We start from the raw sequence: 55,396 nt of genomic DNA on the forward strand, positions 1-55,396 counted from the left end.
CGGGACAAGGCCGGATTCTTGCCTTATTCTCACCGGCGTGACACACCGTGTTCACCTGTGCGCGCCACAGTGAGCACCGACTTCGGACCCCTGTCCCGCTTAAGAGCGTGTCTCAGTCGGCTGGGGTTCCGAGATCGCGCACGGCTGTCCGTGAAAGGCCCCTTCAGGGACTCAGATTCCCTCAAGGGGCCCTTCACGGACGAGTCCGCCCTGCCAACCGCACCAAACGAGACAAGCTTAAGGACACCATGACGACCATCAATGGCCTGCCGGCCCACATCCTGCTCGTGCACGCGATAGTCGTGCTGTTGCCGTTGAGCGCGTTGCTGCTGGTGCTGAGCGCGCTGTGGCCGGCGGCGCGGGCGAAGCTGGCCGCGCCCAACGCGGTGCTGGCGGTGCTCGTGGTCGTCCTGGTCCCGATCACCACCGACGCGGGCGAATGGCTGGAGCGGCGCGTGGCTTCGACGCCGTCGCTCAAGTCCCACACCGATCTCGGGGACACCGCGATCTACGTGGCGATCCCGGTTGCCGTGCTCGCGCTCGTGGTGTGGTGGCGCCATCGCGAAACCGCGGTCGTGACCAAGCCGGAACCGGCGGAAGAGAGCGGCGGCGGGGTGGCCACCGCGACCCGGCGCAAGACCTACCTGGCACCGCAGAAGACGATGGTCACCACGGTCATCGCGGTACTCGCCGTCCTGGCTGCCGGCGCTGCTGTCTACGACGTCTACCGGATCGGCGATTCCGGCGCGCAGGCGTCGTGGACCGGGCAGTTCAGCCAGACCCCCGCACCGCGCGGCGAGCGCTGAGCCAGAACGACCTCCGCTCCGCCAGCAGGCGCTGCTCACCCCGGGCGGACTCGTCCGTGAAGGGCCCCTTGAGGGACTCAGATTCCCCCCACGGGCCCTTCACGGACATCCGTGCGCGCCCAGCCGACCGAGACACACTCCTGGCAGCCCGGTGTGTTCCATGCGCACCTTCGTGCGGCGGGGGAGCGGTCTGCCGGTGAGCGGCCGGTGTGTTTCTTTGCCTGGCGCCGCGACCCGGCAGGCGATTCGCGGTCCCGTCGGCCGGCTCGCGGCCCTGCGTTGCCATGCTGGGCGGCGTGTCGGTCGATCTGCTGTTGACGCTGCTGGCCGCCGCGCTGGCCGCGTTCTTGCTCGCGCTGCTGTCCGCGGTCGCCGGGTTCGGCGGCGGCGTCTTGCTGCTGCCCGTCTTCACCGTGCTGTTCGGGCTGCGCGTCGCGGTCCCGGTGCTCACCCTGGCGCAGCTTTCGTCGAACGGCTCCCGGGTCTGGTTCAATCGCCGGGAACTGCGCTGGCGGCTGATCGGCTGGTTCGCGCTCGGCGCGGTCCCGTGCGCGGTCGCCGGCGGTCTCCTCCTCGCGCACGCTCCGCTGTCCCCGCTCAAGCGCGTGCTGGGGGTCTTCCTGATCGGCGTCGTGGTCTGGCGCCGGCTGCGGCGTCCGCCGCGCCCGCCCGCCGAGCCGTCCTTCGCGGCGGTCGGCGCCGCCTCCGGCCTCGGCTCCGCCCTGCTCGGTTCGGTCGGCCCGCTCACCGCCCCGTTCTTCCTCGCTCTCGGCTTGACCCGCGGCGCCTACATCGGCACCGAGGCCGCCAGTGCGTTGACGATGCATTTCGCGAAGATCGCCGCCTATGGAGCCGGTGACCTGCTCACCCGGCAGGTCCTGCTTCTCGGCGCCGCGCTCACCCCGGCGACCCTGCTCGGCGCCTGGGCCGGCAAGAAGGTCGTGGGCCGGATCAGCGAACGCGGGTTCGTGCTGCTCGTCGAACTCGGCCTGCTCGCGGCCGGCGCGCTCTTCCTCGCCGGGTTCTGACCGGGCTCAGATCCGGAGCAGGACCAGCACGCCGACTCCGATCAACGCGGCCGGGACCACGACGTGGCCCCAGCGCGAGAGCGTCGCGGAGACCGCGGGGTGGAGCGTGAGCAGCCGTCCGGCGACGAGCCAACCGGCAACCAGGACAAGGAACAGGGCCAGGTAGCCAGTCGTCGCGCCGACGCCGGCGTTGGCGAAGACGGGTACGTAAGCACCGATGTTGTCGCCGCCGTTGGCGATGGTCACCGCCGCGATGCCCGGCGCGGTGAGCACCCGCGGGGCCCGCGCGGAATCGCCGGAATCGCCTCGACGGCGCCAGGTTTGCGCCGCCGCCCGGATTCCGAGAGCGACCGGAATCAGTCCGAGCCACGGCAACAGCCCGGCGGGCAGGGCTGCCGCGCCGGACGCGATCGCGGTGGCGACGGCGAGGATCGCCGCGAAACCCAGATACTGGCCGAAAACGACGGTGCGAGCACGGGTTCCGGACGCGAACAGGAGCGCGAGGACGACCAGGTCGTCGATGTTGGTGGCGGCGAACAAGACCACCGCTCGCCCGGCCAGCGTCCCGATCGGCACCCCGGTCACCCTACCGGCAGGGCGCGCCGGGGCCCCTGGCCATCACTGCGTGCTGTCGTGCGGCGGCAGCCCGCATCCTTGGTCGTCATCGTGAGTGACCGAAGACCCTAAGCGGGCCCGCGCGGCGCTCCGAAACTGAATCGGTGACCAAACACATCGTGATACTCGGCGGCGGAACAGGCGGCACGTTGGCCGCGAACCGGCTTCAGCGCGGTCTGGGCGAGCGGGTCCGGATCACGGTCGTGGACCGGGACGACGACCACCTGTACCAGCCCGGCCTGCTGTTCGTCCCGTTCGGCCTGGCCGAGCCGGAAGACCTCGTCCGGTCCCGGCCGCGGCAGCTGCGCAAGGGGATCGAGTACCACCGCAGCGCGGTCGACCACGTCGACGCCGACGCCGCGCAGGTCCGGCTCGAGGACGGCACGATGCTCGGCTACGACGCGCTGGTGATCGCCAGTGGCGCGCGGCTCGTGCCGGAGGAGACCGAGGGGCTCACCGGCCCGGGCTGGCGCGAAACGGTGCACACCTTCTACGACTACGACGGCGCGATGGCGCTTTCGGCCGCGCTCGACGGCTTCTCCGGCGGCCGGCTCGTGGTGAACGTGGTCGACCTGCCGATCAAATGCCCGGTCGCGCCGCTCGAATTCTGTTTCCTGGCCGACTGGTACTTCCGGGAGAAGGGGATACGGGACCAGGTGGCGATCACCTACGCCACCCCGCTCGACGCCGCCTTCACCAAACCGGTCGCGGCGAAGACGCTCGCCGGGCTGCTGGCGGAGAAGGACATCGAGCTCGTGACGGAGTTCAACACCGGCCAGGTGGACGGTCCGGGGCGGCGGCTGGTGTCCTACGACGACCGCGAGATCCCGTTCGACCTCGCGGTCGTGGTGCCGATGCACAGCGGCGCGTCCTATGTGGACCGATCGCCCGGGCTCGGCGACGAGTTCGGCTTCGTCCCGGTCGATCCGCACACCCTGCAGTCCACCGCGTTCCCGAACGTCTTCGCGATCGGCGACGCGGCGGGCGTCCCGACGTCCAAAGCCGGTTCGGTCACCCATTTCGAAGGCGCGGTGCTGGCGCGCAACGTCGCCCGGTACCTCGAGGGCCGCCCGCTGGACCCGGGTTTCGACGGCCACACCAACTGCTTCATCGAAAGCGGTTTCCACAAGGCGATGCTCATCGACTTCAACTACGACACCGAACCGCTGCCCGGGCACTTCCCGGCGGCGGCCGGGCTGCCGCTGCTGCGCGAGTCGCGGCTGAACCACCTCGGCAAGCTGATGTTCTCCTGGCTGTACTGGCACAGCCTGTTGCCGGGCAGGGAAATCCCCGGAATCCCCGATTCGATGCCCCGCTCCGGCAAGGAATTTCCCGTGCCGGCAGAGCACTGACCCGAAAGGACACAGATGCCCACCGCGACCTACGCCGGCACCGACGTGCCGGTCACCGACGAAGGGTTCTTCACCGAACCCGACCGCTGGACCGAGCAGATGGCGCCGGAGATCGCCCGCGAATCCGGTATCGACACGTTGAGCGACGACCACTGGCGGGTCATCGAGTTCATGCGCCGCGAGTACGCGGAGAAGGGCACCGGCCCGACCGTGCGGGCACTCGGCCGCACCTCCGGCGTGTCGATCAAGGACCTGTACCGGCTGTTCCCGAAAGGTCCGGCGAAACTCGCCGCGAAGATCGCCGGGATCCCCAAGCCGCGCGGCTGCATCTGAGAGGGGAACGTCGTGATCGAGAAGATTTCCATCGTCATTTCGAAGGGTTCGCTGGAGGCGATCTATCCGGGGCTGATCATGGCCAACGGGGCGCGCGCCGAAGGCATCGACGCTGACCTGTTCTTCACCTTTTTCGGCCTGGACGCGGTCCACCGAGCCCGGCACGAGCACATCAAGCTCGCCACCGTCGGCAACCCTGGCCTGCACCTGGCCACCTGGGCGGGCGGCTTGCCCGGGGTGTCGTCGGTGATGACGCAGTACCTCGAACGGAAGATGGACAAACTTGATATCCCGCCCATTCCGGAATTCGTGGAAATGATCTCCGACACCGGGGCCGGGCTGTACGCCTGCAAGGCGTCGGTCGATCTGTTCGGCCTGGACAAGGACGACCTGATCGAGCAAGTGCAGGACATCATCACCGTCGGCGAGTTCTACGAGAAAGCGGACGGCGGCCAGATCATCTTCACCTGACCGCCGCGAGCACGGAGGCGACCATGCACCCTCGACCCGGCCTCGGCGCGCTCGGGCTCGGCACCGGGAAGAAAGCCCGGCTGCACCGGATCCTGCGCGAACACGGCCTGCGCAACGGCACCGCGCTGTTCCTCCCGTACGACCAGGGCCTGGAACACGGCCCGCGGGACTTCTTCGCGAACCCGGACGCCGCCGATCCCCGCTACATCGTCCGGCTCGCGCTGGAAGGCGGCTTCAACGGGATCGCGATCCAGATCGGCCTGGCGGAGAAGTTCTACTGGGACTACGCGGGCGAGCTGCCGCTGGTGCTGAAACTCAACGGCAAGACCGACATCCCGTCCGATGCGGAGGCGCTTTCCCCGGTACACGCCTCCGTCGAGGACGCCGTGCGGCTCGGCGCGGACGCGGTCGGCTACACACTGTACGTCGGATCTCCCGCCCAGGAAGCGGATTTCGCCCAGTACCGGAAGGTGCGGGCGGATGCCGAGCGACTCGGGATGCCGCTGATCGTCTGGGCCTATCCGCGCGGGCAGGCGATCGTCGCGAAAGGCGGCGCCGATTCGTTCTACGCCGTCGACTACGCCGCCCGCACCGCCGCGGAGCTCGGCGCGGACGTGGTCAAGGTGAACTACCCGCACCCGGAGAAAACCGAAGGGGTTCCGCTCGCCTACGCCCGGCAGTTCTCCGTGCAGGAAGCGATGGACGCGGTCGTGCACTCGGCGGGCCGGACCCTGCTGCTGGTCTCCGGGGGCGGCAAAGCGAGCGACGAAGCGATGCTCGACAAGGCGCGCACCGCGATGGAAGCCGGGGCGACCGGCTTGATCTTCGGCCGCAACGTCTGGCAACGAGACCGCACCGAATCGCTGCGGTTCGTGTCCTCGCTGCGGGACATCCTCGCCAAGTACCCGACGGAATGAACCGAATCGGCCAAGGAGGCATCTGATGCACACCGGACACTGGCAGGTGGACGTTTTCCTCACCGAGGAGGACGGCCGCACGCACGCCATCGCCCGCCTGCACACCGGAACCGGCGAACTGTCCGGCGACGGCACCGCACGGCGGAACCCGGCGGACGCGAACGTCCCGGAGATCGGCGACGAACTGGCGGCGGCCCGCGCGTTGAGCGCGCTGGCGCACCGGCTGCTCGAGACCGTCGTGGACGACATCGAAGGCGTGACGCACAAATCGGTGCGGCTGCGGCGCTGATTTCCGAGCAGCACCGAACTTCGGCTGCGCGAAGCGGTGGTGTCCCTCGGCCCGCGAAGGGGGTGCCGCCGCGCGATGTGGCAGCCGGATCACACCCGGCTTGGCCGGCCGGCTTCCCCGCGTACCAGTGCGAAGACTCCGGCACCGGCCAGGAGCACGCCGAACCCGGTGAGCCACCACCAGCCGGGCCGGACCCGGTCGCCCAGCAGGAGGATCGCGAGCGCGCCGGGGAACACCACCCCGGTCATCGTGGTGACCGCGCTCGGCACGGCGGGGACGGTCTGGCGCAGCGACGTCGCGTACATCGCGATGCCCAGCACAGTGAACGCGAGCGCCAGATACACCAGCGGCATCCGGACGAGATCGGCCATCACCAGGACCGGAGTCTGCAGCACGGCGCGCAAAGCGACGCGTGATCCGCCGTAAGCGAGACCCGCCAGCAACGCATGGGGCACCGGGCCCTCGCGCTTCGCGGACAACGCGACGACGGCCAGGAGGACCGCGAGACCGCCCAGCACGGCTACGACGACCGGTTCCGGTGCGGCCGGGCCGGTTCTCGTCGTCGCGCTCGCGGCCACCAGGCCGAGACCGGCCGCGGTGCCTCCGACCGCCGTCAAGTCGCGTGCGGTCAGGCTGCGCCGAGCCGACACGGCGGCGAAAGCGATCTGGGTGGCCAGTACCGCTTGCACCGCGAATACCGGCAGGAAGCGCAGTGCGACAACCGCCGTCGCCCAGCCGAGCAAGTCCACTGACAGCCAGATCGAGTACCGGCGCGCCCGATGCCGGGTCGCGTGTGCCGCCCGGGATTCCAGAATCGTCGCGGTCCCGTCGAGCGCGGCGGCCGCAGCGGCTGCGCCGAAACCGGTCGCGGCCGCCAGGAACGGTGTCATCGGAAACGGCCGGCAAACGGGAGGCGCACTCGTTCACGGTGTCTCGGCCCGGTCTCTCTGTGGAGTGGGAGAACGTCGCAAGAGCAGGGACTTTGTCCTTCTCCGGCGGCACTGCGGCTCATTGCGGCGGACGGCCGTGCCGGGCCGCGTACCACTGCTCGTAGGCCGCGACCGCGGACGGCAGCGTCGGGAAGATCCGATCCGTGCCGATCCGGTCGACGAGCCCGCCTGCCGCGAGCTGGTCGCGCAGGTCCTGTTTGACCCGGGCCATCGCGAAGACGATCCCGCGCCGGCACAGCTCGGCTCGCAGCTGGTCGAGCGCGTCGGCGCCGGAGACGTCGATTTCGACGTTCGCCTCGGCGTTGAGCAGGAACCATTCGGCTGACAAGTCGAGCGAGCCCAGCGCCCGGGTGCGGAAGTTCTCGGCGTTGGCGAAACAGAGCGGCGCGTCATAGCGGTAGACGACCAGACCGGGAACCGGCCGGGCGTCCGGGTAGTCGTCGATGTCGTGCATGCCGGCCAGGCCCGGCACGTAGCCGAGAATGCCGTCGTGCGGCCGGGCGAGCTTGCGCAGCAGGTCGAGCACGGACAACGCGACCGCGGCCAGGACGCCGTAGAGCACGCCGAACCCGACGACGGAGGCGGTGGTGAGCACCGCGAGCACGAACTCGCTGCGGCGGAACCGGGCGATGCGGCGGAACTCGGCGACGTCGACCAGCCGGAACGCCGCATAGACGACCAGCGCGCCGAGCGCGGCGGCGGGGAACCCGGCCAGCAGCGGCCCGGCCACCAGCAGGACCAGGACGAGTCCGGCGAGCGCGACGACCGAGTACAGCTGGGTGCGGCTGCCCACCGCTTCGCCGAGCACGGTGCGGCTGGCGCTGCAGCTGACTGGGAATCCGTGCAGCAGACCGGCTGCGACGTTGATCGCGCCGAGTGCGGCGAGTTCCTGGTTCGCGTCGATCGCTTCTCCCTTGCGGCTCGCGAACGCGCGCGCGGTCACCGCGGTATCCGAGAAGCCGACCAGCAGAATGCCCGCGGCAGGCAGCGCGAGCGTCGTGAGGTCAGTGCCGGACACCGCAGAGAGCCCCGGCGTCGGCAGCCCCTGCGGGATCGGCCCGACGACTTGGATGCCGTACCGCTGGAGGGAGAACCAGGAGACGACCCCGGTCGCGAGCAGGACCGCGAGCAGCGGGCCGGGCACTTTCGGCGCTACCCGGGCCAGTACCAGGAGCAGCAGCAGCACCCCGCCGGCGATGGCGAGCGTCGGACCGTGCGCGAGGTGAGCGACCCGCAGGAACGAGGCGATCTCGGGCAGCACGCCGGTTCCGGACACTGGGGTGCCGGTCACCGCGCCCAGCTCGCCGGCGATCATCAGCACGGCGATGCCGCTCAGATACCCGGTCAGCACTGGCTTGGACAGCAGGTCGGCGAAGAACCCGAGCCGGAACAGCCTGCCCAGCAAGCCCAGCGCGCCGACCAGTACCGCGAGCACCGCGGCCAAGGCCGCGTACCGCTGCGGGTTGCCGGCCGCGAGCGGACCGAGCGACACGGCTGTCATCAGCGCGGTGCTCGACTCTGGTCCGACCGAAAGTTGCCGGGACGAACCCAGCAGCGGATAGAGCGCGAGCGGGCCGAGCGCCGCCCACAGCCCGGCGGCCGGCGGCAGTCCGGCAACGGTCGCGTAGGCCATCACCTGGGGGATCAGGTACGCCGCTACGGTGAGTCCGGCCAGCAGGTCTCCGCGCAGCGCACGCCGGGGGTAGCCCCGGAATTGCCGCAGCCCAGGCGCGAGCGCCGGCCGCGCCACTTCTTACCGGCCGAGCAGCGACTGCGGGGTCCAGTAGCCGTGCAGGCGGGAGATCAGGTCGAGGCGGTCGCTGGACAAGTCGGGCGGTTCCGGCGGCCGGGTGCGGGTGGTGCGGGCACGGTTCGCGCGGACGAACGCGCGCACCCGGCCCGGCGAGGGGACCAGCTCGCCAAGATAGGCCACCACGAGGAGGTCCTCGCCGGAATGCGTTTCGATGGTGAACGACCAGCCGTGCCGTTCGTCCCAGACGAGCGCGGTATCCCGGCCGGGGTGGGCGGGCAGCTCGCCGTCGAGGGCGATGTAGGCCGACATCGGCCGGTCGAGGTCGAGCGTGCACGATTCGGGGCCGACCCCCGCCGCGGTGCTCACCGCCTCCAGGTAGGCGCTCATTCCGCAGAGCAGACGGTATTCGTGGTCGGTGTTCATCGGCAGGACTGTCATCGGCTCTCGTTTCTGCGGGCGCCGCCAGGCGGTGGTCGCGGGTCGGACGGCCGGGCTCCCCGACCGCGCCCGGCCGTCCGGATCCAGACTCGGCCGCGGGCCGGATTGCCGGAAGGGTCGAAAGTCACCGCTGCGGCCACCGTGGACGGTTCGGCGATTCCGGTGCCGCCATTGGGTTTTCTCCAGTGGACGATCGACCGGACGGCGGCCCGGCCTGGCAAGGAATCTCCGGATCCGGCGGCGCTGATCGTCATCGCGGCCGCCGCACGGGCCGGCCGGAATTCCGCGGCGACGGGATTGCCTCGAGGTCTTGTCCGCCGGGAAGCCGGGTGCGCGGAGCCGGGCGGCCGTTGTTCCAGGCGAGCGCGGCGGCGAGCTGCTGCGGCGTGAGCCGTGCGTTGCGCGCGATCCGGCTGAGCGGTGCGTCCTGAAGGGACGGGTGCCGGCTGGCCTGGCTGAGCAGCTCGAACCACCATTGCTCGTCGACCCAGCCGGTCCGGGCTTCGCGGACGATTTCGGTCATGTGCTCGTCGCCGCAGGCATAGACCAGGCGCTGTCCGTGCCGGGCCGGTTCGGCGAAGTCCACTGCGGACGAGTCCGGCACCAAAGCGGCCTGCAGCTGCCCGTGCGGGATCGGCTGCCCGCAGTGTTCGCACCGGCGGCGGCGGCAGGTTTGGGCGGCGGTCGGGAAAATGGGTGGCGACATCGCATCTCCGGGTAGGGCTGGACCGGTTCGGTGTCGCAGAGTCAGAGCACCGGGGGCTGGGGCGGCAGCGGCGTCTGCGTAGTCCGGCACGGTTCGGCTTGCCGATCTCCGTACGGAAAACCCCACTGTAGGGGGGCACCCGCAGGTTGCCAATGCGGCCGTTCAGGTGGCCCGGACCGGTTTCTGACGGCCTGGTAAAGGATTTCTCTGGCCTGCGGCCGACTTCCGGTCACCAGCCGACGCGATCGTCGCCGGTGCGAGTGAAAAAATCAGCGCGGCGAATCCCGCAGCACCTGACCCGGCGGCAGTGCGGCGTGCGCGAGCTCTTCCGCTACGGCGGTGAGCCGGAGGTTGTGGCGGCGGCTGTACGCGCGCAACCGTTCGAACGCGGTGTCGACCGGGATGCCGCCCGCGTGGGCGAGCACTCCTTTCGCTTGCTCGATGACCACCCGGCTGTCGAGCGCGTGCTGCAGCTGCCCGGAGAGCTGCTTGCCGCGGCGGACCGCGCTCTCCTGGAGGATGCCGATGGTCGCGACATCAGCGAGTGCGCGGGCGGCGGCGACTTCGGTCTCGGGCAGCGGCTCGGCACTGAGCAGGACGAGGGAGCCGACGACGTTGTCGCGCAGCCGCAGCGGAAGAGCGTGCGCGGCGTGGTAGCCCGCCTCCAGCGCCTGGGAGACGAACTCCGGGCTCCGGGCCGAGATCGCGGCGAGATCTGGCACGTGGACTGGCTGGCCGGTGCGAACGGTGTCGACGCAGTGCCCCGCTACGTCCCGGAGGGCGTCGAACAACGGGGCGGTGTCACCGGTCGCCGCGATCACCTGGACCTTGCCGTCCCGGTCAGCGAGGAGGAGGCCCGCCGCGCCGGCGGACAGCAGCGTGACGCAGTATCCGGCGAGCCGGCGGAGCAGGTCGGCCGCGGCGTAGCCGTCGGCGAGCGTGTCGGCCAAGTCCACGAAGGCCTGGAGCAGGCCCGGTTCCTGAGCTAGAACTTGCCGTTCGCGCATCGTCGGCCTCCGTCGGAGTCATGCTGAAGGTGCGCGCGCCGGGCGGCGCGTCGCGGGGCAGGTACCAGGCCGATGGGGACGCCACCCATATCTGTCTCCATTCGGCGGCGTTGCGTTACGCGCACCGCTCGTCGTCGGCCGGCCGGTCGTGCGCCGCGGCGATGCTCGCGCGGCAGGCTCGGGTCAACTGGCGGGCGGCGCGAGTGACCGGGGTGGTCCCGCATTTGGGGCACGTGAACCGGACGTCGCCGGCGAGCTCGTCGACGGCGACGTCGAGCGGGCGCCCGCACGGACGGCACCAGCGGTGGCCGCTGACCGGCACGACGTGATGCGGCGACGAGACGCAGTGGTGCAGCCACCGGCGGTGAGCCCGGCAGGTGATCCGGTCGAACGGGTCGAGGTCGTGCTCCTCGCGGGCGTCCTCGTCGGACAGCGCGATCGCCAGCCGGAGGTCGGCGAGATCCGCGTACCGGGCGTCGACCCAGTCCCTCGGACGCAGCGCGAGCCGGTCGCGGCGGTTGCGGCGGGAACCGGCGGGCGCGGTGGCCGCGGGTGCGGGCCGGGCGCCGGGGAGGTCTTGGATGCTCATGGTGGCCTCGCTTTCGTTGCGTCTCAGCTTTCGCTTCGGCGCACCCGGCGACGAGGGCCGCACTGCCTGGGCCGGAGTGCCCGGCGGCCCCTGCTCGCGGGCGCTTTTCCGGGCGGAAAGGTGACTTTGGCCACCGTGCTGGCTGCGGTGGCGCGACGGCCGGCGTCCGGCCGAGGCTCCCTGGCGAACCAGGCGGGTCGCGGCGCTGGTTCAGGAGGTGCGTGCGCGGCTCTCTCGCTGTGCGAGGCCGGCCGTGGGTACGGGTCGGCTGCGGGAGACTGCGTCCAGCGGGCGGCTCGCGCGGGCGTTGGCGGCTGGAGCGGTGTCAGCGCGCCGCCGCGTCCCGGGTTCCGGCGGCTATTTCCGCCGCGGCCGGGGCAGCGTCCAAGACCGCGCGGACCGCTGCGCCGTCGAGAGTCTCTTCGTCCTTCAACCGCGCGGCGAGCCGGTCGAGCGCGGACCGGTGCTGCTCTAAGAGAGCGACCGCGCGGACCTCCGCCTCGCGGACCAGCCGTGCTATCTCCTGGTCCACGACGCGTTGCGTCTGCTCCGAGTACGGACGGCCATAGAGTTCGCCACGGTCGTCGGCGACCGTCGGCGCGCCGCCGCGGCTGTAGCCGATCGGGCCGAGAGCGGGGGAGAGGCCGAATTCGGTGACCATCTTCGTGGCGACCGCGGTGGCACCCGCCAGATCGTCGGCCGCGCCGGTGGACGCCTCGCCGAGCACCACCAGTTCCGCTGCCCGCCCGCCGAGCCGCACCGCGAGCAGGTCGGAGAGGTAGCTCTCCGGATAAAGCCGCCGCTCGACCTCCGGCAGCTGCTCGGTCGCGCCCAGTGCCATGCCCGCGGGCAGGATCGTCACCTTCTCCACCGGGTCGGCGTGCTCGCACAGCGCCGCGACGAGCGCGTGCCCCGCCTCGTGCACGGCGACCGAGCGGCGTTCCTCGGGCAGCAGTGCGTTGGAGGCGTCGCGACGGCCGAGCAGGACGCGGTCTCGGGCCGCCGCGAGGTCGGCCGCGGTGAGCACGGTGCGGTTGCCGCGCACCGTGTTGATCGCCGCTTCGTTGACCAGATTGGCCAGGTCGGCACCGGAAAAGCCGGGGGTGCCGCGGGCGACCACTGTCAGGTCCACGTCCGGGTCCAGGCGCTTGCCGTTGATGTGCACGGCGAGGATCGCCGCCCGCTCGGCCTGGTTCGGCAGCGGGACGGTGACCTGCCGGTCGAACCGGCCGGGCCGCAGCAGCGCCGGGTCGAGGGTTTCCGGCCGGTTGGTGGCGGCGAGCACGACGGTGCCGGTGCTCTGGTCGAACCCGTCCATTTCGGCCAGCAGCTGGTTGAGCGTCTGCTCGCGTTCCTCGTGCCCGCCGGTGCCGCCGAGCCCGCGCCGGCTGCCCACCGCGTCGATCTCGTCGATGAAAATGATCGAGGGCGCCCGGTCTCGGGCTTCGGAGAACAGATCGCGCACCCGGGACGCGCCGACGCCGACGAACATCTCCACGAACGCCGATCCGGTGATCGACAGGAACGGCACGCTCGCCTCGCCCGCCACCGCGCGGGCCAGCAGCGTCTTGCCGGTGCCCGGCGGCCCGACCATGAGCACCCCGCGCGGTCCCTTCGCGCCGACCGCGGCATAACGCGACGGATCGCGCAGGAAGTCGACCACTTCGGCGATTTCCTGCTTCACGCCCTCGTAGCCGGCGACGTCGGAGAATCGCGTGGTCGGCCGCTGCGCCTCGATGATCTTGGCTTTCGACCGGCCGAACCCGCCGATGCCGCCGAGCCCGCCCGCTCCGCCGGCGAGGGTGCGCTGGGCGCGCCGGCCCGCCCACCAGAGCAGGCCCAAGATCAGCAGGAATGGCAGGTAGCCCAGCAGCGTGGTGAGCACCGAGCTGCCGCCGCTGGATTTCGCGCCGGTGACGGCGACGTTCTTCTCCCGCAGTTTGGTGGTGAGCTGCGGGTCGCCGAGCGCGGTGGGCAGCTGGCTGGCGAAGGCACTGCCGTTGCGGTAGGTGCCGGTCACCGCGCCATCGCTGCCGATGGTCACCGCGGCGACCTGGTTGGTGTCCACTTTGGACAAAAGTTCGGTGTAGGTGAGCTCGGGGGCCGGCGAGGTCCACAATGCCGGGCCGCCGATGAGCACCACGGTGACCACCACGGCCGCGACGAGCAGCAAGCCGATCAGCCCGCCGCCGCGGCGCTGTTCGGGCTCGCGAGCGGGCGGAGTCGGCGGCGGTCCGGAACTTGCTTTGCGCGACATCCGGTCAGTCGCCTTTCCCGGCGCGGCGCCGCGCGTAGAACGGGCTGTGGAAGACCCCGGCCCCGATCACCACGCCGACGACGAACCCGAAGTCGTACATCCGGCCGCTGTTGTGCACCGCGTAGATGCCGACATGATCGTTGAACAACGAGATCAGAAAGGCGATCGGGCAGATGAACCCGTGCCAGAGCCCGAGCCAGAAGCCGGGTCCGGCCGCGGGCGCGGCGAGGGCGTTGGCTTGCGCCGCGCAAGCAGCGAGGCCGAGGAGCACGGCCACGAGCACGCCGGCCGCCACGAGCCGGCGCCGCGCCGGGCGTGCGGGAGTGGTCATGGCGCCACTGTGCGGAATGGACCGGCCGGACAAGAAGGGTCAAACGTCCCCGGCCGACGGGCCGGGTGGATGTCGTTCGGGCGGCCGGGGACGAGGATCCTTGGCCGGGCAGGGACCGTCGCGGACGGTTCCCTGCGGAGTGCCCGGCCGGGCCTGCGCAGGGGACCGCGGCCGGGAGGAGACGCGATGACGGCGGAAATGCTGGCCTGGCGCGTGCGCCGGCCCGGCCCGATGGCGAGCGGACCGCTCGTGCGCGAACGGACGCCCGTACCGGTGCCCGGCGACGGAGAGCTGCTGGTGAAAGTGCGGGTTTGCGGGGTGTGCCGCACGGACCTGCACGTGGCCGAGGGCGACCTGCCGGTGCACCGGCCCGGAGTGGTGCCGGGACACGAGGTGGTCGGCGAGGTCGTGGCGCCCGGCACCGGCGGGTTCCAGCCGGGCGACCGGGTCGGCATCGCCTGGCTGCGCGGCACCTGCGGGACCTGCCGGTACTGCCGCGCGGGGAGGGAAAACCTCTGCCCGAATTCGCGGTACACCGGGTGGGACGCCGACGGCGGCTACGCTGAGTACGCGGTGGTCCCTGCTGCGTACGCGCATCGACTGCCCGCCGGATACTCCGACGACGAGCTCGCTCCGCTGCTGTGCGCGGGCGTAATCGGGTATCGCGCGCTGCTGCGGGCAGAGGTCCCGCCGGGCGGACGGCTCGGCATCTACGGATTCGGCGGCAGCGCGCATCTGGCCGCGCAGGTAGCGCTTGCCCGCGGCGCGACAGTGCACGTCCTGACCCGCAGCCGGCAGGCGCAGGAGCTGGCGCTGGAGCTCGGGGCGGCGTCAGCGGGCGACGCGGCCGACGAACCGCCCGAACCACTCGACTCGGCGATCCTGTTCGCACCGGCTGGGGAACTCGTACCGGTCGCGCTCGCCGCGCTGGACCGCGGCGGCACGCTCGCGATCGCCGGCATCCACCTCTCCGCAGTCCCGGCGCTCGACTACCAGCGGCACCTGTTCCAGGAACGGCAGGTCCGCAGTGTTACGGCGAACACCCGCAGCGATGCCCGGGAGTTCCTGGACTTCGCGGCACAGCACCGGCTGCGGGTCCAGACCGTGCCATACCCGCTTTCGGCGGCGTCGGTCGCGCTGGCGGATCTGGCTGGGGACGCGATTACCGGGGCGGCGGTTCTGCGAGCGGAGTGAGCCGCTCCGCGACGCGTTCGGGCTTCGTATCGGGCTGCAGGGCGAGGGCTGGCTGCCGGGCAGCCCGCCGTCGGCGGCGCGGTTCGGCGGCGTGGCCGGGAATGAATCCATGCGGAATCCAAGTCTCTCAGGGGGCCCTTGCGGGAATCCAAGTCCCTCAGGGGGCCCTTCACGGAATCCAGGTCCGGCAAGGGGCCCTTCACGGAATCCGGTTCCCTCAAGGGGTCCTTCACGGACGGCCGGGTGCGGGCGGCGCAGGTACCGGCGCGGGGCGGGCGGCTTTGCCCAGCGGCTGCGCTACTTCGTCGATCGGGCGTCGGGGGACCGCGGGAAGCGGTGCCTCCGCTGTGCGGCCGATCCGGATCGCCAGCTGGGGTACCGCACCGCCGTACAGCATGGCTCGGGCGGTCGGGAGTTCCAGCGGTTCGGTGAAAATGCAGGTGGCCAGTCCCAGCCGGGTCGCCTCCAGCAGCACCGCACTGGCCGCTTCGCCGGCACGGAGGTGGTCGAGGGGAGTGTCGGCCGAGGTGGACAGCACCGCGACGGCTGCCTGGTCGGTGCCGTCGTCGGCGGCGAGGCCGGGCCAGGAGAAGCGACGCGTGCCGACAGTAGTTCCGTACGGCGGGACTGCGCGGGACGGGATGCCGTCGGCGGTGTAGCGGCGTCCGCTCCAAGCGGCGAGTTCCTCGGCGTAGGCGGGAGCGGCGGCGCGCAGCAGCCGGGCCTCCGCAAGTGCGTTTCGCAGCGCATCTCGTCCGGGGGGACGAAGCTGAACGCCGGAATCGGCAGCGGTGCGGGTCAGCCGCGCGAGTTCGGTGGGAGCGGGCGGCGCGCTGAACTGGCGGCGGTCGGAACGGCGCCGGGCGATCGCCGACGCCGCGGCGATGTCGTCGTCGGACGGTTCGTGCCGGTTCAGCTCGACAGCGGCGACGAGGTCGGATGTCATCCGGGTCACCTTGGCGGCCCAGCCCATCGCCGCGGCCGCGACCGTCAAGTGGTGCAGCGCGCAGCCGCAGCTGATGAGCAGCTCGCGCCCCTCCGGGTCGGCGTAGGCGAGCTTCCGGCGCGGGTCGGCGCGCAGTTGGATCGTGCGTCCGGTGAACCGCCACGTCCACGGCTGCGTGTTGTGCAGCGACGGTGCGCGCAGCGCGAGCGCGATCGCGGCTCTGAGGGTGTATTCGTCCGGACGGTCGTCGATCATCGTCGTTCTCCTCGGGCTTCTAGCGTCACTCCCATGCTGTGTGCCGGGAGAGGACCGTTCCCAGAGAAGAAGTTCCGCGCGGGCGGGGCATTGCGGCCCCGCCCGCGCGAGCGCGAGTGAGGCCCTTCGGCCCTTCCACCGGCGACGCGGCCGGGCGCATCGTGCGGCCGGGAGGTTACACATGGCGCGTCTGCGGGTACGGCCGCCGGGCGAAACTGTGCTCCTGACGGTGGTCGCGGTGCTGCTGGCGGCGGGCGGAATCTTTTGGGCGGCGGCAAGTCCGGGCTCGGCGTGGTGCTGGGCGGCGGCGACCGTGGTCGCGTTGGCACCCGCGATCTGGTGGGCCGCGGCCGATCTCCGCCACCGGCGCTGGGGTGCGGACACGCTCGCGGTGCTGGCGCTCGCCTCGACGCTCGCGGTCGGCGAGTTCTTCGCCGGCGCGGTGATCGCGGCGATGGTCGCGACCGGTCGGGTGCTCGAATCGCGGGCGCAGCGGCGAGCGGGCCGGGATCTCACCGCGCTGCTCGAACGGGCGCCGCGGACTGCGCATCTGCGCGACGGCGACGACCTGCGCGAGGTCCCCGCCGGGGAGGTCGCCGCCGGCGACGCGGTGGTGGTTTTGCCCGGCGAAGTCGTGCCGGTGGACGGAGTGCTGGCCGCCGCCGGACTGTTCGACGAGTCCGCGCTGACCGGCGAGCCGCTGCCGGTCAACCGGCCCGCCGGCGACACTGTCCACAGTGGAGTGGTGAACGCCGGGGCCGCGGTGGAGCTGACCGCGCGGGCGACCGCGGACGAAAGCACCTACGCCGGCGTGGTGCGGCTGGCGGAATCGGCGGCCGCGCAGACCGCGCCGGTCGCCCGGCTGGCCGACCAGGCGGCGGCGTGGTTCCTGCCCGCCGCGCTGGTGCTGGCCGGGGCGGCGTGGCTGCTGAGCGGCGACGTGCACCGGGCGGTCGCGGTGCTGGTGACGGCGACGCCGTGCCCGTTGCTGCTGGCGGTGCCGATCGCGGTCACCGCGGGAATGTCCCGCACCGCGCGGGCCGGCGTCGTGGTCAAAGACGGTGCGGCGCTGGAATCACTGGGCCGGGCAAAGGTCCTGCTGATGGACAAGACCGGCACGATCACCGCGGGACGGCCGGAAGTGGCGGACGTGGTGTGCGCTCCGGGCTGGTCCGCGGAGGACGCGCTCCGGCTGGCCGCGAGCGTCGAGTACTACTCGCCGCACGTCTTGGCCGCCGCGGTGGTCCGGGCCGCCGAATCGGCCGGGATACAGCGCAGCCGGGCCGAGGACGTCGGGGAGCTGCCCGGGGCCGGCGTGTCCGGACGGGTCGGCGAGCGGATCGTGCGGGTCGGCCGGCTGCCGACCGGGCGTGTCGTGCCGGCCTGGGCGTGCAGCGCGGAACGGCGCGGACGGCTCGACCTGGCGAGCTTGCTGTGGGTCGACTGCGACGGTGAGCCGGTGGCGGCGTTGCTGGCGAAGGACCGCATCCGGCCGGACGCGGCCCGCACGATGCGCCGGCTGCGGACGGCCGGGATCGGCACGATCCGGCTGCTCACCGGCGACCGGGTGGACAACGCCCGGGAGGTCGCGGCGCTGCTCGGACTCGACGACGTCCAGGCCGAAGTCACCCCCGAGGACAAGCTGGCCGCCGTCGGCGCCGCCCAGGCAAGCGGGCTGGTCGTGATGACCGGCGACGGCGTGAACGACGCGCCGGCGCTGGCGGCGGCCGACGTCGGGGTGGCGCTCGGCTCCCGTGGCGCGACCGCCGCGGCGCAGGCCGCCGACGCGGTGATCCTCGACGACCGGCTGGCCCGGCTCGCCGACGCCGCGGAGATCGCTCGCCGGTCGCGGCGGCTGGCGGTGCAGAGCGCGGTCGTCGGGGTGGCGCTGTCGTTCGCTGCGATGGCGGCCGCCGCGGCGGGGCTCCTGGCCCCGGCCGCGGGCGCACTGGTGCAGGAAGCGATCGACGTGGCCGCGATTCTCAACGCGTTGCGGGCCCTGCGGGTCCCGGCGCCGGGCGCGCCCGCGCCGGCTGGGCTGGTCCGCAGGTTCGAAAGCGAGCACGAACTTCTCCGTCCGGCGCTGCTGGCGATCCGGCAGGCCGCCGACGCGCTTTCCGAGGGGGCCAGCCCGGCCGCCGACGGCGCGGTCCGGCGCGCTCGCGACGCGCTGCTCGGCCAGGTGCTGCCGCACGAAATGGCCGAGGAAACCGAGCTGTACCCGGCTCTGGCCGGTGCGCTGGGCGGGCCGGAGAGCACCGTGCCGATGAGCCGTGCACATACCGAGATCGCCCGCCTCGCGCGGCGGCTGGAACGCCATCTGGCGGAGGCGCCGACGGGGATCCAAGGCGACCAGGTGGACGACCTGCGCGCGACGCTCTATGGGCTGGACGCGGTGCTGACGCTGCATTTCGCGCAGGAAGAGGAAGCCTATTTCACGCTGCCCGCGTCGTGACCCGGCCGCACGCCGAGCGCGGTGAGTTCCAGAACCCGGGCCAGGTCGCCCGGTGCCGCGACCCCGACCAGCACGCCGCGGTCGACGACGAGCACTAGATCTTGCCCGGGACGCAGCCGTGCGCGGCTGAACACCTCCGAGAGCGGCGCGTCCGGCGAGGCGACCAGGCAGGCAGGCGGCTTGACACAGATGTCTTCGATCCGCACCGAGGTGCGCGCGGACGACGGAACCCTGCTCAGTGCGGAAAGACTGACCACGCCGACCGGTGCGCCGCCGAACGACACCACCGGGAACGTGCGGAAACGGGTCCGGGCTGCCTGGTCCAGGAACCCTTGCACGGTGTACCAGCCGGGCGCGGTGACCAGGTCGGTGCTCATCACCTCGCGGAGGCGGATCCGGGCGAGCACTTCGCGCAACGGCGCGGCGGACATCTCGCCGCGAGCGGCGAGCGCCAGGAACCAGCTCATCCCGATCAGCCAGAACCCGGTGGCGTCGCCCCGGATGAGCAGCTCCCAAACGCCGAAAGCGGCGACCGCGGCGGCGAGCACCTGGCCGCCGGCTCCGGCGATCCGCCGGGCGCGGTCCCGGCTCCCGGTCACCCGCCACGCGATGGCTTCGAGGACACGGCCGCCGTCGAGCGGCGTCCCCGGCAGCAGGTTGAAAGCCGCGAGCACCCCGTTCGACCAGCCGAGCCAGACCAGCGAAACGGACACGACAGCGGGCAGCACCGGGGCGGCGAGCACCGCGCCGCCGAGGAAAATCCCGCCGACGAGCAGGCTCGCGGCCGGTCCGGCGACAGCGACGAGCAGCTGGGCCCGGGGCGTCGGCGGCTCGTCGGGCAGTTCGGTGGCTCCGCCGAGCAGCCAGAGCGTGATGCGCTCCGCACGAAGGCCGTAACGCCGGGCGACGAGCGCATGGCACATTTCGTGCGCCAGCAGCGAGGCCAGGAACACCGCCGCGCTGACGATCCCGGCCGCCCAGTTCGCCACGGGCGTCGAGTCCGGTGCGCCGACCGGGAGCACGGCGGTCGCGAGCAGCCAGGCCAGCAGTCCCAGCACGATCAGCACGGACCAGTGCGCGCCGATGCGGATTCCGGCGATCCGGCCGAGCGGGAACGTCGCGTACGTCATCGCCCGAATCTCCGCCTCGCGCCGGGCTCGCCGGGAGGGCCGCAGCGCCTCAGCCGCCAGGACCAAAGACTCCGGCGCCGCGGACGTCCGCCAGCAGCGCCGGGCGGCGACGGCGGCTTAGTTTCGGCCGCGAGGGGATGGGTTCCGGCGGAGGAGGCAGGCGATGGACCCGAAGGAGAAGGCCCGGATCGAGGAGGACGCTCGCCGCGACGTCGCCGAGCGCGGCAGGCACGGCACTGCGATGCGCCGGTATCTGAAGGTGGGCGAGCGGCGCGAGATCGAGGAGAACGAGCGCGACGTCGTCCCGGACTCGGCTCCTGATCCGCGTCAATGACCAGGCCGGTGGTCGCCGGGGTCGACGGGTCCGCGGCCGCGCTGGCCGCGGTCCGGTGGGCGGCGGCCGAGGCGGTGCGGCGCGGGACCGAGCTGGTGGTGTTCCGCGCCGAGCTGGTCGACGGCCCGGACTTGCTGCCGCACCGGAAGCCGCTCGGCGACGCCGAGATGCTGCTGGAACCGGGCTACCGCCAGCTCTGCGTCGCCGCGGAGGCGGCGCGTTCAGCGGTGCCCGCGGTCGCGGTGCGCCGGCGGCTCCGGCTCGGCGCCGCGGCCGAGCAGCTGATCGCGATGTCCGGCGAGACCGAGCTGATCGTGCTCGGCTCGCACGGGGTCGGCGGCCTGCGGGGCGCGGTGATCGGGTCGGTGGCGCTGCGGACGGCCGCGCTCGCGCGCTGCCCGGTGGCGGTCGTCCGCGGCCGGGCGGAGGCGGACGGGCCGGTCGTGGTCGGCATCGACGAATCGGACCGGAGCGAACGGGCGCTGGCCGTCGCGTTCGAAGCGGCCGCGGCGCGCGCGGCGGCGGTGGAGGCGGTGCACGTGTGGCACGACGGCAGCCCGGGCCGCGAAAGCGCGTTGCGGGATCAGGTGGCCGCGTGGTCCCGGAAGCATCCGGAGGTGCCGGTGCGGGTGCACCTGGTGCGGGCGAGGTCGGCGGCGCGCGCGCTGAGCGGGATGTCGTCCGGCGCGCAGCTGGTCGTGGTGGGCAGCCGGGGCCGGGGACCGGTCGCCGGGGGCCTGCTCGGCTCGACCGGGAACTGGCTGCTGGCGCACGCGGACTGCCCGGTCGAGGTGGCTCGCTGAACCGGAAGAAAGGCGGCGCGGGATGAAAATCGTGATCGCGGTGGCGACCCGGCACGGGTCGACGCGGGAAATCGCCGAGCAGATCGCGGCATCGCTGAGAGCGGGCCTCGAAGAAGCCGGGACGTCGGCCGAGGTCGACGTCGCCGACGCAGCGCACGTCGAGTCGTTCGCCGGCTGCGACGCGGCGGTGATCGGCAGTGCCGTCTACTTCGGACACTGGCTCGACCCGGCGCGGCAGCTGGTCCGCGAGCACCGGGAAGAACTGTCGCGGATCCCGGTCTGGCTGTTCTCCAGCGGGCCGGTCGGGCAGCGGACGCGGCCCGGCGAGGACCCGGTGGACGCGACCGACGTGCTGGCCTGCTGCGCTGCCCGGGAACATCGGCTGTTCGGCGGCAAGATCGACCGTTCGGTGCTGCATTTTCCGGAGCGCGCGGTGGTCGCCGCGCTGCGCGCGAAGGACGGCGACAACCGGGACTGGCCGGTCATCCGTGCCTGGGGCCAGGCGATCGCCCGTCAGCTCAGCGACGCCCGCCGGGGACCTTCGTCCCTCGGCTTCGGGCAGTCCGGCAGCGGTGCGACGGCCGCCGCGCGCGGTTTGCTGAAGGCGCGACCCCGTTCGCGACGAGAGGAGAGAGCATGACTTCCCTGTTGCCCGGTTCCCGGATGGCGCTGCCCAGCATCGCCGCCTGGATGGAACGCCCGTGGCCGTTCGCCGAGCACAACCCGGTGCGGATCGAGGAATCCGCGGAGGGCGGCAAGTACACGGTGCGCGCCGAGCTGCCCGGGTTCGACCCGGACAAGCACATCACGGTGACCACGCACGACGGGCTGCTGACCATCGAAGCCGACCGGGAGGCGAAGAAGAGCACCGACGGCCACAGCGAGTTCTACTACGGCAAGTTCAGCCGCACGGTGACCCTGCCCGCGGGCGCGGAAGCCGCCAAGGTGACCGCGACCTACGTCGACGGCATCCTCGAGATCTCGATGCCGATCGCCGATCAGCCGCACGAGAAGCAAATCAAGATCCACGTCGACAAGGCGTGACGTGCGTCAGCGGCGGGCGCGGTTGCGCCCGCCGCTTCGTGTGAGGAGACGGGGATGAGCGTGGACCTGGCGGTACGAGTCCTGCTGGCCGACGGCCAGGTAGGTCTGGTGCGCCCGCTCGGGCCGGCCGACGCGGACGCCGTGCTGCGGCTGCACACCGGCCTCGGCGAACGGGACCGCTACTTTCGGTTCTTCGGCCCGATGCCGTCCACTGTGGATAAATTGACCGCGAAGATCGCCGAGGCGCCCGGCGTTGGGCACGCGGCGTTCGGCTGCTTCATCGGCGGCGTGCTGGTCGGCGTCGCGCACTACGAGCGAGCCGGGTCGAGCGCGGACGCGGAGGTCGCGCTCGTCGTCGACGGCACCCAGCGCACCCACGGCATCGCCACGCTGCTGCTGGAACATCTCGCCGCGGCCGCGCGGGCGCACGGAATCGACCGCTTCGTCGCGGAAGTGATGGCGGAGAACGCGAAGGTGATCCGGGTGTTCGCCGAACTCGGGCTGCGCTATCGCATCGACCATCGCGGACCGGAATGGTCGGTCGAAATCGAGCTCGACGGCGAGGACCGCTACCCGGACGCGTTCGTCCGCCGCGACGAAATCGCCGAGGCGGCGAGCCTGGCGCATCTGCTGCGACCGGCGTCGGTCGCGGTGATCGGCGCGGGCCGGCGCCCCGGCTCGGTCGGCCGTGCGGTGCTCGCGAACCTGCTGCGGAGCGGATATCCCGGCTCGGTCGAAGCGGTGCACCCGGTGGCGTCGGAAATCCTCGGCGTGCGCTGCGCGCCGTCGGTGGCGCGGCTGAGCCGGACTCCGGAGCTGGCGGTGATCTGTCTCCCGGCCGAAGCGGCGGCGAACGCGGTGGAGGACTGCGGTGCGCGCGGTGTGGCCGCGGCGGTGGTGATCTCGTCCGGGCTGACCGGCTCCGAGGCGGGCGCCCGGGTGCGGGAATCGGTGCGCCGGCACGGAATGCGCCTGGTCGGGCCGAACTGTCTCGGCGTGCTTTCGACCGATCCGTCCTGCCCGCTGGACGCGACTTTCCTCGCCCGCGGGCCGCTGCCCGGGCACATCGGCGTCGCCACCCAGTCGGGCGGCGTCGGGATCGCCCTCGCCGAAGCGCTGACCGGCCTCGGCCTCGGCGTCTCGGCGCTGGTGTCCACTGGCGACAAGTACGACGTCAGCGGCAACGACCTGCTGCTGTGGTGGGCGAGCGACCGGCGCACCGAAATCGTGGCGCTCTATCTGGAATCTTTCGGCAATCCCCGCAAGTTCGGCCGGTTGGCGGCGCGGCTGGCCCGCACCCGGCCGGTGCTCGCGGTGCGAGCGGGCAGCGGGGGCACTGCCCAGCGCGCGGCCGCGTCGCACACTGCGGCGGCGGCGACTCCGGCGGTGACCCGCGACGCGCTTTACGCGCAGGCAGGCATCATCGCGGTCGACACGGTCGCCGGGCTGGTGGACGCGCTCGCGGCGATCTCGTGGCAGCCGCTGCCAGCCGGACGGCGGGTGGCGGTGCTGAGCAACGCCGGCGGGGCGGGCGTGCTCGCCGCGGATGCCTGCGAGCGGGAAGGGCTCACGATGGCGGAGCTGTCCGCGGAGACCGCGGATCAGCTGCGTGCCGTGCTGCCGGCCCAGGCCGCTGCGCAGAACCCGGTGGACACGACCGCCGCGGTACCGGCCGCGGAATTCGGGCAGGCGCTTCAGATCGTGCTCGCCGATCCCGGGGTGGACGCGGTGATCGCCGCGACCGTGCCGACCGCGGCGGGCGATCCCTCGGTCGCGCTGGCCGGAGCGCTGCCCGGGCTCGGCAAGACGGTGCTCGCGGTACGGCCCGGGCAACGGGAGCGGGTCGCCCCGCTGAACGCGGCGGGGCCCGCGGGAACGGCGTGCTACGACGACCCCGCGACCGCGGCCAGTGTGCTCGCCCGGCTGGCGGAGTACGCGGAGTGGCTGGCCCGGCCGCACGACGAGGAAGCGCCGCCGGAGATGGACTGCGCCGCGGTACGGGAGTTCGCCGCCGCACGCGCGGAGGAACACGAGGGATGGTTGTCGCCGGCAGCGGCCGCCGAGCTGCTCCGGCTCGCCGAGATCCCTTGCGTGGAAACGTATTACGCGCGAAACGAAACCGAAGCGGCCCGCGTCGCGCAGGATTCGTCCGGGCCGTTCGCGGTCAAGGCGGACGCGGCCGGGCTGCTGCACAAATCGGCGGGCGGCGGGGTGCTGCTCGGGGTCGAGGGCCCGGCCGGAGTGCGCGAAGCGTACCGGCTGCTGCGCGGCCGGTTCGGCCCGGCGCTGCACGGCGTGACGGTCCAGCCGATGGCCGACCGCGGCCGCGAACTGCTCGTCGGCGTGCGCTCGGACCCGGTGTTCGGCCCGCTGGTGGTGTTCGGGCTGGGCGGGGTCGACACCGACCTGCTCGCCGACCGGGCCGCCCGGCTCGCGCCGCTCACCGGCGCGGACGCCGATCTGCTGCTCGACGGCCTGCGTTCGGCGGAGGCGCTGTGGGCGTCCGGGATCGACCGGGCCGCAGTGCGCCGGTTGCTGCTGCGGGTCGGCCGGCTGGCGACGGTCGTGCCCGAGATCGCGGAGCTGGACCTGAACCCGGTGGCGGCGCGGCCGGACGGGTGCCGGGCGCTCGACGTCCGCATCCGGCTCGAACGGCCCGCGGCCGGCGATCCGTACCTGCGCAAGCTGTCCGGCTGACCCGGGCACGAGGAGGAGCCAGTGCGAGTCCTGACGCTGAACCCCGGTTCGTCCAGCCTGAAGGCGGCGGCCGTGCACGACGGCACCGCGGTCGGCTGGACCGCCTGGCCGAGCGACCTGCCCGGCGCGGTGCACGACGCGGTGCGGCGCTGGCCGCGTCCGGACGCGGTGGCGGTGCGCTTCGTCCACGGCGGCGCGCAGAAGGCGCCGGCGGTGGTGACCGACGGGCTGCTCGCGAATCTCGAACGGCTCGCTCCGCTCGCTCCGATTCACCAGCCGATGTCGCTCGAGATCACCCGCCAGGTACGGGAGCTGCTGCCGGGGACGCCGGTGGTGGCCTGCTTCGACACCGCATTCCACGCGAACCTGCCGGACGCGGCCGCGCACTACCCGTTGCCGCGCGCGTGGACCCGGCAGAACCGGTTGCGCCGCTACGGTTTCCACGGACTGTCGGCGCAGTACGCGGTGCGCCGCACCGCGGAGCTGCTGGGCCGTCCGGTGGCCGAACTGCAGCTGGTCTGCGCGCACGTCGGCGCGGGGGTGTCGGTCACCGCGGTGCGGGGCGGTCGCAGCGTCGACACGTCGATGGGGTTCACCCCGCTGGAGGGCCCGGCGATGGCGACCCGCTCCGGATCGGTCGATCCGGGGCTGCTGCTGCACGTCATGAAGACCGCTCCGATGAGCCCGGACGAGATGGCGGACGCGCTTTACCACCGGTCCGGGCTCGCCGGAATGAGCGGGACCAGCGGCGACCTGGGCGCGGTGCGCGCGGTGGCGGCGGCCGGCGATCCGGACGCGGCGCTGGCGGTCGCGGTGTACTCCCACCGGCTGCGCCGGGAGATCGGGGCCGCGGCGACCCGCCTGGGCCGGCTGGACGCGCTCGTGTTCACCGGCGGTGTCGCGGAATACCAGCCGGAGGCGGTCGCCGCGGTGGCGCGGGACCTGGGAGTGCTCGGCTTGCGCGTCGGGGCGCTGGCGCGCGCCGACGCCGATCGCATCGTGAGCCGTCCGGATTCGGCGGCGCCGGTGCTGGTGATCCGGACGCGGGAAGACCTCGAACTCGCGCGCGGCGCGGAGGCCGCGCTGGCCAGCGGGGAAGGAGGGCCGAGCCGTGCACGGGTCGCCGACCGCAGCGAAGCCCGGTGACGGCGAGGCGGCGCGATGACCACCGCCGTGTTCGCCTGGGATCGCCCCGCCCGCGCCGTCCTGGTCGACGCGCTCGCCCGCCTGGACGGACGCCGGTTCGCGGTCGAAACCCGGCCCGGCGAGCTGGTGATCGCCCGCACCGGGCGGCTCCGCCACGACGACGGGCGGCTTGTCCTCGCCGGCTGCGGAGCCGCGCTGTCCACCGCGTGGATTGTGCTGCGCGTGCTCGGGGTGCGTCCCCGGCTGTCGTTGCCGCACGATCCCGAACGGCCCGACGTAGTGGCGGTTGTGACGGCCGGCGGGGACGAACCGGCGCGGGCGCGCGATTGGGACCGGTATCTCGCGTTGCGGGCGGTCCGCGGTCCGGCGTCCGGGCAGTCGGTGCCGGTCGAGGGCGCGGCCGGGGAACTGTCCCGGGAAAACCACTGGCCGCACACCCGGGTGCTGCCGCCGCGCCAGGCCGGCAGCTGGGAACTCGCAGTAGTCGCCGATGGGACGGGCGCCGAGGTGCACGTTCTGCTCGGGGCGGCGGTCCATTCGCTGCGCGTCGCGGCCGCGGTCCGCGGCTGGGCGACCGAGGCCCGTGCCGGGCTGCCGGGCGGGGCTCCGCACGAGGTCCTGCGCGTCTTCGAGAGCTGAAGGGAGCCCGATGACCACGCATCTGCGTCCGCCGCCCGCTCTCGCGGCGCCCGGGGTGGACGCGCGGGAGCCGATCGGTCTGCTGCTGCGCGATCTCCGGTCCGCGCCGGGCGGGCTAACCGCGCGGGAGGCGGCCCGGCGGCTGCAGGCCGACGGGCCGAACGAGCTGCCGCACCGGGGCGGCCGCCAGTGGCCGATGGCCCTGCTGCGCCAGCTGGTGCACCCGCTGGCACTGCTGCTGTGGGCGGCGGCCGGGCTGGCCTGGTTCGCCGGCACGACGAACCTGGCGATCGCGATCGTCGGCGTGATCGTGCTGAACGGGCTGCTCGCGTTCTTCCAGGAACAGCAGGCGGAACGAGCGGTCGAAGCGCTCGGGAAGTACCTGCCCGAGCGCAGCGCGGTGCTGCGGGACGGCGCGGTCGTGCACCTCGAATCGACCGGGCTGGTCCGCGGCGACGTGGTGGTGCTCGCCGAGGGCGACCGGATCCCAGCCGACGCGCGGCTGATCGACGGCATGGTGGACATCGACGCCTCGATGCTCACCGGCGAGTCCGCGCCGGTCACGCACGCGGCGGACACCGCCGACAACGCCGACCGCCCGCTCGATTCCCCGGTGCTGGTCTTCAGCGGCACGGTCTGCGTCGCGGGTGCGGCGAGGGCGGTGGTGCACGCGACCGGAAGGCATACCGAGATCGGCCGCATCGCCTCGCTCTCGGCGCGGATCGGCCGCGACGAGAGCCCGCTGGAACGGCAGGTGCGGCGGGTGGCGTGGCTGATCGCCGGCGTCGCGGTGCTGGTCGGCGCGGGTTTTCTGCCGCTCGGCGTCGTCGCCGGGCTGTCCTGGCCGGCGGCCTTCGTGTTCGCGATCGGCTTGCTGGTGGCGAACGTGCCGGAGGGCCTGCTGCCGACGATCACGCTCGCGCTGGCGGCCGGGGTGCGCTCGATGGCGAAGGCGGGCGCGCTCGTGAAACGGCTGTCCGCGGTGGAGACGCTCGGCTCGACGACGGTGATCTGCACCGACAAGACCGGCACGTTGACGACGAACTCGATGCGGGTGGAAGAACTGCGCGGCCCGGATGGTGCGGACTCCGCGCATCCGGGCAAGGCGGCGGCGGTGCTCGCCCGGTGCAGCACCGCGGATCTCGCCGCTGGCTCGGGCGATCCGACCGAACTCGCCTTGCTGCGCTTCGCCGGGGACTACGGGGCGGCGCTGTCCGCCGAGGTGCGCGAAGCCGCCCGGGAAGCGCTGTACCCGTTCGATCCCCGCCTCAAGCGGATGTCCACAGTGGACTTCGTGGCCGGTGGCCTGGTGGTGGCGGTGAAGGGGGCGCCGGAGCAGGTGCTGCCGCTGTGCACCGCGGAACTGGCCGCCGGCGGCGCCGAAGAGGAACTGACGCCGGCGCGGCGTGCCGCGTTGGCCGCGCTGGTCGACGAAATGGCCAGCCGGGCGCTGCGGGTGCTGGCCGTCGCGCGCCGGGTCGCGGACGCACTGCCGGGCAGCCGCGCCGAAGCCGAGGACGGCTTGTGCCTGCTGGGGCTCGTCGGCCTGGTCGACCCGCCCCGGCCCGAAGTGGCCGCGGCGGTCGCCGACTGCCATTCGGCCGGGATCACCGTGCACGTCGTGACCGGTGACAACGGGCTGACCGCGGCCGAGATCGCCCGCCGGGTCGGCATCGGCGCGCACCGGGTGGTGGACGGGGCGGCGCTCGCCAGCATGCCGGAGCCGGAGCTCGACACCGTTCTGGTCGGCGGTGACGAGGTGGTGTTTTCTCGAGCCGCACCGGAGGACAAGCTGCGCATCGCGGACGCGCTGCGCGACTGCGGCGAGGTCGTCGCGATGACCGGCGACGGGGTGAACGACGCGCCCGCGCTGCGCCGGGCGGACATCGGAGTCGCGATGGGCATCGGCGGCACCGACGTCGCCAAGGAAGCCGCGACGGTCGTGCTGACCGACGACAACTTCGCGACCATCGTCGCCGGCGTCCGCGAGGGCCGCCGGGTTTTCGACAATGTGCGGAAATTCGTGCTCTACATCTTCGCGCACGCGGTGCCGGAAGTGCTGCCGTTCCTGCTCTTCGCGGTCTCCGGCGGCGCGATCCCGCTGCCGCTGACCGTGCTGCAGATCCTCGCGATCGACCTCGGCACCGAGACGCTGCCCGCGCTGGCGCTCGGCCGGGAGCCAGCCGAACCCGGGCTGATGGGACGTCCGCCGCGGTCGCGCCGCGAAGGCGTGGTGACCGGCCGGATGCTCCTGCGGGCGTGGGGGATCATGGGGCTGGTTTCGGCCGTGCTGGTGCTCGGCGCCTACTTCGCGGTCCTGTACGCGGCGGGCTGGCACCCCGGTGCCGACGTCTCCGCGGGCACCCCGCTGCACCACGCGTATCTCCAAGCCACCACTGCGAGTTTCGCCGCGATCGTGTTCTGCCAGATCGGCACCGCGTTCGCCGCCCGCACCGAGCGCGTGTCGTTGCGGGCGATCGGTGTCGGCACCAACAAGCTGCTGCTCGGCGGCATCGCGTTCGAGGTGCTGTTCGCCGCCGCGCTCGTCTACCTGCCTTGGCTGCAGGACGTTTTCGGCACCGCCGCCCTGCCGCTGTGGGTGTATGCGGTGCTGCTGCCGATGCCGGTGCTGGTCTGGGGCTCCGACGAGCTGTTCCGCCTGATGACCCGCGCCCCGCGCGGTACCCGAGGAGGATTGTCATGACAGAGGTGCGAAAACTGGCCGATGTGCGGCTCTCGGACGCCGAGACCGTCGGCGGCAAGGGAGCGAACCTCGGCGAGCTGATCGCCGCCGGCTACCCGGTGCCGGACGGGTTCGTCGTCCCCCGGGACGCGTACTGGTCCGCGCTGGAGGCCGCCGGGGTGCGCGCCGAAGTCGCCGACCTGCACGCGAAGGCGCTGACCGCGGTGGACGACGCGGCCGGGCTCGCCGCCTCGTGCGAGCGGATGCGGGAGCTGGTCCGGTCGGCCGGGCTGCCCGAGACCTTGGCGGCCGAGGTGACCGCGGCCTACCGGGCGCTCGGCGATCAGCCGGTCGTGGCGGTGCGCTCGTCGGCGACCGGGGAAGACGGCAGCGAAGCGTCCTTCGCGGGCATGAACGCCAGCTACACCAATGTCGTGGACGAACAGGCGCTGGCCGCGCGGGTGGTCGACTGCTGGACTTCGCTGTTCTCGCCGCGAGTGGTCAGCTATCGGGCGACCCGCGGGTTCACCGCCGAGCCGGCGATCGCGGTAGTCGTGCAGCGGATGATCCCGGCCGAGCGGTCCGGGGTGATCTTCACCGCCGACCCGCGCACCGGCGACCGCGACCGGGTCGTCGTGGAGGCCGTGCTGGGGCAAGGCGAAGCGATCGTCAGCGGCGCAGTGGACCCGGACACCTACGTGGTGGCCAAAGAGGATCTGCGCGTGCTCAGCGCGCGGGTCGGCACCCAGACGCACAAGATCATCCCCGAAGTGGGCGGGGGAGACGTGAAGGTGGCGCTGACCGCGCAGGTCGGCGGACGCCGGGTGCTGGACGACGCCACCGTGCTGGAGCTGGCCCGGCTCGCGTCGCGGGTCGAGGACCACTACGGCGTCCCGCAGGATCTCGAGTTCGCCATCGCGGAGCACAAGACCTGGCTCGTGCAGTCGCGGCCGATCACCACGCTGCCGCCGGTCCGGGAAAGCGGCACCGGCGTGCTGGTGACCGGTCTCGCCGCTTCTCCGGGCGAGGGCAGCGGCGCGGTTCGCGTGCTGCGCGACCCTTCGGAAGCGCGGCTGCTGCGCGACGGCGAGGTGCTGGTCGCGCCGATGACCACGCCGGACTGGGTGCCGGCGATCCGGCGCGCGGCCGCGTTGGTGACCGACGGCGGCGGCATGACCTGCCACGCCGCGGTGGTCGCCCGCGAGCTGGGCGTGCCGTGCGTAGTCGGGACCGGCGACGCGACTCGCGTACTGGCGGACCGGGCCTTGGTCACCGTCGACGGCACGAAAGGCGAGGTGCGGGCCGGTGCGACGGCGCCTACCCGGACGAAACCGGTCGCGGCGCCAGCGGCACCGGCGACCGAAGCGATCGGGACGCGGTTGTACGTCAACCTCGCGATGCCGGACCACGCCGCCGAGGTCGCCGCCCAAGCGGTGGACGGCGTCGGCCTGCTGCGGGCCGAATTCCTGCTCACCACCGCGCTCGGCGGACGGCATCCGCGCGACCTGATCGCCCGCGGCGAAGAAGAGTCCTTTGTGGACTCTATGGCCGCGTCGCTGGTGCAGATCACCTCCGCGTTCGGCAACCGGCCGGTCGTCTACCGCGCGACCGACCTGCGCAGCAACGAGTTCCGCGGACTGGCCGGCGGCGACAAGTACGAGCCGGTCGAGAACAACCCGATGATCGGCTACCGCGGCTGCTACCGCTACGTGCGCCAGCCCGACCTGTTCGCCCTGGAGCTGCGGATGCTGGCGCGGGTGCGGGAGCAGACCCCGAACCTGCACCTGATGATCCCGTTCGTGCGCACCAAATGGGAACTCGAAGCGTGCCTGGAGGCGGTGGACGCCAGCCCGCTCGGCAAGCAGCGCGGGCTGCACCGGTGGATCATGGCCGAGGTCCCGTCGGTGGTCTACTGGCTGCGCGAGTACGCCGGGCTCGGCATCGACGGGGTGTCCATCGGCAGCAACGACCTCACCCAGCTGATGCTGGGCGTCGACCGCGATTCGGCGGAGTGCGCCGAACTGTTCGACGAAGCCGATCCCGCGGTGCTGGACGCGATCACGAAGATCGTGCGCGCGGCCGATTCGCGCGGCCTGACCACATCGCTGTGCGGCCAGGCGCCTTCGACGAATCCGGCGTTCGCCGAGCACCTGGTGCGGGCCGGCATCACGTCGATCTCCGTCAACCCGGACGCGATCGGAGCGGCGCGCAGTGCGATCGCCGCGGCCGAACGGCGCGTCCTGCTGGAAAAAGCCCGGTGAGCGGCCCGGAGCCGCTTCGCCCCAACCCGAGGAGAAGCCCATGACCACAGCGAACGAAGACGAGATCGTCGTCGGCGTCGACGGATCGGCGGGCAGCGCGGCGGCGCTGCGCTGGGCGCTGGGCGAAGCGCGCGCCAGCGGCCGGACGGTCACCGCGTTGCGGGCCTGGACGTTCGACCCGCTCGCCGACCTGGAGTCGGCGGTGAGCCGTTCGGCCGACGAGATCGCCGCCCGGTACCAGCACGAGCTGGACGAGGCGGTGGCGCAGGCGCGCGCCGGCGGGCAGCCGGGCGCGCCGGTGCGGACCGGCACGGTCGACGGAGCGCCCGGCCCGGCACTGGTCCGCGCGTCGGCCGGCGCGGCGATGCTGGTGCTCGGCAGCCACGGGCACAGCCGGGTGCTGCGGATGCTGGTCGGCTCGGTCTCGGAGTACTGCCTGCGCCAGTCCCGCTGCCCGGTCGTCATCGTCCCGGCCCGCACGGCGGAGGAGCGCGAACCGCTGCCCGAAGAGGAAGCCGCGCCCGCCTATTTCCCCGGCCCGCTGTTGTGAGGAGCAGAAAATGAAGAGGACACACCAGATCCGCTCGGTCATGACCACCGACGTCGCCCAGGCTTCGCCGGACCTGCCGTTCAAAGCCGTCGCCGCGCTCCTGGAGGAACGCGGCGTGGGCGGCGCCCCGGTGGTGGACGAGCACGGCCGGGTGCTCGGCGTCGTTTCCCGGGGCGACCTGCTGGAGCGCGACGTCGAACACCACGGCATCGGCCCGCAGGCGCGGCGCGGGCGGCGGAAGGCGGAAGGGCTGTTCGCCGCCGACCTGATGAGCGCCCCGGCGATCACCGTCAGCGTGGACGACGACCTGCGCCACGCTGCTCAGCTGATGGAAACCCACCGGGTGCACCGGCTGCCGGTGCTCGGCGAGGACGGCACGCTGGCCGGCGTGGTTTCGCGCGCCGACCTGGTGCGGGTGTTCCTGCGGCCGGACAACGAGATCCGCGCCGAGGTGCGGGACGAGGTGCTGGAGCGCGAGATGTGCATCGACCCGGCGTCGCTGTACGTCGCGGTCCAGGACGGCGTGGTGACGCTGAGCGGCAGAGTCGAGCGCTACAGCATGATCCCGGTGATCGCCGCGCTGGTCGGCAGGGTCGACGGCGTGGTCGAGGTCAAGGAGCAGCTGCGCGCGGAGCTGGACGACCGGAGCCTCCGGCCGGACGAGCCTCCGGCGAGCGGATTGTTCGGGGACCGGTCGATCCACCACCCGTGACGGCGGGCGGGGAAAGAACCGCCCGTGGGCGCGGCAGCCCGGGTCCGTGAGGGACCCCTTGAGGGAATCAGATTCCCTCAAGAGGCCCCTCACGGACGCTCCGCCCGGGCCGATGCCGGTCCGGAGGAAGGTGCTCGCTTGTCCGGTGTCAGGGCCGCTGGTCCTCGGGAGAAGGGACGTTCGGGTCCCGCGGAGAGGGGAGTCCGAGGGACAGACTGCCGTGATGCGGACCGAAACGCTCGGCAGTGCTTTCCTGGCCCTTCCCGACGGCACCGGGCCGTTTCCGGGGATTGTCGTCGTGCACGAGGCCTTCGGCTTGAACGACAACATCCGGGACGTCTGCCGGAGGTTCGCCGCCGAGGAGTACGCCGCGCTCGGAGTCGATCTGTTCGAGGGGCGCAACCGCGCCGTGTGCATGGCTCGGATGTTCGTCGGTGCGATGGCCGGGAATCTCGACCACTACGGGGTTCCGGCGCTGAAGGCCGCGCTCGGCCGGCTGGCCGGTCTTCCTGAAGTCGATGCCGCGCGGATCGGCGCGATCGGATTCTGCCTCGGCGGTTCGATCGTTCTGACGTGGGGATGCAGCGATGTGCGGTTGACCGCGATCGCGCCGTTCTACGGCGCCGCGCCCAAACCGCGCGAAGCGATCCGCCGGCTGTGCCCAGTCGTGGGATCGTGGCCGGGAAAGGACTTCACGACCAAGGCGGCCGGAATATTGGAGGCCGACTTGACCGCGGCGGGCATCCCGCACGACCTGAAGGTGTATCCGGGGGCCAAGCACTCCTTTTTCAACGATCAATGGCGCGCTTACGACGCCGTCGCGGCGGAGGACGCGTGGCGACGGGTGCTCGCGTTCTTCGCGGAGCACGTCAAAGGCAGTCCGGCCGGACCGGCTGAGCCCGGGCCGTGATCGGCAGACGGTTCTCCGTCGGCGCTGCCGGGTGTCCGGAGAAGCCGCACCGGACCCGGCCGTCGCGAGGCTGGCGGTCGCGCCGATCCCGCAGGACCGGCGCGACCGCCAGACAATGAGTGCGGACGATCGGCGGCACCGGCCGCGTTGAGGCCGGCACCGCATCGGCTCACTCGCGGAACAGCACGACCTTCAGCGCGCCGCTGTCCTGCGGGTGGGCGAAGACGTCGTACGCCTCGTCCATCTCGTGCAGGCCGAACCGGTGGGTGACCAGCCGGCCGGTGTCGAGCCGCCCGGCGGCGACCATCCGCAGCAGCATCGGCGTGCTGGACGTGTCGACCAGCCCGGTGGTGATGGTGACGTTGCGGATCCAGAGCCGTTCCAGGTGCAGCGTGGCCGGTTTGCCGTGCACGCCGATGTTGGCGACGTGCCCGCCGGGGCGGACGAGTTCGGCGCACAGCTCGAAGGTCTCCGGGACGCCGACGGCTTCGAGCGCGACGTCCGCGCCGAGCCCGCCGCCAGCCTCGCGCACTACGGCTTCGGCTTCTTCCGGCAGAACGGTCAGGTCCGCCCCGGCGTCTTTCGCGGCGGCGAGCCGGGAGGGCTCCTTGTCGACGACGATGATCGACGCGGGGCTGTAGAGCCGCGCAGTCGCGACCGCGGCGAGACCGATCGGCCCGGCCCCGACGATCGCGACGACGTCGCCCGGGCCGATCTGCCCGTTGCGGACGCCGACCTCGTAGGACGTCGGGATGATGTCGGCGAGCAGCACCGCGGATTCGTCGGACACCGCGGCCGGCAACGGGTAGAGCGACGTGTCGGCGAACGGGATCCGGGCGAGCTCGGCCTGTACGCCGTCGACGAGGTGGCCCAGAACCCAGCCGCCACCGCCGAGGCATTGCCCGTAGCTGCCGCGGCGGCAGTACTCGCACCGGCCGCACGCACTGATGCAGGACGCGAGCACCCGGTCGCCGGGTCGCACGGACGTGACCGCGTCGCCGGTGCGCAGCACGGTGCCGACCGCCTCGTGGCCGAGGATCCTTCCTCGTTCGACCTCGGGCACGTCGCCCTTCAGGATGTGCAGGTCGGTGCCGCAGATGGTGACGGCGTCGACCCGGATGACCGCGTCGGTCGGCGCGGTGATCTCCGGGTCGGGACAATCGGTCCAGGAACGTCGCCCGGGACCGTCGTACACGAGAGCTTTCACGGTTGCTCCTTCCTCGACGAAGGGCGCCCGCTCGGATGAACGGGCGCCCGGAAGCGGCTCAGCGCAGCCAGGTCCGCGTACCGATGAGAGCGGCCCAGCGGCGGCCGAGACCCCAGGTGTCGCCGGCGAACGCCGCGGCGAGCCCGATCAGGACCAGCGCGAAGACCAAGTGGTAGTCGAAGATCGGGTTGCTGGAGTGGGTCGCCGTGCCGGCGCCGGTGGTGCGGGCGGGCGGCCATTCCGCGGCCCACATCAGCAGCATCAACACGGTCCCGGCGACCGCGGCGATCCGCAGCCCGGCTCCGGCGATCACCGCCACGCCGACGCCGAGCAGGCTCAGCATGAACAGCCAGTCGGCCCACCAGGTGCCCGCCCACGCGTGGAACATCGAGGCGAACGGGCCGACATCGACCGTGCTCAGGAAACCGCGGGTGGGCGAGCCACCGCGGATCCAGGCGCCGGCCGAGGGCGTGGAATAGCCCAAGCCGAACAGCTTGTCGGCGAACGGCCACAGGAAAACCAGCCCCATGACGATCCGCAGGACGGCGAGCGAGCGGGCGCCGTAGCCGACCCGCAGCGGCCGCGCGAATTCGGTTTCGGGCCGCTGCTGGGCGGGAATCCGGCTCGCGACGTGGTTCTCGCGCTTCGGTTTGATTGACATGGGGACCTCCATTCCCTCTGCGCCGCCGAGTCTGGCGCGCCGGGCCGCCGGGGCTCTGGAGCAGAAAGTCCCCGTGCCGCGGGCCGTTGGCCGCCGCCGGTCGGCACCGGGGCCGAAGGTCCTCCCGGGCAGGGGCCGAAGCCGCTGCCGTGCGCGCCGGACGGCGCCTACCGTCCGGAGGGCGCACCCGGCCGGAAAGGAAGGCGGAACCGATGACCGAACCCGCACTCGTCGTAGCGACCGACGGTTCTCTCGCGTCCCGGAACGCGGTCGCCTGGGCCGCCCGGGCCGCGGCGGCGCGCGGTCTGCCGTTGCGGATCGTGCACGTGCTCGACGACCCGGCGCTGGCGTATCCGCGGCCGCTGCCGACCCGGGAGAACCTGGACACGGTCCTGGAGGTGCGCGGCCGCCGGATTCTGCGGATGGCGCGCGAGACCGCGGAGGAGACCGCCCCGGAACTGACCCCGGAATTGGTGCTGCGGCGCGGAATCGTGGCGAAGTGCCTGACCTCGCAGTCGCGCGGGGCGGCGATGCTGGTGCTCGGCACGCCCGGGCTGCGCCCGCTGGGGAGGATCCTGCTCGGTTCCACGTCGGTCGCGCTGGCCGCGCACGCGGAATGCCCGGTCGCGCTGGTTCGCCCGCACGTAGGCGACGACGAGCCGCCGAGCGCCGGTCCGGTGGTGGTCGGCGTGGACGGCTCTCCGTCGAGCGAACAGGCGGTGGCAGTGGCGTTCGAGGAAGCCTCGTGGCGGAAAGCACCGCTGACCGCGGTGCACTGCTGGGACGACCGGCTGCTTTCCGCCGTGTTCCGGGAGAACGACTGGAAGTTCGACGGCAGCTACGAGCAGGAAGCGGCCGAGGTGCTCGCCGAGCGGATCGCCGGCTGGGAAGGACGGTATCCGGAGGTGGAGGTGCGGCAGGTGGTGGTCCGCGGCCGTCCGTCCGAGCAGTTGCTCGACCTCGCCGACCGGGCCCAGCTGCTGGTCGTCGGCAGCCGGGGCCGCGGCGGGCTGACCGGGTTGCTGCTCGGGTCCACGAGCCAGGCGGTGATGTCGTACGCGCTGTGCCCGGTCATCGTCGCGCGCGAGGACCAGTCCGGCCCCAGCGGAAGTACGCCAGCGGACCGATGAAGTTGATCGCGATCACCGCCGCCCAGGCGCGTTTCGGCCCGTTGACGCTGTCCTCGGGACGGCGGGCGAGATCCCACCAGGCCGCGCCGGCCAGCAGCAGCTGCACCGTGGCGGCGACCACGACCGCCCGGCGGCGCGCCGGAGGCAGATCGGCGAATTTCCGATGTGTGCGCATTGCGCCTCCTCGTCTCGTGCGGCCAGCCAACGCTTCGCCCCCGGCGGCGGTCAAGGGACGAACGGCTCCGCGGGCGAGGACCGGCGGCCCCGGTGCCGCGCGGCGAAAAATCCTACTGTGCAGGGAAAACTGGGAGGAGCAGCGATGAGCGGACTGCTGGTGTCGGACCTGATGAGCTGGCCGGTCGTGACCGCCGCTCCGGACCTGTCGTTCAAGGAGCTGGCCGATGTGCTGGCGAAGAACGGGATCGCGGCGGTGCCGGTGGTCGACTCGGCGCGCCGGCCGATCGGCGTGGTCACCGAGAGCGCACTGCTCGCCCGGTACGACCGCCGATCCGCCGGACCCGAGCCGAGCGTGTTCGCCAGCCGCGCGCACCGCCGGTTGTGGGCGCAGGCGCACGGCCGCACCGCTGTCGACGTGATGGAAACCCCGGTGCACACGGTGCGCCGGGACGAACCGCTCGCCGCCGCGGCCCGGTGGATGGTCGAGGCGAAGCTGCGCCGCTTGTTCGTGGTGGACGGTTTCGGTGCGCTGGTCGGGGTGCTGGCCCGGCGGGACGTGCTCGCGGTGTTCCTGCGGCCGGACGCGAAGATCAAGGAGATGGTCGAGCGCAGCGTGCTGCAGCAGGCGCTGTGGGCGAACCCGGCGAAGACTTCGGTCCGGGTGGACGACGGAGTCGTCACCTTGGCCGGCACGGTGGACAGCCGCAGCGAAGCGCTGCGCGCGGAACAGCTGACCGAGGTGCTGCCGGGAGTGGTGGGAGTGCGGAACCGACTGGACTACGCGCGAGACGGGCAGGAAGAGGCCGGAGTTCGGCGGTAGCCGGAGAACGGGGCCAGGCCCTCGTCAGTGCCGCGCCCGCAGCACCGGCATCCGGTGCGTCCGCTCGGGAACGCCGTGCCCCAAGACCGCCGGAAACGGCAGCCCCCTCCGGAACCGCGCGGCGAGCAGGATCCCGGCCGTCCGTGCGGCGACCCGCCAGCCCAGTCCGGCGCCGACGCGCGAGCGGCCGGAAGCCTCGTCGGGCCGCCCGCCCGCGAGCGGCACCTGTGCGAAAGCGGCGTAGTCCAGCATGTCCACCGCATACCGGACCATCGGCGCAGCCGGCTCCGGTGCCGGCGTCCCGCGCACCTGCGCCGCGATCGCGCCGGCGACCGCGTCGGCTTGCTGCAGAGCCAGCAATCCCAGCTTCAGCGGAAAGTCCCCGGCGTCGCCGGGTGCGTAGATCTCCGGCCGCCCGAGCACCGCCCGCGTCCCTGGCTCGCACCGCAGGAACTCGCGATCGGCAAGCGGCAGCCCGGCATAGCCGACCGCCGCGACCTGGGGCGGGAACACGGCGAGCACGTCGAATTCGCGCACCGAGCCGTCGGCGAAAACGGCCTCCCGCTCGGTTGCTTCGACGAGCGCCGCCGAAGTGCGGGTGTCGATCCCGCACGCCTCGAACTCGTGCGTCACCAGGTGGCGCATTTTGCTGCCGAGCGCGGCTACCAAGGTCTCTTCGCTGGTGTCGAAGGCGATATCGACGCTCTCGCGGACCTGCTTGCGGCGCAGCCAGGTGTCGAACATCAACGCGATCTCATACAGCGGCGGCGAACAGAGATTCCCCGGCGGCACGGCGAAAAGCACGCGTTGCGGGCGGCCGTGGCGGGCATTCTGGGCGACCCAGCGGAGGTCCTCGCCCAGCCGGTGCAGCGCGGCTGGCGCCGCGATCGAGTGGGCGTATTCGGCGAGCCCGGGGATTTCCTCCGGCCTGGTCGCGGCCCCGGTCGCGACCACCAGCCGGTCGTAGGGCACCCGCCCGCGCGAGGTGTGCACCTGTCCGCGGTCGAGTTCGATCCCTTCCACGGTGGCGATCACGGCGTCGATCTCGCGCCGGCGGAACGCGCCGCCGAGCGGAACGTGCAGGTGTGCCTCCGCCGCACCGAACGGCAGCCGGACGGTCTCGGGCCGGTACAGGAAATCGTCGGTCTCGGAGACCACGGTGATCCGGACCTGCTCCGCCTTCGCCCGGGCACGGAGCCGGAAAGCCGTTTCCAGCCCAGCGAATCCGCTGCCGAGGACGGTGACCTGCGTCGGTGTCATGGGGCCCTCCTCCGGTGCGGGGCCCACCGTCCTCCGCGGACCGGAGCGGGCGGCAGGGACGTTCGCACACTGGCGCGGGGACCTCCGTCCCCGGTCATCCCGCTGTCACGTGCGCCAGCGCGAGGGCGAGCGTGTCGTCGAGGCCGCCGGTGGTGTCGAGCGGGAACGCGGCCGGCCACGGGTCCCCGTCGCGCGCCATCTCGCGCGCGATGGCCGGGCCCGCGTCGGAAAGCGATCCGGTCCGCACCGCCAGCCGGTGCTCGCGCACCTGATCCGGCGCCAGGCACTGCACGGAGAAGAGCCGGCTGTTCGTCCGGTGTGCGACGCGCGCGATCGTTTCCCGTTCCTGCGCGGAGGTCCACGACGCGTCGAGGATCACCGTTTCGCCGAGGGCGAGCAGGTCCGCCGCCCGCCGGGCCAGTTCGTGGTAGGTCCGCGCGGTCTGCTCCCGGGTGTAGATGCCTTGCTGGTACGACGAAGGCGCGTGCCGTATCGGGTCGATTCCGGCAAGTTCCTTGCGGACTCGGTCGCTCTGCACGAGCGTCGCGCCGAGCCGGTCCGCCAGCCCGGCGGCCACGGTGGACTTCCCCGCCCCGGGCAGCCCGCCGACGAGGACGAGCCGGACTTCGCCGGCGCGGAGGTGCCGCACGGTGAGCTCCGCGTACTCGCGGGCGAGCGCCGCGGCTTCGGGATCTCCTTGTGCGTGCCGCAGGCAGGCGACCTTCACCCGGACGAAGGCACGGTAGGCGAGATAGTGCTCGCGCAGTGCCGGGGGAGCGTTGTCGCCGGAGAATTCCGTGTACGCGGCGAGGAACTCGGCACCGAGCGCGGGCGCGCCGAGGCGTTCGAGATCCATCGCGAGGAACGCGACGTCGTCCAGGCCGTCGAGGTGCCGGAGCCGATCGTCGAACTCCAGGCAGTCCAGCACGCGCGGGCCGTCGTCGAGGCAGAAGATGTCGTCCGCGATGAGGTCGCCGTGCCCGTCGAGCACGCGCCGGTCGGCGAGGCGCCGGGCGAACAGCGGCTGGCGGCCGGCGAGGAACCGCTCGGTCCGCTCCTCGATCTCTTGCGCCGTCGCAGCATCCAGCACCACCCCTCGAAACGGCCGGACCTGATCGAAGCTCGCGCGCCAGCGGAGCCGGACCGCGTCGCGCGTCCCGTCGGCGTCGACCGCGGGGCCGCGCTCCGCGCCGGAGTGGAACGCAGCCATCCGGCGAGCCAGCGCGCGGAGCACCGGACCGACCGGCTTGCCCTGCCGGACCAGCGTCGAAAGCCGGCGTTGCGCGGGCATCCGGCGCATCGCCACGAGATGATCGCAGACGTTCCCGTCCGGACCGGTCACCGCCGCGACGCCGAGGTAGACGTCCGGGGCGAGCCTGCGGTTGAGTTCGACCTCCCGCCGGCAGACCCGCTCCCGCACCCCCGCGTCGGTGAAGTCCAGGAATCCGAGGTCGACCGGCTTCTTCAGCTTCCACGCGCGGTCCCCGGCGAAGAAGACCGCGCCGCTGTGCGTTTCCCGCACGGCGGCCCACGGTTCGGTTGCGGTCATGCGCCCCACTCTCGCCGCGCGGGCACGGGCGAGAAAGGGTTCTTGGTCCTCGCGGCGGTGTCGTTGGACCTGCCGGGCGGGCCCGGTGACGTTGGTCCCTGCGTCCGATGGCTTGTGGCCGAAGCGCCCGACCGGCCCGCGGCGGTTCGCTCGGAAGCGTCCGCCAGCGACGGGAGAGAGCGCGATGGAAAAGACAGCCACGGCAGCCGGCCGCCGGGCCGGCGAATGGACGCTCGCCGAAGCCGAGGTGCTCGGCCGGACCGTGCTGCGCGCCCCTTCGGTGCACAACACCCAGCCGTGGCACCTCGAGCTGGCCGACGGCGCGGTGCTGCTGCGCGAACGTGCCGATATCGCGCTGCCGCACCACGACCCGCGCCGGCAGGACCTGGCGATGTCCTGCGGGACCGCGCTCGCGAACCTCGAACTGGCGGTGCGCGTGCTCGGCAGGCGGGCGGCGATCTCGGTGCTGCCGGATCCGGAGGACCCGGAGCTGATCGCCCGGATCGACGCCGACCAGATGCAGCCGCCGACCGACGAGGAGATGCACCGCTACGGCGCGATCGTGGTCCGGCGCAGCCACCGCGCCGAGTTCACCGGCCTGCCGGTCGGTTCGGCCGAGATCGAGCGCGTGACCCGGGCCGCGGCGACCGACCGGGTGGAGGCGCTGCCCCTGCACGGGCTGGACCGGCTCGCGAAATTCCTCGACCACGCCGCCCGCGCCGTCCAGGACGACATCGGCTACCAGCGCGAGCTGGCGCTGTGGACCATCCGGGACGAAGCCGCGCACCGGCACGGCGCGGGCCTCTCGTTCTCCGCGCTGCCGCCTGGCGAACTGCCCTGGGCGGGGCTGGTGCGGCGCGCGACCGTTCTGCCTGACCTGCCGGAACTGCGGCGGCGGCTCGCCGGCGAAACCGTGCTGGTGTTCTTGACCGTGGACGACGCGCGGATCGACCACATCCGGGCCGGCTACGCGCTGGAGCGTTGCTGGCTGGAGGCGGTGACCCGGGGGCTGGCCGGCGCGGTGCTGACGCAGCCGTTGCACGTCCCCGAGGTCCGCGCCGCGCTGTGCGAGGACTACCGGCTGGCCGGCTTCCCGCAGGCGTTGCTGCGGCTGGGCCGCACGACCCGGATCCCGCCGGCGAGCCTTCGCCGCGGCGTCGCCGAGATCCTCGGCTCGGACTGGGAGCAGCGGCGATGAACAGCGGCGGGGTGGTCGTCGGCGTGGACGGCAGCGAATCGGCCGCGGCGGCGGCCCGGTGGGCAGCGCACGAGGCGGCGGTGCGAAATGTGCCGCTGACCGTGCTCACCGCGTACGGATTCTCCGACGGCGACTTCACGACCAGGCGGTATCCGCCGTCGGAGTGGCTGGCCGCCAAGGAAAACAGTGCGGAAGAACTGCTGCGGGAGGTCCGCGCCGAGCTGGCCGATGCCGAACCGGAAGCGCGGATCGACACCGCGACCAGCTCGTCCGGCGCGGACACCGCGCTGCGCGAGGCGTCGGCGGACGCCCGGATGCTGGTGCTGGGCAAACCGACCGGCACGCTGTCCGGGCTGCTGGCCGGCTCGCCGGACATCGACCTCGCGGCGCACGCGCGCTGCCCGGTGGCCGTGGTGCGCGGTTCGGTTCATCCCGGCGGCCCGGTCGTGGTGGGCGTCGACGGGAGCGAGCTGAGCGAGGCCGCGATCGGCTGGGCCTTCGAGGAGGCGTCCCTGCACGGCGTGCCGCTGGTCGCCGTGCACACCTGGCACGACGCGGACAGCTCGCGGCTGTTCGGCGACATCGCCCGGTCCTTCCCCTACGAACTGCGCGAAGCCGAGCGGCGGCTGCTGGCGGAGCGGCTGTCCGGGTACTGCGAGCGGTACCCGGACGTGCCGGTCGAGCAGGTCGTCGAGCCGGACCGCCCGCGCGACCGGCTGATCGAGCGCAGCGCCCACGCTTCGCTGGTGGTGCTCGGCAGCCGGGGCCGGGGCGGGTTCACCGGGATGGTGCTGGGGTCCACCAGCCACGCGTTGCTGCACCACGCCGGGTGTCCGGTGCTGATCGTCCGGGCCACACAGGCCGCGGGATTCCCGACGACGGAGGAACGATGAACACGAGCACGACGCCGGTGTCCGCGGTGATGACCGCCAGCCCGGTCTGCGTACGGCCGGAAACGCCGGTCAAGGACATCGCCCAGGTGCTGACCAGCGAAGGGATCAGCGCGGTCGCCGTGGTCGGCCACGACGGGCTGCTGATCGGCGTAGTGTCCGAAATGGACTTGCTGCCGCTGCTGTCCGAGCCGGCTCGCTGGCCGCATCGCAAGGCCGCGCGGAAAGCGTCGGGCCGGACCGCGCGCGACGTGATGACCAGCCCGGTCGTCACCGTCGGGGCAGGCGAACCGGTGTCCGCGGCCGCGGCGCGGATGGAGAAGACCCGGCTGCGCCGGCTGTTCGTGGTGGACGGCGGCCGCCCGGTCGGCGTGGTGGCGCGCCGCGACGTGCTCGGCGTGCTGACCCGCCCGGACCCGGAGATCGAACAGGACGTGGTGACCGGGGTGCTGCTGGAGACGCTGCAGCTGGGCCCGGACCGCGCCCGGGTCGCGGTGCACGCCGGCGTGGTCACGGTCGCCGGCCGGGTGGAACGGCGCAGCGAGATCGGGCCGGTCACCCGGCTGATCGAGGAGGTTCCCGGCGTGGTCGCGGTCTGCAACGGCCTCGATTACGTCTGGGACGACGTCGCCTGATCCCGGTGGCCCCGAAGCGCGCTCCCGCCCGGCTGTCGCGGGCGGTCTACGAACGGGAACTGGCCCGGCTGCAGATCGAGCTGGTGAAACTGCAGGAATGGGTGCGCCACGAAGGCGCCCGGCTCGTCGTGGTGTTCGAGGGACGGGACGCGGCGGGCAAGGGCAGCACGATCAAACGGCTCACCGCGCACCTGAACCCCCGCGCGGTCCGGATCGCCGCGCTGCCCCAGCCTACCGATCGGGAACGGACCGAGTGGTACTTCCAGCGCTACGTCGCGGAGCTGCCGGCGGCCGGGGAGATCGTGCTGTTCGACCGCAGCTGGTATAACCGCGCCGGGGTGGAGCGGGTACTCGGATTCTGCACGCCCGATCAGTACCGGCGGTTCCTCCAGCAGTGCCCGGTCTTCGAGCGGCTGCTGGTGGACGACGGAGTGCTGTTGCGCAAGTACTGGTTCTCGGTGAGCCGGGACGAACAGGAACGGCGGTTCCGCACCCGGATCGAGGATCCGCTGCGCCGCTGGAAGCTGTCCACAGTGGACCTGGAATCGGTTTCGCGGTGGGACGACTACTCGCGCGCCAAGGACGACATGTTCGTGCACACCGACATCCCCGAATCGCCGTGGTACGTGGTCAACGGCGACGAGAAGCGCCGCGGCCGGATCAACATGATGGCGCACCTGCTGGCGAGCGTCCCGTACCGGGAAGTCCAGTTCCCTCCGGTGACGTTGCCGCCGCGGCCGAAGGGATCCGGCTACGCGCGGACAGACCGGCGGCTGCTGCGGGAGGTGCCGGACCACGCAGCCACGCTGAAGTGACGCTGAGACAAGCCCCTGCCGTCCGTGAAAGCCCCTGCCGTCCGTGAAGGGCCCCTTGAGGGAATCCAAGTCCCTCAAGGGGCCCTTCACGGACGCACGGGAGCGGTAGGAGGGGCGGGTGTGTCCTCGCCACGAGGGACTCCGCTTTCGTCCCCGAGGCCGAGGACTTCGGGCCCTGACCGGCACCGCCCCCGGTGCGCGACGGTGAGATCGGCCGCCGGGAATCGGCGGCGGGACAGGAGGCACGCGGTGACCGGGAAAGAGCCCAGCGGCACGGTGCTCGTCGGGATCGACGAGTCGGAGGCCGCGCTGTCGGCGGTGCGTTGGGCGGCCGCGGAGGCGGTGCGCCGGGATGTGCCCCTGCAGCTGTACCAGGCCGGGATCGGCGACGCGGTCGACGCATTCGGGGAGGTGCCCGAAACTCAGCGGCGGTTGCTGTCCGAGCGCGGGCACCGCTGGCTGCGCCGGGCGGTCGAAGTCGCCGAGGAAGCCGCACCCGGAGTGCGGACCTGGCCGGTGTTCCGCGTCGGATTCGCCGCCGATCTGCTGATCGCGGTGTCGCGTTCGGTGTCTCTGATCGTGCTGGGCTCGCATGGGCTCGGCGGAGTGCGCGGAGCGGTGATCGGTTCGGTCGCGCTGCGCGTCGCGGCGAGCGCGCATTGCCCAGTCGTGGTGGTGCGCGGGCGCGCCACGGCCGGTGCGCCGGTAGCGGTCGGCGTCGACGGCGACGACCGCGTCCTGGAATTCGCGTTCGAAGCGGCCGAGAGCAGGAAGGTGCCGCTCGTCGTGGTGCACGCGTGGCACGAGGGACTGGTCGAACGGCCGGAGCGGGCCGGAGAGGAAGAACGCGTGCTGCGGCAGCGGATCGCCGGCTGGGCGGAGAAATTCCCGACGGTCCCGACGCGCGGCAGCGCGATGCGGGAGCGTTCGGCCGCGCGGGCGCTGATGGCGGCGGAAGCACAGCTGGTCGTGATCGGCAGCCGCGGTCGCGGACCGGTCGCGGCCGGGCTGCTGGGCTCGACCGGGAACCGGCTGCTCGCGCACTCGGCCTGCCCGGTCGCGGTCGTGCACTGAACCGGCTGCGGAGAAAGGAGAAAGCCGTGCGAGCACGGGACATCATGACCCGGCCGGTGATACGGGTCGGAGCGGACACCACGGTCCGGGAGGCGATCGCGCTGCTGACCGAGAACTGCGTCGCGGCGCTGCCGGTGGTCGACGACGCGAACCAGGTCATCGGCATCTTCACCGAAGCGGACGCGTTGGCCGGCGTGCTGACCGGCGAACCGGTCGGCGCGGACCAGCAGGTGCGCGCGGTGATGACCGCGCCGGTCGAGGCGGTCGGCCTCGACGCCGACGTGAGCGACATCGCCGCCCGGATGCTGGTCGACCGGCTCCGCAGCGTGCCGGTGGTCGACGAGGGCGGGCTGGCCGGGATCGTGAGCCGCCGCGATCTGCTGCGGCCGCTGGTCCGGCACGACGACGCGATCGCGTCCCGGCTGCGGTTGCTGCTCAGCGATTACGACGGCCACCGCGACCGCTGGCAGGTGTCGGTGGCCGGCGGCGCCGTGACGATCCGCGGCACATTCGCCGACGAGGCGGAACAGCGCTTGGTCACCGCGCTCGCCCGGATCGTCGAAGGCGTCTCTTCTGTCGAGCTTTGCCCGCAGTGACCGGACCCGAGGAGGAGCAATGCACGCACATGCTGGCGACTGGCTGGTGGTGAAAGGGGTCAGGGTGGACCTGCCCGAGCAGCGCGGCCGGATCGTCTCGGTCGGCGGGCCGGAGGGCGGGCCGCCGTTCACGGTGCGCTGGCTCGCCGACGACCACGTCTCGACGATCTTCCCCGGACCGGACGCGCTGGTGCTCACCGAGGCCGAGCTGACCGAGCAGGACGAGCACGACCGGGAGCGCTTCGAGCGGCTCCGCGCGCTGCGGCACACCGGAGAAGGCGTGCGCCATGCCTGATCGCGCGAAGCCCGTGGTGCTGGCGGGGATCGACGGCTCGACCTCGGCGCGGCACGCCGCGGTCTGGGCGGCCGGGCTCGCCGCCCGCCGGGGCGCGGTGCTGCGGCTGGCGCAGGTCTACTTGATCCCGCAGCCGGGCATCACCGGACCGGCGGTGCGCGGCGTGCGGGCCGGATTCGCCGGACGGGCGGAAGACTGGCTCGCCGAAGCCGAAGCGGACGTGCTGCGGCTCTGGCCGTCGCTGCCGATCGAGCGGGTGGTCGAAGAGGGCAACCCGGTCGCCGTCCTGCTGCGGGAAAGCGCGGACGCCGAACTGGCGGTTCTCGGCTCGCGCGGGCTGGGCGGATTCACCGGCCTGCTGGTGGGATCGACCGCGGTCGCGCTGGCCGCGCACGCGCTCTGCCCGGTCGTCGTGGTGCGCGGCCGCCGGCCCGCGGACCCGCCGCCGGAAACCGGCCCGGTAGTGGTCGGGCTGGACGGCTCGGCCGACAGCGACGACGCGCTCGGGTTCGCCTGTGTGGAAGCGGCTGCCCGCGGCGGCGTCCTGCTGGCCGTGCACACCTGGAACGAGATCCGCCCGGACGGTTCGGCCCGCGGGCTCGAGCTGGATCCGCGCGAGGTCGACGCGGCCGAGCGGAGCCGGATCGAGAGCCAGGTCGCGCCCTGGCGCGAGAAGTTCCCGCAGCTGCGGATCGACGTCGAAGTGGTGCGCGGCCGCCCGGTGCGCAGCCTGCTCGAGTACGGCGAGGAAGCGCAGCTGGTCGTGGTCGGCAGCCGGGGCCGCGGCGGATTCAAGGGCATGCTGCTGGGCTCCACCAGCCAGGCGCTGCTCGTGCACTCGACCTGCCCGGTGGCGGTCGTCCGGCCGAGGAGCGAACCGTGACCACCTTCCGCGCGCGAACCGCGCAACGAGTGCTCGCCGCCTACGAGACCATCTTCGCGACGAGCGCGCTGGTCGGTGGCGTCTGCCTGATCGCGGGCGCGCCCGGGTTCCAGCTCCCGACCGACGTGCTCGCCCCGTTCGGGCTCTCGACCTGGGTCCTGCCCGGCGCGGCGCTGATCGTCGCGATCGGCGGCAGCCTCGCCTGGGCCGCGTCCGCGGCGTGGCGCGGCGACCGGAACGCACCGGGATTCGGGTACGCCGCGAGCGTGGTGCTCGCCGGCTGGCTCGCGATCCAGTTCGCCGTGCTCGGCTTCCGGGAGCCGGTGCAGTGGCTGACGCTGGGTCTGCTCTGCGTGCTGGTGCTGCTGACCCGGTTCGTGCAGCGGGCGGTGCGGCGATGACCCGGGCAGCGCTGCCGGTGACGTACTACGACACCAGCGGGTTCCGGCTCCGCAGGCACGGGCTGGCGATCAGCAGGGCGGGCAGCGAATGGCAGCTCGACCTCGGCGACGGCCGCGGCTGCCGGGTCGAGGCGCCCGGACTGGAGCAGGTGCCGCACGAACTGTCCCGGCTGGTCCGGGCCTACAGCCGGGATCTGGAACTGGTGCCGATGCCCGGCCCGGCGGACGGGCGGACCGGTGCCGCCGGATATCCCGGCACCGCGCGGGAAACGGTGCTCGGCTATCTGGAACGGCAAGTCGAAGCGCTCGCCCGCGCGGATCTGGCGGTGCGGATGGAGGAACCCGAGGGCGTGCACGACCTTCGGGTCGCCGCCCGGCGGATCCGGGCGACGCTGCGCACCTTCTCGCCGGTGCTGGGCGGGCGGCTGGCCGGCCGGTTCGGCAGCGCGCTGCGCTGGCTCGGGGCGGGCGTCGGCCGCGCACGGGACACCGAGGTGCAGCGCGGACGGCTCTTCGCGGCGCTCGGGAAGCTTCCGCCGGACGCCGCAGCCGACCAGGTCCGCGCCAGCGCCGAACAGGTTTTCACCACCCTGGCCGAGGAAGCGGCTGCCGAATGCGCGGTCGTGCTCGACTCGCCGAGGTACCTGCAACTGCTGAACGCGCTGGATGTCCTCCTGGTCGTGCTGCGCGAACAAGGCCCTGGTGCGCAAGGAAAGCGGGCTCGCAAGCCAGCGCGGAAGACGCTGCCGAAGCTGGTCTGGAAGGTCGTCGCGGAAGCCGACGCACGCGTCGGTGCGGTGTCCGCGCAGAGCGGTCCGGACGCGGCGCACGCGGTGCGCAAAAGCGTGAAGCGCCTCCGCTATGCCGTCGAGGCGGCCGCGCCGGCGCTGCCGGTGGACTCGGAGCAGGTGCTGAAGAGCTTGCGGGACCTGCAAGATCTGCTCGGCGAATATCAGGACGCGGTGGTCGCGCAAAGCAAGATCCAGCTGCTGGCCGACTCTTCCGGCAGCGCCGGGACCAGAGTCTGCGATCTGCTCTTGACGGCCGAGCTAGCCGCGGCGGAAGCCTGCCTGAACGCGCTCCCGGCGGCGTGGCAGACGACGTATCGCGAGCTTTCCCCGATTCGGCCCTGAGGACGTTGGTCCCTCCGGGCGGTGACTCCGGACCGATGTGCGCGAGTGGGCCGGTTGCTTAGTTTCACAGCAGCAAAAGGAAAGGACGAGTGCGATGCGTGCCCGCGATCTGATGTCCGCACCGGTGGTGACGGTGCATCCGTGGACGCCTGCCAAGGTGGCCGCGGAAATCTTGTCCGACCACGGCTACACCGCGCTGCCGGTGGTGGACGACGACGACCAGCTGGTCGGCATCGTCACCGAGGCCGACCTGATCCGCGGCCGGATCCCGGCGGACGCGCGTTCGGAGCACTTGCACCCCTACCACCCGGGTGCGATCGAGACCACCGTCGGCGCGGTGATGACCACGCCGGCCACCGGCATGTCGTCCGGCACCGACGTCTCCGACCTGTGCCAGGCGCTGGTGGACGGCCGGATCCGGGCGATGCCGATCGTCGACGGCAGCCGGGTGGTCGGCATCGTCACCCGCGGCGACGTGGTGCGCGTCCTCGCTCGCGAGGACCACGCGATCGCCGCGGACGTCCGGCACCGGCTGGAAATCTACGGCGGCGCCGGCCGCTGGAAGGTCGAGGTGCACGACGGGATCGTGCGCATCGTCGACCGTTTTGACGACGAAACCGATCGCCACGTCGCGACCCTGCTGGCACTGGCAGTGCCCGGAGTGGTCGGAGCGGACACCGAGTCCGAGAAGGAGGGGCAATGACCGACCGGAATCGCACAGTGCTTGTCGGGATCGACGGCTCGGAGGGGGCCGACGAAGCGGTCCGCTGGGCTGCGCGGCTGGCCGAGGGACGCGATCTAGAGCTGGAACTGGTGCACTGCCTGCAGGTGGCCGGGCTGGCCTACGGCGGCGGACTCGCCGGCAGCGACGTGCTCTTCGAAGGGATGCAGAAGGACGGCGAGCGGATCGCGGCCGAGGCGCGCGAACTCGCCCTCTCGATCGACCCTTCGCTCGAAGTTCGCACCAACGTGTACACCGACTCGGCGGCGGCGCTGCTGATCGACCGGTCGCGGAAGGCCCGGATGGTCGTGGTCGGCCGCACCGGGACCGGCGGGTTCACCGGGATGCTGGTGGGCGCGACGACGTCGGCGGTCGCCAGTCACGCCCGGTGCCCGGTCGCGGTGGTCCGCGGCCGGCACGGAGACGGCCCGGTGCCGCTGGACGGCCCGGTGGCGGTCGGCATCGACGGCAGCCCCAACAGCGAGGCCGCGATCGCGACGGCGTTCGAGGAGGCCAGTTTCCGGGGCGTCCCGCTGGTGGCGGTGCACGCTTGGGTCGACGTGGTCTACGACTCGACGGCGAGCACCGCGCGGCTCATGCCGCAGTGGGAAACGTTGCAGCCGAACGAGGAACGGCTGCTGGCCGAGCGTCTTGCCGGCTGGCAGGAGAAGTACCCGGACGTCGAGGTACAGCGGAGGCTGGTCCGGGACCGGCCGCGGCACGCGCTGCTGGACGAGTCCGACCGGGCGCAGCTGGTGGTCGTCGGCAGCCACGGCAGGGGAGGCTTCGCCGGGATGCTGCTCGGGTCGACCAGCCAGGCGATGATCCACCACGCCTCCTGCCCGGTCTTGGTCGTGCGGCCGGAACCGCAGCGGTGACGGCGGTCTCGTCGCCGGCGGCGACGCTGACCGAGACGGAACTGGCCCAGGTCGACGCGCAATGGCGGGCCGCGAACTACCTCGCGGCCGGCCAGATCTACCTGATGGCCAATCCGTTGCTGCGCGAACCGCTGGCGCCCGAGCAGATCAAGCCCCGGCTGCTCGGGCACTGGGGAACCTCGCCCGGCTTGAACTTCGTCTACGCCCACCTGAACCGGGCGATCCTGGCGCACGGCCTGGACGCGCTGTTCGTGACCGGGCCTGGCCACGGGGCCCCGGCGCTGCGTGCGCAAACCTGGCTGGAGGGCAGCTATTCCGAGGTGTGGCCGGAGGTTTCCCGCGACGCGGAGGGGATGGCCCGGCTCTTTCGGCAGTTCTCCTTTCCCGGCGGCGTGCCCAGCCACGCTTCGCCGCACGTCCCGGGGTCGATCCACGAGGGCGGCGAGCTGGGCTACTCGCTCGCGCACGCTTGCGGCGCGGCATTCGACAATCCGGGCCTGCTCGTCGCGTGCGTCGTCGGCGACGGCGAGGCGGAGACCGGCCCGCTCTCCACGAGCTGGCAGTCCAGCCGGTTCCTGGACCCGCGCCGGGACGGCGCGGTGCTGCCGATCCTGCACCTGAACGGTTACAAGATCGCCAATCCGACCGTGCTGTCCCGGATCCCGCCGTCCGAATTGGACGCGTTGCTGCGCGGCGCGGGCTGGGCCCCGGTGTACGTGGAAGGCGACGAGCCCGCGGCGATGCACCAGGAAATGGCTGCCGCGCTGGACGCCGCGGTCGCCGACCTGGCCGTGCTGCGGCGGGGCGGGCCGGCCCGGCCGCGGCCGATGATCGTGCTCCGGTCGCCGAAAGGCTGGACCGGTCCGGCCACAGTGGACGGTCAGCGGATCGAGGGGACCTGGCGGGCGCACCAGATCCCGCTGGCGCGGGTCCGGGAGGACCCGGCGCATCTGCGGCAGCTGGAAGCCTGGCTGCGTTCCTACCGGCCGGAAGAACTGTTCGACGCGGCCGGCCGCCCGACCGGCGAGGTGACCGCGCTGATTCCGCGCGGCGAGCGGCGGATGGGCGCCACCCCGCACGCGAACGGCGGCGTGCTGCTGCGCCCGCTCGATCTTCCGCCGGTCGCCGACCACTCGGCGCCGGTGCCCGTGCCCGGCGCGAGCGCCGCGGAACCGACCCGGGCGCTCGGCCGGTTTCTGCGGGAAGTGTTCCGGCGCAATGCCGAGCGGGCGAACTTCCGGTTGTTCGGCCCGGACGAGACCGCGTCCAACCGGCTCGACGCGGTGTACGAGGTCACCGGCAAGACCTGGCAGCTGCCGCCCGGCCCGCCGGAAGACCGGCTCGCGCCGGACGGGCGGGTCATGGAGGTGCTCTCCGAGCATCTGTGCCAAGGCTGGCTCGAGGGCTACCTGCTCAGCGGCCGGCACGGCCTGTTCTCCTGCTACGAGGCGTTCGCGCACGTCGTCGACTCGATGGTCAACCAGCACGCCAAGTGGCTGCGGGTGCACCGGGAGATCCCGTGGCGGCGGCCGGTCGCGTCGCTGAACTACCTGCTGACCTCGCACGTGTGGCGCCAAGATCACAACGGGTTCTCCCATCAGGACCCGGGTTTCGTGGACCACGTGGCGAACAAGGCCCCGGAGATCGTGCGGGTGTACTTCCCGCCGGACACGAACACGCTGCTGGAGGTGGCCGCGCATTGCCTGCGCAGCCGCGACCTGGTGAACGTGGTGGTGGCGGGCAAGAACGAGACGCCGGACTGGCTGGACGCGGAGGAAGCGGCGCTGCACTGCGCGCGCGGCGTGAGCATCTGGGAGTGGGCGAGCACGGGAACGGACCGCGAACCGGACGTGGTGCTCGCCTGCGCGGGCGACGCGCCGACGCTGGAAGTGCTTGCCGCCGCGTCGATCTTGCGCGCCGAGCTGCCAGAGCTGGCGGTGCGGGTCGTGAATGTGGTGGACCTGATGCGGCTGCAGCCCGAGACGGAGCACCCGCACGGGCTGAGCGACCGCGAGTTCGACGCACTGTTCACCCCGGACCGTCCGGTGCTTTTCGCCTATCACGGCTATCCGTGGCTGATCCACCGGCTGGCCTACCGCCGGACGAACCACGCGGAACTGCACGTGCGCGGCTACACCGAACACGGCACCACGACCACGCCGTTCGACATGCTGGTGCTCAACCGGATGGACCGGTTTCAGCTGGTGATCGACGTGCTCGACCGGGTGCCCGGCCTGCTCGCCACGACCGGCCCGCTGCGCCAGCGGATGACCCGCGCGCAGGAACGGCACCGGCGGTGGATCGCCGAACACGGCACCGATCTGCCGGAGGTGCGGGAGTGGCGCTGGCCGGGGCGGTGACTGGCGCCGGACCGGGGGTAGGGACCGGCGCCAGGCAGGGGGTGGGAACCGGCACCGGGCCGGGGTGGGAACCGGCACCGGTGCCGGGCCGGGGGTGGGAACGGACTGCCGATCACCAGTTGACGGTCTTGCCCTCGCGGTCGAGGTAGTGCAGTCCGCCCTTGCCCGCGTACGCCTCGATCGTGTCGGCGACCCCGGGAATGCTCTCGTCGATGGTCAGCCGTGCGCCGGGGCCGCCCAGTTCGGTCTTCACCCAGCCGGGCGCCATCAGCAGCAGCGTGCGCGGATCGTCGGCGTGCCGTGCGGCGAAGCTGCGCATGAGCTGGTTCAGCGCGGACTTGCTCGCCCGGTAGACCTCGAAGCCGCCCTTCGTGTTGTCGGCGATGCTGCCCTGGCCGGACGACATCACCCCGATCGTGCCGGTCGCGCGCACCAGGTCCTGCAGGGTCTCGATCACGCGCAGCGGGCTGAGCACGTTGGTCACCATGACCCGGGCGAAGTCTTCGGTGGACACGTCGGCGACGGTCGCCGAAGGGTCGGTCGTGTAGTTGGTGCCGGCGTTGACGTACAGCAGGTCGAAGGCCGACCGGGCCAGTCGCTCTCGCAGCGCCGCGACTTGTTCGGGCACGGTGATGTCGACCGTCTCCACGGTCAACCGGCCCTCGGCCGACTCGGCCAGCTCGTGCAGTGCCGACGGCGTGCGCTCGGTCGCGGTGACCCGCCAGCCGCGGCTGAGGAACTCGGCGGTCAGCGCGTAGCCCAGTCCTCGCGACGCTCCCACGATCAGTGCGGTCTTGCCAGTGTCGTTCATGCGGGCTCCTTGCCAGGTTCTGGCGCCGGGGTTCGTCGGAACCCGGACAGGCGGGGCGCCTTCCGAAATGCCTATCAACTGATAGCTAATATAGGCGAGGAGAAAATACCTGTCAAACGATAGGCATTGGCGGAGTCCCGAAGCTACGCTGACCCGGTGGACGACGAACAGCGCTCGCAGCTCTTCGAGCTGGCCGACCTGATCCTGGCGGTCGCCCGCCACCTCAACGCCGCCAAGGAGGCCGACGCCGAGTCGGGGTCGCCGTTGGAAGGAGCGGTGATGCGGTTCGTCGACCGGCACCCCGGCGCGACGGTCAGCGAGGCGGCCGAGGCCACCCAGATGATCTCCAGCAACGTCAGCCGGGCGGTGCGAGGCTTGGCGCAGAAGGGGCTGCTGCGCCGGGAAACAGATCCCGGCGACGCCCGGCGAGCGCGGCTCTATCCCACCCCGAAGGCGGCGGAGAATCTGCGGCGGCTGCGCGACAGCTGGTCCGGTCTGCTCGACGGAACCGTCCCGGATCCCGGCGAGACCGGCGCCCTGATCGCGACACTGCACAACATCGAGACCCGGCTCGTCGCCCGATCCCGGGACACCGCCTGAAAGCTGGTGCTTCTTCAGCGGTCGGCTGCGAACCAAGCCGGATCAGCTGCAGCCTGCTGATAGTCAAATGTCCGTTTGCGCTAGTCCGTGAAGGGCCCCTTGAGGGAATCTGATTCCCTCAAGGGGCCCTTCACGGACCTGACGAACCGGCCAGACGATGGTCAGGCTGGCGTTAAGGACGAGCCGCTACCGGTACTGCCACCCCGCGTACAGCCACCGTCCGCCGCTGTCGCGCGCCCACCACGCGGGCGCGCGAACCGGTGGCGCCGGATACCGTTCCGGCTCAGCGAAGTTCGGCGAAGGCTCGGCCCCTGCTCGCGAAATCGCCTTCCCCAGCTGCTGCACGGCTTCCGCGCCGAAAACCGGCAGGCCGTTCTCCACGAGCACCGGCAAGGCCCCGGCGCCGAACCCAGCCCACTCTTCCTGCCAGGCACGCATCCGCCGCCACGCACCGGTGGTGACCGGTCCTCGGCCGAGGCTTACCGCGTAGCCGGACAAGCGGATCGGGTCGGAGCCGGAGTGGCCGCGCAGCATCGGCCCGGCGAGCCGCGTGCGCAGCGCCTCCGGGTTGCCGATGTCCACGCCTTCGTACCAGTAGTCCCGAAACAGCAGGCGCCGCACATCGTCGGCTACCCCCGCGCCGTACGCCTCGGCGTAGCCGGCGATCGCCGCACTGGTGTTGGGGACGAAGGCGGGCATCGTCGGCGCCGGCGGCTCGCCCGGCTGTCGCAGTTCCACAGCTTCCGCGTATTCGGCCTCGAAAGCGGCGTCGGGCCGTTCGCCGGTCACCTCGGGCCGCGGCGCGCGCTCGACGGCCCGCCAGTCCACGCCGATCCCGGCCGCTCGCAGCGCATCGGCCCGGCAGTTGGCGAGCCAGCACAGCGGGCTGGCGAAATCCGCGTACACGACGAGGTCCATCGCGCCTCCAAGGCATCGCAGGAGCGGTTGATTCCGTTCTACGGCACGGTCCGGCCACGGCGCGGCGACCGAAAGTCCCCGAGGCCGCGCCGAACGTCACCGTTGCGGGCCGTTCTTGACGGTGCTCGCCTTGACCGGCAAAACTGAATAGTTCGCAGCGCAGCCAAACGCAGCAGCCGACGGGTGGGGAGCCGAGGTGACCGAGCGGGACGCGCCGGAGAGGGCCGGGCTGACCTTTCCCGACGAGCCGAGACTGGAACTGGACCAGTTGCTGGGTCAGCTGATCGACCGTGCCCAGGAGGTGATGGGCACGCAAGGACGGCTGCGCGGGCTGCTGCGCGCGACCCAGGCGATCACCGGCGCGCTGGACCTGCCCGCCTTGCTGCGCCGCATCGTCGACGCGTCCCGGGAACTGGTCGGCGCCCGGTATGCGGCGCTGGGGGTGATCGGGCCGGACGGGCGGCTGCTGGAGTTCGTGCACGCCGGGATGGACGACCAGGCGGTGGCCCGGATCGGACATCTGCCGGAGGGCAAGGGACTGCTGGGCGCGGTGATCGAGGACCCGCGGCCGATCCGGCTGGCCCGTCTGCAGGACGACCCTCGCTCGACCGGCTTCCCGGACGGGCACCCGCCGATGACCAGCTTCCTTGGCGTGCCGGTTCGCGCGCGCGGCTCGGTGTTCGGCAACCTCTACCTGGCCGACGGCGTGCACGGGCCGTTCACCGAGGAGGACGAACAGCTCGCCCTCGCGCTGGCTGCCGCGGCGGGCAGCGCGATCGAGAA

General features: G+C 72.5%; 56 protein-coding genes (1 of these 56 cut by a window edge). 38 read left to right on the forward strand and 18 right to left on the reverse strand.

What is annotated here, in order from left to right; genetic code table 11:
• Positions 1-248 precede the first annotated feature (248 nt).
• Both AMYBE_RS0108010 and AMYBE_RS0108020 read left to right on the forward strand, forming a co-directional pair.
• Positions 249-806 carry a DUF2231 domain-containing protein gene (locus AMYBE_RS0108010; protein ID WP_020658839.1) on the forward strand — a complete coding sequence of 186 codons (558 nt, stop codon included), beginning with the start codon at positions 249-251 and terminating at the stop codon, positions 804-806.
• 296 nt (positions 807-1,102) lie between these two features.
• Complete coding sequence (locus AMYBE_RS0108020) at positions 1,103-1,834, forward strand: sulfite exporter TauE/SafE family protein (protein WP_211226805.1); 732 nt, start codon at positions 1,103-1,105, stop codon at positions 1,832-1,834.
• A gap of 6 nt (positions 1,835-1,840) precedes the next feature.
• On the opposite strand, the gene AMYBE_RS0108025 is transcribed toward AMYBE_RS0108020, so the two are convergent.
• A complete protein-coding gene (locus AMYBE_RS0108025) occupies positions 1,841-2,419 on the reverse strand; it encodes a cadmium resistance transporter (protein ID WP_020658842.1) in 579 nt (192 codons plus the stop codon).
• Between the two features lie 134 nt (positions 2,420-2,553).
• Here AMYBE_RS0108025 and sqr point away from each other — a divergent pair, with 134 nt between their 5' ends.
• From sqr to AMYBE_RS0108050, 5 genes are read left to right on the forward strand one after another with little or no spacing between them, the layout of a single operon-like run.
• Positions 2,554-3,801, forward strand: coding sequence for a type III sulfide quinone reductase, selenoprotein subtype (gene sqr / locus AMYBE_RS0108030; protein ID WP_020658843.1), 1,248 nt, complete (start codon positions 2,554-2,556; stop codon positions 3,799-3,801).
• 15 nt (positions 3,802-3,816) lie between these two features.
• Positions 3,817-4,134, forward strand: a complete 318-nt coding sequence (locus tag AMYBE_RS0108035) for a TusE/DsrC/DsvC family sulfur relay protein (RefSeq protein WP_020658844.1) — start codon at positions 3,817-3,819, stop codon at positions 4,132-4,134.
• Positions 4,135-4,146: 12 nt separating this feature from the next.
• Positions 4,147-4,605 (forward strand): DsrE/DsrF/DrsH-like family protein, encoded by a 459-nt coding sequence (locus AMYBE_RS0108040; protein WP_020658845.1) that lies wholly within the window; start codon positions 4,147-4,149, stop codon positions 4,603-4,605.
• 23 nt (positions 4,606-4,628) lie between these two features.
• On the forward strand, positions 4,629-5,522 hold the full coding sequence (locus AMYBE_RS0108045) for a class I fructose-bisphosphate aldolase (protein ID WP_020658846.1): 894 nt from the start codon (positions 4,629-4,631) through the stop codon (positions 5,520-5,522).
• A 25-nt stretch (positions 5,523-5,547) separates the two neighbouring features.
• Positions 5,548-5,811, forward strand: a complete 264-nt coding sequence (locus tag AMYBE_RS0108050; RefSeq protein ID WP_020658847.1) for a dsRBD fold-containing protein — start codon at positions 5,548-5,550, stop codon at positions 5,809-5,811.
• An 89-nt stretch (positions 5,812-5,900) separates the two neighbouring features.
• Here the strand turns inward: AMYBE_RS0108050 and AMYBE_RS0108055 are convergent, their stop codons facing one another.
• From AMYBE_RS0108055 to AMYBE_RS0108090, 8 genes are all read right to left on the reverse strand, one after another.
• Positions 5,901-6,701 carry a hypothetical protein gene (locus tag AMYBE_RS0108055; RefSeq protein ID WP_020658848.1) on the reverse strand — a complete coding sequence of 267 codons (801 nt, stop codon included), beginning with the start codon at positions 6,699-6,701 and terminating at the stop codon, positions 5,901-5,903.
• A gap of 118 nt (positions 6,702-6,819) precedes the next feature.
• Positions 6,820-8,511 carry a SulP family inorganic anion transporter gene (locus AMYBE_RS0108060; protein WP_020658849.1) on the reverse strand — a complete coding sequence of 564 codons (1,692 nt, stop codon included), beginning with the start codon at positions 8,509-8,511 and terminating at the stop codon, positions 6,820-6,822.
• 3 nt (positions 8,512-8,514) lie between these two features.
• Positions 8,515-8,952 carry a DUF6292 family protein gene (locus tag AMYBE_RS0108065; protein ID WP_020658850.1) on the reverse strand — a complete coding sequence of 146 codons (438 nt, stop codon included), beginning with the start codon at positions 8,950-8,952 and terminating at the stop codon, positions 8,515-8,517.
• 250 nt (positions 8,953-9,202) lie between these two features.
• The gene (locus AMYBE_RS0108070) at positions 9,203-9,658 is read right to left on the reverse strand and encodes a hypothetical protein (RefSeq protein WP_020658851.1); all 456 of its coding nucleotides are present in this window, start codon (positions 9,656-9,658) and stop codon (positions 9,203-9,205) included.
• 269 nt (positions 9,659-9,927) lie between these two features.
• Positions 9,928-10,665, reverse strand: a complete 738-nt coding sequence (locus AMYBE_RS0108075; RefSeq protein WP_020658852.1) for a GAF and ANTAR domain-containing protein — start codon at positions 10,663-10,665, stop codon at positions 9,928-9,930.
• Positions 10,666-10,780: 115 nt separating this feature from the next.
• Positions 10,781-11,254: a hypothetical protein gene (locus AMYBE_RS0108080; RefSeq protein WP_020658853.1), complete on the reverse strand. Its 474-nt coding sequence runs from the start codon at positions 11,252-11,254 to the stop codon at positions 10,781-10,783.
• Positions 11,255-11,579: 325 nt separating this feature from the next.
• On the reverse strand, positions 11,580-13,511 hold the full coding sequence (gene ftsH, locus AMYBE_RS0108085) for an ATP-dependent zinc metalloprotease FtsH (protein ID WP_020658854.1): 1,932 nt from the start codon (positions 13,509-13,511) through the stop codon (positions 11,580-11,582).
• A gap of 4 nt (positions 13,512-13,515) precedes the next feature.
• Positions 13,516-13,842, reverse strand: a complete 327-nt coding sequence (locus tag AMYBE_RS0108090; protein WP_051124651.1) for a hypothetical protein — start codon at positions 13,840-13,842, stop codon at positions 13,516-13,518.
• 198 nt (positions 13,843-14,040) lie between these two features.
• Here AMYBE_RS0108090 and AMYBE_RS0108095 point away from each other — a divergent pair, with 198 nt between their 5' ends.
• Positions 14,041-15,036, forward strand: a complete 996-nt coding sequence (locus AMYBE_RS0108095) for a zinc-binding alcohol dehydrogenase family protein (RefSeq protein ID WP_027927478.1) — start codon at positions 14,041-14,043, stop codon at positions 15,034-15,036.
• Positions 15,037-15,265: 229 nt separating this feature from the next.
• Here AMYBE_RS0108095 and AMYBE_RS41045 read toward each other — a convergent pair whose 3' ends face one another.
• On the reverse strand, positions 15,266-16,237 hold the full coding sequence (locus AMYBE_RS41045; RefSeq protein ID WP_020658857.1) for an Acg family FMN-binding oxidoreductase: 972 nt from the start codon (positions 16,235-16,237) through the stop codon (positions 15,266-15,268).
• 181 nt (positions 16,238-16,418) lie between these two features.
• On the opposite strand from AMYBE_RS41045, the gene AMYBE_RS0108105 reads away from it, so the two are divergent.
• Positions 16,419-18,692 (forward strand): heavy metal translocating P-type ATPase, encoded by a 2,274-nt coding sequence (locus AMYBE_RS0108105; protein WP_020658858.1) that lies wholly within the window; start codon positions 16,419-16,421, stop codon positions 18,690-18,692.
• On the opposite strand, the gene AMYBE_RS0108110 is transcribed toward AMYBE_RS0108105, so the two are convergent.
• A complete protein-coding gene (locus tag AMYBE_RS0108110) occupies positions 18,668-19,822 on the reverse strand; it encodes a site-2 protease family protein (protein WP_020658859.1) in 1,155 nt (384 codons plus the stop codon). The genes AMYBE_RS0108105 and AMYBE_RS0108110 overlap by 25 nt on opposite strands.
• 163 nt (positions 19,823-19,985) lie before the next feature.
• Here AMYBE_RS0108110 and AMYBE_RS44670 point away from each other — a divergent pair, with 163 nt between their 5' ends.
• The 12 genes from AMYBE_RS44670 to AMYBE_RS41070 all read left to right on the forward strand — a co-directional run bounded on the left by AMYBE_RS44670 (position 19,986) and on the right by AMYBE_RS41070 (position 33,601).
• Positions 19,986-20,156, forward strand: a complete 171-nt coding sequence (locus AMYBE_RS44670; protein ID WP_020658860.1) for a hypothetical protein — start codon at positions 19,986-19,988, stop codon at positions 20,154-20,156.
• On the forward strand, positions 20,153-20,959 hold the full coding sequence (locus tag AMYBE_RS0108120; protein WP_020658861.1) for a universal stress protein: 807 nt from the start codon (positions 20,153-20,155) through the stop codon (positions 20,957-20,959). The genes AMYBE_RS44670 and AMYBE_RS0108120 overlap by 4 nt, the downstream gene beginning before the upstream one ends.
• A 22-nt stretch (positions 20,960-20,981) precedes the next feature.
• Positions 20,982-21,599, forward strand: a complete 618-nt coding sequence (locus AMYBE_RS41050) for a flavodoxin domain-containing protein (protein WP_020658862.1) — start codon at positions 20,982-20,984, stop codon at positions 21,597-21,599.
• Complete coding sequence (locus AMYBE_RS0108130; RefSeq protein WP_020658863.1) at positions 21,596-22,003, forward strand: Hsp20/alpha crystallin family protein; 408 nt, start codon at positions 21,596-21,598, stop codon at positions 22,001-22,003. The genes AMYBE_RS41050 and AMYBE_RS0108130 overlap by 4 nt, the downstream gene beginning before the upstream one ends.
• A gap of 54 nt (positions 22,004-22,057) precedes the next feature.
• Positions 22,058-24,700 (forward strand): bifunctional acetate--CoA ligase family protein/GNAT family N-acetyltransferase, encoded by a 2,643-nt coding sequence (locus AMYBE_RS0108135; RefSeq protein ID WP_020658864.1) that lies wholly within the window; start codon positions 22,058-22,060, stop codon positions 24,698-24,700.
• Between the two features lie 21 nt (positions 24,701-24,721).
• A complete protein-coding gene (locus AMYBE_RS41055) occupies positions 24,722-25,846 on the forward strand; it encodes an acetate/propionate family kinase (RefSeq protein ID WP_020658865.1) in 1,125 nt (374 codons plus the stop codon).
• Between the two features lie 15 nt (positions 25,847-25,861).
• A complete protein-coding gene (locus AMYBE_RS41060) occupies positions 25,862-26,485 on the forward strand; it encodes a hypothetical protein (RefSeq protein WP_020658866.1) in 624 nt (207 codons plus the stop codon).
• A 10-nt stretch (positions 26,486-26,495) separates the two neighbouring features.
• A complete protein-coding gene (locus tag AMYBE_RS0108150) occupies positions 26,496-29,189 on the forward strand; it encodes a cation-translocating P-type ATPase (RefSeq protein ID WP_020658867.1) in 2,694 nt (897 codons plus the stop codon).
• Positions 29,186-31,429, forward strand: a complete 2,244-nt coding sequence (ppsA, locus tag AMYBE_RS0108155; protein WP_020658868.1) for a phosphoenolpyruvate synthase — start codon at positions 29,186-29,188, stop codon at positions 31,427-31,429. Before AMYBE_RS0108150 ends, ppsA begins: the two co-directional genes overlap by 4 nt.
• Positions 31,430-31,469: 40 nt before the next feature.
• The gene (locus AMYBE_RS0108160) at positions 31,470-31,979 is read left to right on the forward strand and encodes a universal stress protein (RefSeq protein ID WP_020658869.1); all 510 of its coding nucleotides are present in this window, start codon (positions 31,470-31,472) and stop codon (positions 31,977-31,979) included.
• Between the two features lie 10 nt (positions 31,980-31,989).
• Positions 31,990-32,691: a CBS domain-containing protein gene (locus tag AMYBE_RS41065; protein WP_020658870.1), complete on the forward strand. Its 702-nt coding sequence runs from the start codon at positions 31,990-31,992 to the stop codon at positions 32,689-32,691.
• A 223-nt stretch (positions 32,692-32,914) separates the two neighbouring features.
• Entirely contained in the window at positions 32,915-33,601 is a 687-nt protein-coding gene (locus AMYBE_RS41070; RefSeq protein ID WP_020658871.1) for a dienelactone hydrolase family protein, read from the forward strand.
• Positions 33,602-33,770: 169 nt separating this feature from the next.
• Here the strand turns inward: AMYBE_RS41070 and AMYBE_RS0108175 are convergent, their stop codons facing one another.
• Together AMYBE_RS0108175 and AMYBE_RS0108180 are read right to left on the reverse strand one after the other, a co-directional pair.
• Positions 33,771-34,808 carry a zinc-dependent alcohol dehydrogenase family protein gene (locus tag AMYBE_RS0108175; protein WP_020658872.1) on the reverse strand — a complete coding sequence of 346 codons (1,038 nt, stop codon included), beginning with the start codon at positions 34,806-34,808 and terminating at the stop codon, positions 33,771-33,773.
• A 58-nt stretch (positions 34,809-34,866) separates the two neighbouring features.
• Entirely contained in the window at positions 34,867-35,469 is a 603-nt protein-coding gene (locus tag AMYBE_RS0108180) for a DoxX family membrane protein (RefSeq protein WP_020658873.1), read from the reverse strand.
• A gap of 212 nt (positions 35,470-35,681) precedes the next feature.
• On the opposite strand from AMYBE_RS0108180, the gene AMYBE_RS0108185 reads away from it, so the two are divergent.
• Entirely contained in the window at positions 35,682-36,599 is a 918-nt protein-coding gene (locus AMYBE_RS0108185) for a universal stress protein (protein WP_020658874.1), read from the forward strand.
• On the opposite strand, the gene AMYBE_RS0108190 is transcribed toward AMYBE_RS0108185, so the two are convergent.
• Entirely contained in the window at positions 36,541-36,774 is a 234-nt protein-coding gene (locus AMYBE_RS0108190; RefSeq protein ID WP_020658875.1) for a PLD nuclease N-terminal domain-containing protein, read from the reverse strand. The genes AMYBE_RS0108185 and AMYBE_RS0108190 overlap by 59 nt on opposite strands.
• A gap of 144 nt (positions 36,775-36,918) precedes the next feature.
• Here AMYBE_RS0108190 and AMYBE_RS0108195 point away from each other — a divergent pair, with 144 nt between their 5' ends.
• Positions 36,919-37,596, forward strand: a complete 678-nt coding sequence (locus AMYBE_RS0108195; protein ID WP_020658876.1) for a CBS domain-containing protein — start codon at positions 36,919-36,921, stop codon at positions 37,594-37,596.
• A gap of 24 nt (positions 37,597-37,620) precedes the next feature.
• On the opposite strand, the gene AMYBE_RS0108200 is transcribed toward AMYBE_RS0108195, so the two are convergent.
• Positions 37,621-38,856, reverse strand: a complete 1,236-nt coding sequence (locus AMYBE_RS0108200) for an NAD(P)/FAD-dependent oxidoreductase (protein ID WP_020658877.1) — start codon at positions 38,854-38,856, stop codon at positions 37,621-37,623.
• Positions 38,857-38,950: 94 nt separating this feature from the next.
• Complete coding sequence (locus AMYBE_RS0108205) at positions 38,951-40,405, reverse strand: bifunctional aminoglycoside phosphotransferase/ATP-binding protein (RefSeq protein ID WP_020658878.1); 1,455 nt, start codon at positions 40,403-40,405, stop codon at positions 38,951-38,953.
• 184 nt (positions 40,406-40,589) lie between these two features.
• On the opposite strand from AMYBE_RS0108205, the gene AMYBE_RS0108210 reads away from it, so the two are divergent.
• The 13 genes from AMYBE_RS0108210 to AMYBE_RS0108270 all read left to right on the forward strand — a co-directional run bounded on the left by AMYBE_RS0108210 (position 40,590) and on the right by AMYBE_RS0108270 (position 52,284).
• Positions 40,590-41,603, forward strand: a complete 1,014-nt coding sequence (locus AMYBE_RS0108210; RefSeq protein WP_020658879.1) for an Acg family FMN-binding oxidoreductase — start codon at positions 40,590-40,592, stop codon at positions 41,601-41,603.
• Positions 41,600-42,496, forward strand: a complete 897-nt coding sequence (locus AMYBE_RS41075) for a universal stress protein (protein WP_020658880.1) — start codon at positions 41,600-41,602, stop codon at positions 42,494-42,496. The genes AMYBE_RS0108210 and AMYBE_RS41075 overlap by 4 nt, the downstream gene beginning before the upstream one ends.
• Positions 42,493-43,128: a CBS domain-containing protein gene (locus AMYBE_RS45630; RefSeq protein ID WP_020658881.1), complete on the forward strand. Its 636-nt coding sequence runs from the start codon at positions 42,493-42,495 to the stop codon at positions 43,126-43,128. The genes AMYBE_RS41075 and AMYBE_RS45630 overlap by 4 nt, the downstream gene beginning before the upstream one ends.
• Before the next feature lie 5 nt (positions 43,129-43,133).
• Positions 43,134-43,943: a polyphosphate kinase 2 gene (gene ppk2 / locus AMYBE_RS45635; protein WP_020658882.1), complete on the forward strand. Its 810-nt coding sequence runs from the start codon at positions 43,134-43,136 to the stop codon at positions 43,941-43,943.
• A gap of 249 nt (positions 43,944-44,192) precedes the next feature.
• Positions 44,193-45,017: a universal stress protein gene (locus AMYBE_RS0108230; RefSeq protein ID WP_020658883.1), complete on the forward strand. Its 825-nt coding sequence runs from the start codon at positions 44,193-44,195 to the stop codon at positions 45,015-45,017.
• A gap of 26 nt (positions 45,018-45,043) precedes the next feature.
• Positions 45,044-45,613 carry a CBS domain-containing protein gene (locus tag AMYBE_RS0108235; protein ID WP_020658884.1) on the forward strand — a complete coding sequence of 190 codons (570 nt, stop codon included), beginning with the start codon at positions 45,044-45,046 and terminating at the stop codon, positions 45,611-45,613.
• A gap of 19 nt (positions 45,614-45,632) precedes the next feature.
• On the forward strand, positions 45,633-45,908 hold the full coding sequence (locus tag AMYBE_RS0108240; RefSeq protein ID WP_020658885.1) for a DUF1918 domain-containing protein: 276 nt from the start codon (positions 45,633-45,635) through the stop codon (positions 45,906-45,908).
• Positions 45,901-46,791, forward strand: coding sequence for a universal stress protein (locus AMYBE_RS0108245; RefSeq protein WP_020658886.1), 891 nt, complete (start codon positions 45,901-45,903; stop codon positions 46,789-46,791). Before AMYBE_RS0108240 ends, AMYBE_RS0108245 begins: the two co-directional genes overlap by 8 nt.
• Positions 46,788-47,192, forward strand: coding sequence for a hypothetical protein (locus AMYBE_RS0108250; RefSeq protein ID WP_020658887.1), 405 nt, complete (start codon positions 46,788-46,790; stop codon positions 47,190-47,192). Before AMYBE_RS0108245 ends, AMYBE_RS0108250 begins: the two co-directional genes overlap by 4 nt.
• Positions 47,189-48,325, forward strand: a complete 1,137-nt coding sequence (locus AMYBE_RS41080) for a CHAD domain-containing protein (RefSeq protein ID WP_020658888.1) — start codon at positions 47,189-47,191, stop codon at positions 48,323-48,325. The genes AMYBE_RS0108250 and AMYBE_RS41080 overlap by 4 nt, the downstream gene beginning before the upstream one ends.
• A 94-nt stretch (positions 48,326-48,419) precedes the next feature.
• Positions 48,420-49,028, forward strand: a complete 609-nt coding sequence (locus AMYBE_RS0108260; protein WP_020658889.1) for a CBS domain-containing protein — start codon at positions 48,420-48,422, stop codon at positions 49,026-49,028.
• Positions 49,025-49,924: a universal stress protein gene (locus AMYBE_RS0108265; RefSeq protein WP_020658890.1), complete on the forward strand. Its 900-nt coding sequence runs from the start codon at positions 49,025-49,027 to the stop codon at positions 49,922-49,924. Before AMYBE_RS0108260 ends, AMYBE_RS0108265 begins: the two co-directional genes overlap by 4 nt.
• Complete coding sequence (locus AMYBE_RS0108270) at positions 49,921-52,284, forward strand: phosphoketolase family protein (protein WP_020658891.1); 2,364 nt, start codon at positions 49,921-49,923, stop codon at positions 52,282-52,284. Before AMYBE_RS0108265 ends, AMYBE_RS0108270 begins: the two co-directional genes overlap by 4 nt.
• 112 nt (positions 52,285-52,396) lie before the next feature.
• Here AMYBE_RS0108270 and AMYBE_RS0108275 read toward each other — a convergent pair whose 3' ends face one another.
• Positions 52,397-53,095 carry an SDR family NAD(P)-dependent oxidoreductase gene (locus AMYBE_RS0108275; RefSeq protein ID WP_020658892.1) on the reverse strand — a complete coding sequence of 233 codons (699 nt, stop codon included), beginning with the start codon at positions 53,093-53,095 and terminating at the stop codon, positions 52,397-52,399.
• 156 nt (positions 53,096-53,251) lie between these two features.
• On the opposite strand from AMYBE_RS0108275, the gene AMYBE_RS0108280 reads away from it, so the two are divergent.
• Entirely contained in the window at positions 53,252-53,695 is a 444-nt protein-coding gene (locus tag AMYBE_RS0108280) for a MarR family winged helix-turn-helix transcriptional regulator (RefSeq protein WP_020658893.1), read from the forward strand.
• Between the two features lie 186 nt (positions 53,696-53,881).
• On the opposite strand, the gene AMYBE_RS0108285 is transcribed toward AMYBE_RS0108280, so the two are convergent.
• Positions 53,882-54,613: a thioredoxin domain-containing protein gene (locus AMYBE_RS0108285; protein WP_020658894.1), complete on the reverse strand. Its 732-nt coding sequence runs from the start codon at positions 54,611-54,613 to the stop codon at positions 53,882-53,884.
• Positions 54,614-54,809: 196 nt separating this feature from the next.
• Here AMYBE_RS0108285 and AMYBE_RS41085 point away from each other — a divergent pair, with 196 nt between their 5' ends.
• On the forward strand, positions 54,810-55,396 hold the beginning of the coding sequence (locus AMYBE_RS41085; protein WP_020658895.1) for a sensor histidine kinase. Its footprint extends 1,114 nt past the window's final position; only the first 587 of its 1,701 coding nucleotides appear in the window; its start codon is at positions 54,810-54,812; the stop codon falls past the right edge of the window.

The sequence above is a fragment of the Amycolatopsis benzoatilytica AK 16/65 genome, assembly GCF_000383915.1.
GTDB lineage: Bacteria > Actinomycetota > Actinomycetes > Mycobacteriales > Pseudonocardiaceae > Amycolatopsis > Amycolatopsis benzoatilytica.

Coding starts and splice junctions, on each gene's coding strand:
- AMYBE_RS0108260 (WP_020658889.1), top strand. CDS start 48,420: ATGCGTGCCCGCGATCTGATGTCCGCACCGGTGGTGACGGTGCATCCG.
- AMYBE_RS0108185 (WP_020658874.1), top strand. CDS start 35,682: ATGACCGAACCCGCACTCGTCGTAGCGACCGACGGTTCTCTCGCGTCC.
- AMYBE_RS0108130 (WP_020658863.1), top strand. CDS start 21,596: ATGACTTCCCTGTTGCCCGGTTCCCGGATGGCGCTGCCCAGCATCGCC.
- AMYBE_RS0108200 (WP_020658877.1), bottom strand. CDS start 38,856: ATGACACCGACGCAGGTCACCGTCCTCGGCAGCGGATTCGCTGGGCTG.
- AMYBE_RS45630 (WP_020658881.1), top strand. CDS start 42,493: ATGAACACGAGCACGACGCCGGTGTCCGCGGTGATGACCGCCAGCCCG.
- ftsH (WP_020658854.1), bottom strand. CDS start 13,511: ATGTCGCGCAAAGCAAGTTCCGGACCGCCGCCGACTCCGCCCGCTCGC.
- AMYBE_RS0108110 (WP_020658859.1), bottom strand. CDS start 19,822: ATGACGTACGCGACGTTCCCGCTCGGCCGGATCGCCGGAATCCGCATC.
- AMYBE_RS0108055 (WP_020658848.1), bottom strand. CDS start 6,701: ATGACACCGTTCCTGGCGGCCGCGACCGGTTTCGGCGCAGCCGCTGCG.
- AMYBE_RS0108160 (WP_020658869.1), top strand. CDS start 31,470: ATGACCACAGCGAACGAAGACGAGATCGTCGTCGGCGTCGACGGATCG.
- AMYBE_RS0108285 (WP_020658894.1), bottom strand. CDS start 54,613: ATGGACCTCGTCGTGTACGCGGATTTCGCCAGCCCGCTGTGCTGGCTC.
- AMYBE_RS0108210 (WP_020658879.1), top strand. CDS start 40,590: ATGGAAAAGACAGCCACGGCAGCCGGCCGCCGGGCCGGCGAATGGACG.
- AMYBE_RS0108190 (WP_020658875.1), bottom strand. CDS start 36,774: ATGCGCACACATCGGAAATTCGCCGATCTGCCTCCGGCGCGCCGCCGG.
- AMYBE_RS0108070 (WP_020658851.1), bottom strand. CDS start 9,658: ATGTCGCCACCCATTTTCCCGACCGCCGCCCAAACCTGCCGCCGCCGC.
- AMYBE_RS0108205 (WP_020658878.1), bottom strand. CDS start 40,405: ATGACCGCAACCGAACCGTGGGCCGCCGTGCGGGAAACGCACAGCGGC.
- AMYBE_RS0108275 (WP_020658892.1), bottom strand. CDS start 53,095: ATGAACGACACTGGCAAGACCGCACTGATCGTGGGAGCGTCGCGAGGA.
- AMYBE_RS0108090 (WP_051124651.1), bottom strand. CDS start 13,842: ATGACCACTCCCGCACGCCCGGCGCGGCGCCGGCTCGTGGCGGCCGGC.
- AMYBE_RS0108010 (WP_020658839.1), top strand. CDS start 249: ATGACGACCATCAATGGCCTGCCGGCCCACATCCTGCTCGTGCACGCG.
- AMYBE_RS41065 (WP_020658870.1), top strand. CDS start 31,990: ATGAAGAGGACACACCAGATCCGCTCGGTCATGACCACCGACGTCGCC.
- AMYBE_RS0108180 (WP_020658873.1), bottom strand. CDS start 35,469: ATGTCAATCAAACCGAAGCGCGAGAACCACGTCGCGAGCCGGATTCCC.
- AMYBE_RS0108135 (WP_020658864.1), top strand. CDS start 22,058: ATGAGCGTGGACCTGGCGGTACGAGTCCTGCTGGCCGACGGCCAGGTA.
- AMYBE_RS41050 (WP_020658862.1), top strand. CDS start 20,982: ATGAAAATCGTGATCGCGGTGGCGACCCGGCACGGGTCGACGCGGGAA.
- AMYBE_RS0108240 (WP_020658885.1), top strand. CDS start 45,633: ATGCACGCACATGCTGGCGACTGGCTGGTGGTGAAAGGGGTCAGGGTG.
- AMYBE_RS0108105 (WP_020658858.1), top strand. CDS start 16,419: ATGGCGCGTCTGCGGGTACGGCCGCCGGGCGAAACTGTGCTCCTGACG.
- AMYBE_RS0108195 (WP_020658876.1), top strand. CDS start 36,919: ATGAGCGGACTGCTGGTGTCGGACCTGATGAGCTGGCCGGTCGTGACC.
- AMYBE_RS0108045 (WP_020658846.1), top strand. CDS start 4,629: ATGCACCCTCGACCCGGCCTCGGCGCGCTCGGGCTCGGCACCGGGAAG.
- AMYBE_RS0108080 (WP_020658853.1), bottom strand. CDS start 11,254: ATGAGCATCCAAGACCTCCCCGGCGCCCGGCCCGCACCCGCGGCCACC.
- AMYBE_RS0108265 (WP_020658890.1), top strand. CDS start 49,025: ATGACCGACCGGAATCGCACAGTGCTTGTCGGGATCGACGGCTCGGAG.
- AMYBE_RS41080 (WP_020658888.1), top strand. CDS start 47,189: ATGACCCGGGCAGCGCTGCCGGTGACGTACTACGACACCAGCGGGTTC.
- AMYBE_RS0108245 (WP_020658886.1), top strand. CDS start 45,901: ATGCCTGATCGCGCGAAGCCCGTGGTGCTGGCGGGGATCGACGGCTCG.
- ppsA (WP_020658868.1), top strand. CDS start 29,186: ATGACAGAGGTGCGAAAACTGGCCGATGTGCGGCTCTCGGACGCCGAG.
- AMYBE_RS41060 (WP_020658866.1), top strand. CDS start 25,862: ATGACCACCGCCGTGTTCGCCTGGGATCGCCCCGCCCGCGCCGTCCTG.
- AMYBE_RS0108065 (WP_020658850.1), bottom strand. CDS start 8,952: ATGACAGTCCTGCCGATGAACACCGACCACGAATACCGTCTGCTCTGC.
- AMYBE_RS41075 (WP_020658880.1), top strand. CDS start 41,600: ATGAACAGCGGCGGGGTGGTCGTCGGCGTGGACGGCAGCGAATCGGCC.
- AMYBE_RS41070 (WP_020658871.1), top strand. CDS start 32,915: ATGCGGACCGAAACGCTCGGCAGTGCTTTCCTGGCCCTTCCCGACGGC.
- AMYBE_RS0108050 (WP_020658847.1), top strand. CDS start 5,548: ATGCACACCGGACACTGGCAGGTGGACGTTTTCCTCACCGAGGAGGAC.
- AMYBE_RS0108095 (WP_027927478.1), top strand. CDS start 14,041: ATGCTGGCCTGGCGCGTGCGCCGGCCCGGCCCGATGGCGAGCGGACCG.
- AMYBE_RS0108075 (WP_020658852.1), bottom strand. CDS start 10,665: ATGCGCGAACGGCAAGTTCTAGCTCAGGAACCGGGCCTGCTCCAGGCC.
- AMYBE_RS41045 (WP_020658857.1), bottom strand. CDS start 16,237: ATGATCGACGACCGTCCGGACGAATACACCCTCAGAGCCGCGATCGCG.
- AMYBE_RS0108035 (WP_020658844.1), top strand. CDS start 3,817: ATGCCCACCGCGACCTACGCCGGCACCGACGTGCCGGTCACCGACGAA.
- AMYBE_RS0108120 (WP_020658861.1), top strand. CDS start 20,153: ATGACCAGGCCGGTGGTCGCCGGGGTCGACGGGTCCGCGGCCGCGCTG.
- AMYBE_RS44670 (WP_020658860.1), top strand. CDS start 19,986: ATGGACCCGAAGGAGAAGGCCCGGATCGAGGAGGACGCTCGCCGCGAC.
- AMYBE_RS0108150 (WP_020658867.1), top strand. CDS start 26,496: ATGACCACGCATCTGCGTCCGCCGCCCGCTCTCGCGGCGCCCGGGGTG.